Origin of the sequence: Exiguobacterium sp. s142 (assembly GCF_018618455.1) — a bacterium.
In the GTDB taxonomy this organism is placed as follows: domain Bacteria; phylum Bacillota; class Bacilli; order Exiguobacteriales; family Exiguobacteriaceae; genus Exiguobacterium; species Exiguobacterium aurantiacum_A.
The window spans coordinates 1-57671 of sequence record NZ_JACSMB010000015.1 but is presented as its reverse complement, the minus strand read 5'-3'; the positions used below and the strand labels follow the sequence as shown (position 1 = coordinate 57671).

51 protein-coding genes (1 of these 51 running past the window's edge) are annotated in these 57671 nt (G+C 53.2%); 16 read left to right on the top strand and 35 right to left on the bottom strand.

The window, feature by feature from the left end:
• Together KNP77_RS12565 and KNP77_RS12560 are read right to left on the bottom strand one after the other, a co-directional pair.
• On the bottom strand, positions 1-348 hold the 5' end (the start) of the coding sequence (locus KNP77_RS12565; RefSeq protein ID WP_214891103.1) for an FtsX-like permease family protein. It extends 1482 nt beyond the left edge of the window; only the first 348 of its 1830 coding nucleotides appear in the window; it begins with the start codon at positions 346-348; the stop codon falls past the left edge of the window.
• Positions 335-1096 carry an ABC transporter ATP-binding protein gene (locus KNP77_RS12560; protein WP_214891101.1) on the bottom strand — a complete coding sequence of 254 codons (762 nt, stop codon included), beginning with the start codon at positions 1094-1096 and terminating at the stop codon, positions 335-337. Before KNP77_RS12560 ends, KNP77_RS12565 begins: the two co-directional genes overlap by 14 nt.
• A gap of 107 nt (positions 1097-1203) precedes the next feature.
• On the opposite strand from KNP77_RS12560, the gene KNP77_RS12555 reads away from it, so the two are divergent.
• The gene (locus KNP77_RS12555; RefSeq protein ID WP_214891099.1) at positions 1204-1893 is read left to right on the top strand and encodes a response regulator transcription factor; all 690 of its coding nucleotides are present in this window, start codon (positions 1204-1206) and stop codon (positions 1891-1893) included.
• A gap of 12 nt (positions 1894-1905) precedes the next feature.
• A complete protein-coding gene (locus KNP77_RS12550; RefSeq protein WP_214891097.1) occupies positions 1906-3276 on the top strand; it encodes a sensor histidine kinase in 1371 nt (456 codons plus the stop codon).
• A 17-nt stretch (positions 3277-3293) separates the two neighbouring features.
• Here the strand turns inward: KNP77_RS12550 and KNP77_RS12545 are convergent, their stop codons facing one another.
• Positions 3294-5147: a sensor domain-containing phosphodiesterase gene (locus tag KNP77_RS12545; RefSeq protein ID WP_214891095.1), complete on the bottom strand. Its 1854-nt coding sequence runs from the start codon at positions 5145-5147 to the stop codon at positions 3294-3296.
• 275 nt (positions 5148-5422) lie between these two features.
• Here KNP77_RS12545 and KNP77_RS12540 point away from each other — a divergent pair, with 275 nt between their 5' ends.
• Entirely contained in the window at positions 5423-7252 is a 1830-nt protein-coding gene (locus KNP77_RS12540; RefSeq protein ID WP_236633331.1) for a C40 family peptidase, read from the top strand.
• 114 nt (positions 7253-7366) lie between these two features.
• The gene (locus KNP77_RS12535) at positions 7367-10072 is read left to right on the top strand and encodes an EAL domain-containing protein (protein ID WP_214891093.1); all 2706 of its coding nucleotides are present in this window, start codon (positions 7367-7369) and stop codon (positions 10070-10072) included.
• 28 nt (positions 10073-10100) lie between these two features.
• Here KNP77_RS12535 and KNP77_RS12530 read toward each other — a convergent pair whose 3' ends face one another.
• Together KNP77_RS12530 and KNP77_RS12525 are read right to left on the bottom strand one after the other, a co-directional pair.
• The gene (locus tag KNP77_RS12530; protein ID WP_070328468.1) at positions 10101-10361 is read right to left on the bottom strand and encodes a hypothetical protein; all 261 of its coding nucleotides are present in this window, start codon (positions 10359-10361) and stop codon (positions 10101-10103) included.
• Complete coding sequence (locus KNP77_RS12525; RefSeq protein WP_214891091.1) at positions 10358-11086, bottom strand: DUF3784 domain-containing protein; 729 nt, start codon at positions 11084-11086, stop codon at positions 10358-10360. Before KNP77_RS12525 ends, KNP77_RS12530 begins: the two co-directional genes overlap by 4 nt.
• Positions 11087-11216: 130 nt before the next feature.
• Here KNP77_RS12525 and KNP77_RS12520 point away from each other — a divergent pair, with 130 nt between their 5' ends.
• Positions 11217-11690 carry a DinB family protein gene (locus KNP77_RS12520; protein WP_214891089.1) on the top strand — a complete coding sequence of 158 codons (474 nt, stop codon included), beginning with the start codon at positions 11217-11219 and terminating at the stop codon, positions 11688-11690.
• A 75-nt stretch (positions 11691-11765) separates the two neighbouring features.
• Here the strand turns inward: KNP77_RS12520 and KNP77_RS12515 are convergent, their stop codons facing one another.
• Positions 11766-13007, bottom strand: coding sequence for a UDP-glucose dehydrogenase family protein (locus tag KNP77_RS12515; protein WP_071398207.1), 1242 nt, complete (start codon positions 13005-13007; stop codon positions 11766-11768).
• A 126-nt stretch (positions 13008-13133) separates the two neighbouring features.
• Here KNP77_RS12515 and KNP77_RS12510 point away from each other — a divergent pair, with 126 nt between their 5' ends.
• Together KNP77_RS12510 and KNP77_RS12505 are read left to right on the top strand one after the other, a co-directional pair.
• Entirely contained in the window at positions 13134-13373 is a 240-nt protein-coding gene (locus KNP77_RS12510) for a hypothetical protein (protein WP_070328462.1), read from the top strand.
• Between the two features lie 214 nt (positions 13374-13587).
• Positions 13588-14241, top strand: a complete 654-nt coding sequence (locus KNP77_RS12505; RefSeq protein ID WP_214891087.1) for a hypothetical protein — start codon at positions 13588-13590, stop codon at positions 14239-14241.
• A gap of 19 nt (positions 14242-14260) precedes the next feature.
• Here the strand turns inward: KNP77_RS12505 and KNP77_RS12500 are convergent, their stop codons facing one another.
• From KNP77_RS12500 to KNP77_RS12395, 22 genes are all read right to left on the bottom strand, one after another.
• Positions 14261-14905 carry a thioredoxin domain-containing protein gene (locus tag KNP77_RS12500; protein WP_214891085.1) on the bottom strand — a complete coding sequence of 215 codons (645 nt, stop codon included), beginning with the start codon at positions 14903-14905 and terminating at the stop codon, positions 14261-14263.
• Between the two features lie 130 nt (positions 14906-15035).
• On the bottom strand, positions 15036-15455 hold the full coding sequence (locus KNP77_RS12495; protein ID WP_131464293.1) for a GNAT family N-acetyltransferase: 420 nt from the start codon (positions 15453-15455) through the stop codon (positions 15036-15038).
• On the bottom strand, positions 15452-16393 hold the full coding sequence (locus KNP77_RS12490; protein WP_214891083.1) for a glycoside hydrolase family protein: 942 nt from the start codon (positions 16391-16393) through the stop codon (positions 15452-15454). The genes KNP77_RS12495 and KNP77_RS12490 overlap by 4 nt, the downstream gene beginning before the upstream one ends.
• Positions 16390-17367, bottom strand: a complete 978-nt coding sequence (locus tag KNP77_RS12485; protein ID WP_214891081.1) for a glycoside hydrolase family protein — start codon at positions 17365-17367, stop codon at positions 16390-16392. The genes KNP77_RS12490 and KNP77_RS12485 overlap by 4 nt, the downstream gene beginning before the upstream one ends.
• A 6-nt stretch (positions 17368-17373) precedes the next feature.
• Positions 17374-18423 (bottom strand): dTDP-glucose 4,6-dehydratase, encoded by a 1050-nt coding sequence (gene rfbB, locus KNP77_RS12480; RefSeq protein ID WP_131490128.1) that lies wholly within the window; start codon positions 18421-18423, stop codon positions 17374-17376.
• Positions 18326-19300 carry a glucose-1-phosphate thymidylyltransferase RfbA gene (gene rfbA, locus KNP77_RS12475; RefSeq protein ID WP_131464301.1) on the bottom strand — a complete coding sequence of 325 codons (975 nt, stop codon included), beginning with the start codon at positions 19298-19300 and terminating at the stop codon, positions 18326-18328. The genes rfbB and rfbA overlap by 98 nt, the downstream gene beginning before the upstream one ends.
• Positions 19297-20418 (bottom strand): DegT/DnrJ/EryC1/StrS family aminotransferase, encoded by a 1122-nt coding sequence (locus KNP77_RS12470; RefSeq protein WP_214891079.1) that lies wholly within the window; start codon positions 20416-20418, stop codon positions 19297-19299. Before KNP77_RS12470 ends, rfbA begins: the two co-directional genes overlap by 4 nt.
• 23 nt (positions 20419-20441) lie before the next feature.
• On the bottom strand, positions 20442-21140 hold the full coding sequence (locus tag KNP77_RS12465) for a WbqC family protein (RefSeq protein WP_353048828.1): 699 nt from the start codon (positions 21138-21140) through the stop codon (positions 20442-20444).
• Between the two features lie 14 nt (positions 21141-21154).
• Positions 21155-22135, bottom strand: a complete 981-nt coding sequence (locus KNP77_RS12460) for a glycosyltransferase (protein WP_214891077.1) — start codon at positions 22133-22135, stop codon at positions 21155-21157.
• A 12-nt stretch (positions 22136-22147) separates the two neighbouring features.
• Positions 22148-23263, bottom strand: a complete 1116-nt coding sequence (locus KNP77_RS12455) for a polysaccharide biosynthesis C-terminal domain-containing protein (protein WP_214891075.1) — start codon at positions 23261-23263, stop codon at positions 22148-22150.
• Positions 23227-24486, bottom strand: coding sequence for an ATP-grasp domain-containing protein (locus tag KNP77_RS12450; RefSeq protein ID WP_214891073.1), 1260 nt, complete (start codon positions 24484-24486; stop codon positions 23227-23229). Before KNP77_RS12450 ends, KNP77_RS12455 begins: the two co-directional genes overlap by 37 nt.
• A gap of 20 nt (positions 24487-24506) precedes the next feature.
• On the bottom strand, positions 24507-25637 hold the full coding sequence (locus KNP77_RS12445; protein ID WP_214891071.1) for a glycosyltransferase family 4 protein: 1131 nt from the start codon (positions 25635-25637) through the stop codon (positions 24507-24509).
• Between the two features lie 10 nt (positions 25638-25647).
• Positions 25648-26691 carry a polysaccharide biosynthesis protein gene (locus KNP77_RS12440; RefSeq protein ID WP_071398222.1) on the bottom strand — a complete coding sequence of 348 codons (1044 nt, stop codon included), beginning with the start codon at positions 26689-26691 and terminating at the stop codon, positions 25648-25650.
• A gap of 108 nt (positions 26692-26799) precedes the next feature.
• On the bottom strand, positions 26800-27441 hold the full coding sequence (locus tag KNP77_RS12435; protein WP_131464312.1) for a sugar transferase: 642 nt from the start codon (positions 27439-27441) through the stop codon (positions 26800-26802).
• A gap of 3 nt (positions 27442-27444) precedes the next feature.
• Positions 27445-28596, bottom strand: coding sequence for a non-hydrolyzing UDP-N-acetylglucosamine 2-epimerase (gene wecB, locus KNP77_RS12430; protein ID WP_214891069.1), 1152 nt, complete (start codon positions 28594-28596; stop codon positions 27445-27447).
• A gap of 11 nt (positions 28597-28607) precedes the next feature.
• Positions 28608-30170: an oligosaccharide flippase family protein gene (locus KNP77_RS12425; RefSeq protein ID WP_214891067.1), complete on the bottom strand. Its 1563-nt coding sequence runs from the start codon at positions 30168-30170 to the stop codon at positions 28608-28610.
• Positions 30171-30189: 19 nt separating this feature from the next.
• Positions 30190-31239 (bottom strand): EpsG family protein, encoded by a 1050-nt coding sequence (locus KNP77_RS12420; protein WP_214891065.1) that lies wholly within the window; start codon positions 31237-31239, stop codon positions 30190-30192.
• A 15-nt stretch (positions 31240-31254) separates the two neighbouring features.
• A complete protein-coding gene (locus tag KNP77_RS12415; protein WP_214891063.1) occupies positions 31255-32181 on the bottom strand; it encodes a glycosyltransferase family 2 protein in 927 nt (308 codons plus the stop codon).
• Positions 32178-33395 (bottom strand): glycosyltransferase, encoded by a 1218-nt coding sequence (locus KNP77_RS12410; protein WP_214891061.1) that lies wholly within the window; start codon positions 33393-33395, stop codon positions 32178-32180. The genes KNP77_RS12415 and KNP77_RS12410 overlap by 4 nt, the downstream gene beginning before the upstream one ends.
• A 10-nt stretch (positions 33396-33405) precedes the next feature.
• Positions 33406-34101: a CpsD/CapB family tyrosine-protein kinase gene (locus KNP77_RS12405; protein WP_131504541.1), complete on the bottom strand. Its 696-nt coding sequence runs from the start codon at positions 34099-34101 to the stop codon at positions 33406-33408.
• A complete protein-coding gene (locus KNP77_RS12400; protein ID WP_131470129.1) occupies positions 34067-34825 on the bottom strand; it encodes a YveK family protein in 759 nt (252 codons plus the stop codon). Before KNP77_RS12400 ends, KNP77_RS12405 begins: the two co-directional genes overlap by 35 nt.
• Before the next feature lie 206 nt (positions 34826-35031).
• On the bottom strand, positions 35032-35487 hold the full coding sequence (locus KNP77_RS12395; RefSeq protein ID WP_214891059.1) for a hypothetical protein: 456 nt from the start codon (positions 35485-35487) through the stop codon (positions 35032-35034).
• A gap of 222 nt (positions 35488-35709) precedes the next feature.
• On the opposite strand from KNP77_RS12395, the gene KNP77_RS12390 reads away from it, so the two are divergent.
• The 8 genes from KNP77_RS12390 to KNP77_RS12355 all read left to right on the top strand — a co-directional run bounded on the left by KNP77_RS12390 (position 35710) and on the right by KNP77_RS12355 (position 46343).
• Positions 35710-37848 (top strand): NAD-dependent epimerase/dehydratase family protein, encoded by a 2139-nt coding sequence (locus KNP77_RS12390; protein ID WP_214891057.1) that lies wholly within the window; start codon positions 35710-35712, stop codon positions 37846-37848.
• Complete coding sequence (locus KNP77_RS12385) at positions 37838-38707, top strand: bacterial transcriptional activator domain-containing protein (RefSeq protein ID WP_161567610.1); 870 nt, start codon at positions 37838-37840, stop codon at positions 38705-38707. The genes KNP77_RS12390 and KNP77_RS12385 overlap by 11 nt, the downstream gene beginning before the upstream one ends.
• Positions 38708-40378 carry a DUF2194 domain-containing protein gene (locus tag KNP77_RS12380; protein ID WP_214891055.1) on the top strand — a complete coding sequence of 557 codons (1671 nt, stop codon included), beginning with the start codon at positions 38708-38710 and terminating at the stop codon, positions 40376-40378.
• Complete coding sequence (gene pelF, locus KNP77_RS12375) at positions 40375-41814, top strand: GT4 family glycosyltransferase PelF (RefSeq protein ID WP_214891053.1); 1440 nt, start codon at positions 40375-40377, stop codon at positions 41812-41814. The genes KNP77_RS12380 and pelF overlap by 4 nt, the downstream gene beginning before the upstream one ends.
• Positions 41777-43213 (top strand): exopolysaccharide Pel transporter PelG, encoded by a 1437-nt coding sequence (gene pelG, locus KNP77_RS12370; protein WP_214891051.1) that lies wholly within the window; start codon positions 41777-41779, stop codon positions 43211-43213. Before pelF ends, pelG begins: the two co-directional genes overlap by 38 nt.
• Positions 43214-43400: 187 nt before the next feature.
• The gene (locus KNP77_RS12365; RefSeq protein ID WP_214891049.1) at positions 43401-44954 is read left to right on the top strand and encodes a CotH kinase family protein; all 1554 of its coding nucleotides are present in this window, start codon (positions 43401-43403) and stop codon (positions 44952-44954) included.
• Positions 44951-45649: a polyphosphate polymerase domain-containing protein gene (locus tag KNP77_RS12360; RefSeq protein ID WP_131470138.1), complete on the top strand. Its 699-nt coding sequence runs from the start codon at positions 44951-44953 to the stop codon at positions 45647-45649. Before KNP77_RS12365 ends, KNP77_RS12360 begins: the two co-directional genes overlap by 4 nt.
• Before the next feature lie 13 nt (positions 45650-45662).
• Positions 45663-46343: a DUF4956 domain-containing protein gene (locus KNP77_RS12355; RefSeq protein WP_214891047.1), complete on the top strand. Its 681-nt coding sequence runs from the start codon at positions 45663-45665 to the stop codon at positions 46341-46343.
• Between the two features lie 570 nt (positions 46344-46913).
• On the opposite strand, the gene KNP77_RS12350 is transcribed toward KNP77_RS12355, so the two are convergent.
• On the bottom strand, positions 46914-47939 hold the full coding sequence (locus tag KNP77_RS12350; RefSeq protein WP_131470139.1) for a GTPase: 1026 nt from the start codon (positions 47937-47939) through the stop codon (positions 46914-46916).
• Positions 47940-48297: 358 nt separating this feature from the next.
• Between KNP77_RS12350 and KNP77_RS12345 the strand changes: the two genes are divergently transcribed.
• Complete coding sequence (locus KNP77_RS12345; protein ID WP_214891045.1) at positions 48298-49623, top strand: PDDEXK-like family protein; 1326 nt, start codon at positions 48298-48300, stop codon at positions 49621-49623.
• A 49-nt stretch (positions 49624-49672) separates the two neighbouring features.
• Here the strand turns inward: KNP77_RS12345 and KNP77_RS12340 are convergent, their stop codons facing one another.
• From KNP77_RS12340 to KNP77_RS12315, 6 genes are read right to left on the bottom strand one after another with little or no spacing between them, the layout of a single operon-like run.
• Complete coding sequence (locus KNP77_RS12340) at positions 49673-50635, bottom strand: aldose epimerase family protein (protein ID WP_214891043.1); 963 nt, start codon at positions 50633-50635, stop codon at positions 49673-49675.
• Positions 50636-50657: 22 nt separating this feature from the next.
• Positions 50658-52172, bottom strand: a complete 1515-nt coding sequence (locus tag KNP77_RS12335) for a UDP-glucose--hexose-1-phosphate uridylyltransferase (protein WP_214891041.1) — start codon at positions 52170-52172, stop codon at positions 50658-50660.
• A complete protein-coding gene (gene galE / locus KNP77_RS12330) occupies positions 52169-53176 on the bottom strand; it encodes a UDP-glucose 4-epimerase GalE (RefSeq protein ID WP_214891039.1) in 1008 nt (335 codons plus the stop codon). Before galE ends, KNP77_RS12335 begins: the two co-directional genes overlap by 4 nt.
• Positions 53173-54357 carry a galactokinase gene (locus KNP77_RS12325; protein WP_214891036.1) on the bottom strand — a complete coding sequence of 395 codons (1185 nt, stop codon included), beginning with the start codon at positions 54355-54357 and terminating at the stop codon, positions 53173-53175. The genes galE and KNP77_RS12325 overlap by 4 nt, the downstream gene beginning before the upstream one ends.
• Positions 54358-54379: 22 nt before the next feature.
• On the bottom strand, positions 54380-56446 hold the full coding sequence (locus KNP77_RS12320) for an alpha-galactosidase (protein ID WP_214891034.1): 2067 nt from the start codon (positions 56444-56446) through the stop codon (positions 54380-54382).
• Entirely contained in the window at positions 56443-57585 is a 1143-nt protein-coding gene (locus tag KNP77_RS12315; protein ID WP_353048830.1) for a beta-galactosidase, read from the bottom strand. Before KNP77_RS12315 ends, KNP77_RS12320 begins: the two co-directional genes overlap by 4 nt.
• Between the last annotated feature and the right edge of the window lie 86 nt (positions 57586-57671).

Below are 57671 nucleotides of genomic sequence, written 5' to 3'. Positions count from 1 at the left end.
TGATACCGCACCGATGACGAGGTTCTCAAACAACAGGATGAGACCAATCTGCTTTTTCCGTACCCCGAGAAGAGAATACAGTCCGACTTCCCGTTTACGTCCTTTCAAGAAAAAGGCGTTCGAGTAAGCGATAAACAGCGCGACGAAGATGAGCAGAATGAACGTCGAAGCGTTCATGAGACCGCTGATCTGTCCGGACGTCTCGGCGAGGGCACTAATTTCCCCGCTATGTTTGAGCGTTGCGAACGTCATGTAGATGATGATGGAAAAGATCGTCGTCCCGACGTAGAGCGCGTACCGTGATAGATTGCGGGCGACGTTCTTCTTCGCCAAATCAAATAACGTCATCGGTCGCACCGCCTTTTGCGAGCTCGTCTAAAATCGCTTGATAAAACGCGTCACGCGACTTCGCGCCGCGAATCAGTTCGCGCGATAGCTTTCCATCTTGAATATAGAGGACCCGGCGACAAAAGCTTGCGGCGTAGGCATCGTGTGTCACCATCATGATCGTCGTCTCGGCCTCGTTCAGCCCGGCGAGCGTCTGTAACAGGTCGGTCGCCGACTTTGAATCGAGCGCACCTGTCGGCTCATCGGCGAAGATAAGTTTTGGATCGGCAACGAGCGCCCGGCACACAGCCGTCCGCTGTTTTTGTCCGCCAGAGATTTGATACGGATATTGATCAAGGATCGACGCGATCCCGAACCGCTTGGCGAGCGCGTCGACTTTATCCCGCGTATCGCGGACCGGTGTCTTGGCGACGGCGAGCGGCAGCAAGATGTTCTCCCGTACCGTGAGCGAGTCGAGCAAGTTGTAGTCTTGGAAGATGAAACCGAGGTGGTCGCGTCGGAAGTCCGACAGTGATTCCTCGTCGAGCTTGGCGATGTTTTCCCCTTCGATGAGGATATCCCCCGCGGTCGGCGTATCGATCGTCGCGAGCACGTTCAACAGTGTCGATTTCCCGGCGCCAGATGGTCCCATGATGCCGACAAATTCGCCGTGTTCGATTGTGAATGATACATCGTTGAGCGCCTTGAACGTTGTGTCGCCTTTCCCATATGTTTTTTCGATTGCGTTGACTTGTAATAATGATTCCATGAATAGCACCTCTTTCTAAACACTACGATACACGCGCCACCTTAACTGAAAATCACGCGTACCTTACGAAATCCTTAAATGATATGCTACAAGGAGAGGTGATTTCATTGGACCAACCACGTATTTTAATCGTCGACGACGAAAAAGATTTATGTATACTCATTCAAAAAGCGCTTGAACGAGAAGGATTCACACAAATCGCGACCGCCCACACCGTCAAAAGCGGCTTGGAGACGTTCCACACGTTCGCCCCGCACATCGCCATTCTCGACGTCATGTTGCCGGATGGTGAAGGCTATGACCTGTGCCGCCAAATCCGCGACACATCGAACATTCCAATTTTGTTCTTATCCGCGAAGTCAGACGAAATCGACAAGATCCTCGGCCTCGCCATCGGCGGCGACGATTACATCACGAAGCCGTTCAGTCCGAAAGAAGTCGCCTTCCGCATCAAGGCGCAGCTTCGCCGTGTCTCGATGTACGACGCACCAGCACCCGTCGATACAATCGTCGGGCCGTTCCGGTTGAATGTAGACGAGACAGAAGCATACAAAGACGGCGTCCGGCTCGAACTGACGGCGAAAGAGGTCGGCCTGCTCGCCTGCTTCATGCGTAATCCGAACCGGATTCTCAGTAAAGAAACATTGTTCACCCACGTCTGGGGCGAGGACTTTTACGGCTCTGACAATACGGTCATGGTGCACATGCGCCGGCTCCGCGAAAAAATCGAACCGAACCCGTCACAACCGATCTATATTAAGACGGTCAAAGGGCTCGGCTATAAGTTTGAGGCATAGGGGGCGTTTGAATTGAAATGGAAATTGACCGGACGTTACTTGGTGTCGATTCTTGCGATCGTTGCCATCGTCGTCATTTTGAACGTTGTCATTCTAGTCACGTTGCTCGTCAACGACCGGACCGGGATTGATGACGTCGAGAGCAACTCCGGAGAGACGTTCACCCGCACGTTCAACCAGTACATGTCACTCGAGGACGGCGCACCGGTCGTCAACGAAGACGGGATAACCGCCCTTGAGGAGTTCGGGGCGTTCATCCAAATCCTCGATGCTTCAGGTGACGTGGTCAGCGACGTCGATGCGCCCGTTGACGCACCCGATTCCTACTCCCCAATCGAACTGATTCAGATTTATAAGTATAAAGACGACGATCTCGTCCTCTACTTCGTCGGTGAATTTGAAACGTATAGCTACTTGATCGGCGTACCAGACGCCAAAGAGGACCGTGCCCTGTTCATGCTTGATCCCGAGGCGATCTTCGCTTACGTGTCGCGAGCGACAGTCATCTTACTCATCGTCGATCTCGCCGTCGCCGCACTGATCGGGCTCGCCTTCAGTTCGATTTTGACACGCCCTGTCTATCGTTTGACCGAGCGGATCGCCCAGCTGAAAGCACGCGACTTCTCGACCGTCGAACCGAAACGGCCCGGCATGTACCGACCCGTGTTCGCAAACTTGAACGATGTGTCACAGACACTGACGACATATGAGTCAGAACGGGAACAACTCGAGCGCCGCCGCAAAGAGTGGATGAGCAACGTCTCCCATGACTTGAAGACACCGCTCGCCTCGATCCAAGGCTACGCCGAACTGCTCGAGGATACAGACGTCGACGAAACTGAACGGCGCCAGTACGCTGAAGTCATCGAACGCCAAGCGCTCTACATGAAAGAACTGCTCGACGACTTCAACTTGACGATGCAGCTGCAGCACGGTGATTTCCCGCTCAACCGCGAGACGACCGGGCTCGAGCCGTTCGTCCGCGAGCTCGTCATCGACGTCTTGAACGACCCGCGGTTTGCGACGCGCAACATCACGTTCTCAAGCACAGACGCGGCGTCACGCGACGTCGACCGTCATTTCATGAAGCGGGCGTTGCTCAACTTCATCTATAACGCCCTCCTCCATAACGACGAGTCAGTGACGGTACATGTCACGGTCCTAGGCGGGACGATTATCGTACAAGACGATGGGAACGGCATTGATGAAGCCGATCTGCCGTATATTTTCGAACGTTATTACCGAGGGACGAATACGACCGACGCCCTCGGCAGTGGGCTCGGGATGGCGATTTCCCGGGACATCGTCAAGGCACACGGGGGCACGGTCACCGTGACGAGTGACCTCGGTGTCGGGACGACGATTCAGATTGACCTGCCGTAATGAAAACAAGGATTCGCTCAACGGAGCGAATCCTTGTTTTCATTGTTATAAGCTTCAATCCATACCTCAAGCTCATCAATCGCGAGCGGACGCGAGAAGTAATACCCTTGCATCTCGTCACAGCCGAGCAAACGGAGTGCGTCGTGCTGCTCGGTCGTCTCGATGCCTTCGCAGACGGTCTTTAAACCGAGGCCGCGGGCGAGCTCGATGATCGATTGGACGATGACGTTTCCGGTCGGGTCGTTCTCCGTCGCTTGGATGAACTGACGGTCGATTTTGATCTCATGGATCGGATAATGCTTTAAATAGACGAACGCCGAGAAACCTGTCCCGAAGTCATCGATCGAGATCGAGAATCCTTGCTTGCGGAAGGCGATGAACCGTTCGATGACGTGCTGCTGATTCTCCATTCCGACGCTCTCCGTGATCTCAAACGTCAAATAGTTCGGGCAGACACCCATTCTTTCGACGACACGGGCGAACTTCTCGACAACGCCTTCTGATAGGAAGTGACGGGCCGACAAATTGAGCGCCAAGTGATATGTCCGGCCAGAGGCGTGCCACGCGTTCAATTGGCGGCATGCCTCCTCAAGCGCCCACTCCTCGAGGGCGATGATGACACCGGTCGACTCGGCGAGCGGGATAAAGTCGAGCGGCGGGATCAGCCCCTTTTCCGGATGGATCCAACGCATGAGCCCTTCAAAACCGTTAAGCTGTCCGGTCGACCCGTCAATCTTCGGCTGATAGTAGAGCGCAAACTCGTTCAAGGCGAGCCCTTTGCGCAAATTCATCTCAAGCGTCAATCGGGCCGTCGCCTTCTCGCCCATCTTCTCTTCATAGAAGATGATGCCACCGCGTTGGACATGATGATGACTAGCGGCGATCCGTGTCGTGTGAATCATCTCGAGCGTCGAGCGCGTCTTATCCTCAATCGAGATAAAGGCACTCATCGTCAGGACGACATCCAGTTCATCGACGGTAAACGGCTCGTTCGTCACCGTCTCGCAAAGCATGTCGGCAATCCCGTACGCTTTGATCCGGTCGCCGTACGGTGTCCATACGACGAAACCGGATTGAGAACTCCGGGCGAGCATCGCCGGATCGACGACGAGTTGGAGCCGATTCGCGATTTCCTGGATTAATTGATTGGCCTTCTCGCTGCCGAGCGCGTCCTCGACAGAGCGGAACTCATCGATTCTCACGTAAATGAGTGACCCGAGGCGATGATCGAGTTCGTCCCGCATCCGGTCGACTCGTTCGATGAACGCGTTCTTATTCATCAGTCCTGTCAATTCATCCGTATAGGCGAGCCGGGCGATGTGTTGTTCGACCGACTGACGTTCGAGCCGGCTATATAAAATAGCGACAAAATCAGCGAGCGTACTCACGATCAGCTCTTCGACATACGTCCACTTCCGAAGCTCGTACGTCTCGCAGCAGATGACACCGCGGGCTTGTCCGTCCGCAAAGATCGGTGCGTCAAGCATCGAGTAAACCCGTTGTCCTTCGACGAAGTATTGTTGATATAAATTTTTCACCCATTCGTGCGTCCGGACATTCTCAAACAGGAGGACACGGTTCGTGCAGAGCGCATCAAAATAGACCGGCGCATCCTGACGATAGACCGTTAATGCCGGCTTGCTGATGCCTTTATCTTTTGAATATGCGACTTGACAACTGATCGAGTGTTGCGTCTCATCGAAGTGCCAGATCGATACGGTGTCGACTTCGAGCATATCCGCGACGACTTCGCACATATAGCTGATCGCCTGCTCGACTGTCGCGTCGGACACGTCCGGCATCCGTACGAGCTCGAACAGTTTCTCTTGATGTTTACGGTATGTTTGTGTTGAAAAGTTCCCCTCGATCATAGTCCCCTACCCTCGTTCAAACAGTTTTGCCTTAATGATAGCATGAAGCACAAATACGAAACCTTCCAAAATTCAACATAAAGTCAATTTCTAATTTCCCTCTTTTTAGGAGACATCTATCTGACAGACCTATCAAAAAATATTGACCTGCTTTTCAAGGAATCTCGCTCGAATGAGTCCTTTCCACCATTGCTTCCCGGTTTCTCGGCACCGTACAATAAATGTGTATCGTTACCCGTCATGAATGACTCTATTATATTAAAGGAAGTGACTCCATGAATCACAAGTCCGGCCTCATGTACTCATTCGCCGCAATCGCCGCCGTAAGCGTCCTCGCCCAGGCCGACGAAGCGTCCGCCGCTAGCACCCATATCGTCCGAGCCGGTGACACGCTTTGGTCGATCAGCCAACAGCATCAAATCCCGCTCGCGACACTCAAGTCGATGAACAACTTGACGACCGACCGAATCGCCATCGGTCAAACACTTAACTTGGCCGGATCACCGACCGTACTCACGACAACGAGTACGGCAGTAAGCAAAAATCGAGTCACGACCGCTGCATTAAACCTTCGCGCCGGTGCCGGTACGAGCCATAATGTCTTGCTCACCATCCCAAAAGGTCAAACGCTCAAACCGCTCAAGACGAGCGGTAAGTGGTCGCAAGTCACCTTTAACGGGAAGACCGGCTGGGTACATAACGACTATCTCGGTACAGCCAAGGCAGCAACGACTAAGCCGACGGCATCAACGAGCACCGTCAGCCCGACCGCCCAATCGACGTCACAGACGACCGTCAACTTGAACCTCCGGGCTTCGAAATCGACAAAGGCGAACGTACTCGTCACGATCCCGAAAGGAAAAACGGTCACAATCCTAAAAGTCGAAGGTTCGTGGTCGCACATCAAGTACGGTTCGACGACAGGCTTCGTCGCCACTACATACTTAAAGAAAGCCGCCGCGACGCCTTCACCGAGTCAACCTGCCACACCTTCACCGAGTCAGCCGGCGACACCGGCAGCGCCGAAAGAAGAGAGCGTCAATCAATCGTTCGTCACGACGGCGAACTTGAACGTGCGAAAAGGAGCAGGCATCGGTTTCGCGCTCGTCACGACGATCCCGAACGGCGCGACCGTGCAAGCAACGAAACAGAGCGGCACTTGGTACTACGTCACGTATAACGGAAAGAGCGGTTACGTCAGTGCCGGCTACTTGAAACAGACGACGACCGCACCGAGTGCACCGGTCGCACCGAACTTAGGTGACGCCGGGGCTGGGAACACTTCGGTCGATTACGTCGTCAACACCCCGTCCTTGAACGTCCGTGCTGCTGCGTCGACGAGTTCCGCCATCGTCGGTAGCGTCAAAGCCGGTCAGACGCTCCGCGTCGTCCAGACGGCAAACGGCTGGCACCAGATTTATATCGGTAACACGACCGGCTTCGTCGCAGCCTCGTTCGTCAAGGAAGTACCGAAAGGCTCAACGACGGCACCGACATGGGTCAGCGGGTCGTTCGACTCACATACGTTCTATACGGCAAGTCCGGCCGCCATCCGCGCCCAAGCGAACGATTCGAGCCAGGTCGTCGGGTCGACGCTCCGCGGCGGATTGTTGAACGTCGTCGGCGAGACGGCGACACACTACCGTGTCAACGAGAACGGGACGCAAGGTTTCGTCGCCAAAGCGTTCGTCACCCAAGTCAACGGACAGACCGCCCAAGCAACCCGGCTCGCGACGATCGCCGTCGCTAAGAAATACGTTGGGACGCCGTACATCTGGGCGTCGTCTAGTCCGGTCAACGGCGGCTTTGACTGCTCAGGCATCATCTATTACGCGTTCAACCAAGCAGGTGTCTCGATCCCGCGGACGAACGTCGCCAACTATTGGGCCGGGTCTTACTTCGGTCCGCAGCTCGACAAATCGTTCGTGCCTCAGGCCGGCGACCTCGTCTTCTTCGAGAACACGTATACGGCCGGTCCGTCCCATATGGGCATCATGATCGACGCCGATACGTTCATCCACGCCGGGACGTTTGGTCTCGGCTACAACCAAATCAGCAAAGAGCCGTATTGGAAATCACGCCTCATCGGCTACAAGCGACCGTGACCTTTGACGCATTTGAAAACCCGACCTTTGTCGGGTTTTTTTTCAGTTAGCAGGATTTCACTTGAAAGACTCGAAATGCGATATAAGATAGGAAAGGTAGAAAGGGAGTGTACGATGGGAAGCAACCGATTCGCCAAAATTCCGTACCGGATCTATACGATGGTACTTGCTGTCGCCTGCCTCGTCGGTGTGTTGTTATTCGGTCTCGGATTAAGCTATTACTGGAAAGAGAAACACGTCAGCGTCGATCAGTCCGTGACGAACTTGAACCATGCATCCGACCTTGCCGGCGTCGAGTCTTACCTTGTCCTCCACCAGGCCGCGAAACTGTACGAACTGAACTCGGGCCAGCCGACGGCGTTGTTGTCCTCGCCTTATCGCGAACGCGCGCTCCAGTATAACACCCAGCTGCTCGATGATTTCGAGACCGGGGTCCACGAACGCGAACGGGATGCCCTCCTCGCTTTTTCTGAACGACTAGAAGAGACGCTCGACGGCGAGTTGAGCGAATTCGACAACGTCCCGTTTGACGTCATCGAATCGATTGATCGGCGTTGGCTCTACCAAGGCTTAGAGCGGACCGCCCAAGCGAACACGGCCTACGAGTTGACCGATGCCGTCATGCGGATGCAGATGACGTTCATCCAAAACGTGAAAAACTTGCTGGCGGAGACGCCGGACCGAGAAAAATTAGAAGCCGAACTCGCCTCCATCGCCACTGAAGCGCGTTTACTTGAAGAGATTATCGCGACGAATCCTACTCTCCAAACGAAATCGACCGCTGATTTAACGGAGAGCGCCCTAGCGTTGGGACGACTGACTTCGACCGGCTCGACGCTCGAGGCGCGTTACGTCAACGGGACCAAGTTTTACGAAGACTCGCATGAAGTTCTCCAGACTATCCGCTCGTCGACCGAGTCATTGCTCCTAGAGGAACGAAACCGATATGGGACGCTCGCCGTCCTCGTCCTGCTCGCGACGCTCGTGCTTTCGACCGGACTCTTGGTCGCGCTTTGCTATACACGTAAAATGTATGCCCATGATTTAAGTCATTTGAAAGCCCGTGCACTCGCCATCGACCCAAGCACCGAACCGGTCGAGGCGTCATTCCCGGCCAGTCATGACTTCCGTGGCATCGAGGACGAGCTCCGCGAGATTGCGGTGAGCGTCCATTCGACCGTCAACACGCTCGAGACGCAATCGAACGACCTGCTTCGCTATCACGAGCGTTGGTCGTCCCTGTTCTCAGAGACCGGTCTCGCCATCGCGTTGATCGATGATGCTTATAACTTCATCGAACGGAACGATGTGTTCGATCAGTTCTTCGGCGCCCGGAACTTGTACGAAATCAACCAGCTATTCACCAACACAGGTCGTCGCCTGTTCCAGGAAGCACTTGAAGGTGTGACCGAGCACGGGACGAGCGCCCAATTCATTTTGCATTTAAAAGGAGAACATGCCCGTTTCTTGAACGCGAAAATCATCCCGCTCAAGCGCGGGGGAACGCTCACGTACTACTTGATCCTCGAAGATGAGACCGAGCGCGTCGAGCGTGAACGGAAAGTCGATCGCCTCGTCCGATTCGACCTCGCGACCGAACTGTATAACGAATACGGTTTTATCCGAGCGTGGGAAAAACAAGACATCGATGGGACGTTCCTCTTGATCAAGTTGAACGATTTCCATCATCTCGTCGATTGGTACGATACGATTTATGCTGACCTGCTCATGACAGAGTTCGCCCGTCACGTCGAGGACCGACTCGAGAAGTATGCGCATCATTTGTTCGGCCGCTATCGTGACGACACGCTCATGTTGTACGTCAAAGGGTTCAGCACGCTCGACGAACATGAACTGATGGAGCTGTTCCCGACCGAACTGTTGATCAATCAAAAACGGCAGACCGTCCACGTTCAAATCGGGGCGGCACACACGACGCCGAACTATACCGATTGTTTGTTCGAGGCGACACGAGCACTCCAACACGCCAAAGAGACGCGGACGCCGTTCGTCTGGTATGACGCGAGCATCCTCGCCCAGCTGCAGTGGGCCGCCTTGATCGAACAGGCGCTCCCCGAGGCGATCGAGCAAGGACACATCTCCGTCGCCTACCAGCCACAAGTCGAATTGACAAATGGACGCGTCGTCGGGGCCGAGGCGCTCGCCCGTTGGCAGCATCCGGATATCGGTCACGTCCCGCCGAACGAGTTCATCCGGATTGCCGAACGGTCAGACCAGATTTTATGGTTATCTCACTCGATCCTCGACCAAGTCATCAACCAGCTCGTCGCTTGGCGCGATACGTCATTCTCCGGCGTCTCGTTGTCGTACAACTTGTCTGCCCACTCGGTCGACCCGTCGATCGTCACGAAGCTGCGTGATTTGATCGAGACGTACCCGTGGCTGCCGGACCGCTTGAAAATCGAATTGACCGAGTCGGCCGACATCATGTCACATGCGAACGAGCTCGAGCGGCTCGAGGACATCGCCGACCTCGGCTACTGCTTGTCGATCGATGACTTCGGCACCGGCTACGCCTCGTTCGAAGCGATTTGGCACTTACCGATTCAAGAAGTGAAGATTGACCGGATGTACGTCAGCGGGAAAGCGAAAGACAGCACATCCTTCCTCCGTGCCGTCTCACGCTTCGCGAGCGAGCAGGCGCTCACATCACTCGCCGAAGGCATCGAGACGAAGGAAGACCTTGAACGGATGATTGCCGAAGGGGTCGAGCTCGGGCAAGGCTATTACTACGCCCCGGCGCTCAAACCTGACGCGTTCGAGGCTTGGGTGAACGAAAAAAAAGGACGCCCTGACTGAGCGTCCCGATCGGCTGACGTCTAGCGCGTCAGCCTTTTTTTCGTCTGATCACGTTCAGCACGAGCTTTAAGGCGATCAACCCGAAAATGATCGGCAGAATGACCGGAAGCGTGCCGCGCGGCAATAGACCGAACACGATGAACACCGTCATCCCGACCGCGAAAAACAGTTTGATGCCCCGGTCTGTCGTGAATTTGTCCCACTGCCAGACGAGCAAGAGCAGCGCGAGCGGTGGAAAAAAGAACGTCAGGAAAAAGAACGGCATGTTGCGCGCATACCATGGACTCATCGAGTGATCACCTCCTCATATAACTGTTTCGTTGCTTCGTTCGTTTCAAGATTTAGATAGATCGGTTTTCCGCTCCAGTCGATGCGGATGGCGGCTGTGGCGTCACGGTTGATGAAGAGAAGCACGTCTTCCTTATAAGTCGTTCGAAAGTGTCCTGTCAGTTGTGAGCTTGTAGCGGCCCCGTTCGTTCGACGCTCGACGTCCGGGACGTTGGTCAATATGACATCAACAATCTCGTCATATGGCACGGTCTGCCCGTAACTGCCTTCGATGACGAGTGCCGTATCGGTGAGTGTCACTTCGGTCGGTTGAGAGAACCAAAGCAGGAGCCCCGGCACGACCGTGAGCAAGAGCACAGAGACGAGGACGATCGGGATGAGTTTCTTCTTCCCGCCCGGACGAAGCCGTCCCGTGTCGTCAAAAATATTCCCGTCATACTTTTGGGCACGCCAAAGGATGACGACGATGAACAGGATGAGCACGATAAAGAGCGGCTCGATTGGGACGACGAGCCCGAACCAATCAATGAGGCCGACGATGAGAAAGATGAAGCCGATGCCGTAACACATGATACCGATCAACCGCGCGACCGGTTTGATGTCGACGCGTGCCTTGTCTGCTTCGTTCATCGTGTTATAGCCCGAGATGAGAAAATGCCACCCTAACTTGTGGACGGCAAAACCGAGGACAAACATGAGTAGTGCTGCAAATATAAGAATCCACATGAACAAGTCCCTCCTATCTCCTTCATTCTACGGGAAAATCGACCGAAATGTTTCATCGGATCATCAGACGTGCGCGAACGAAAGGCACATGCGTATACTAGCGGTAGAATACGCAAGAGGAGGTAGTCTTATGTATCGTACCGCTAACGACTTCAAACAGGATTGGACAAAATCATCGACCGGCACGCTCGACGTGCTCCGTGCCATGACCGATGACACGCTCGGCCAAAAAATCGTCCCCGACCATAACTCGCTCGGTTGGATCGGTTGGCACGTCACGACCGCGCTCGGCTACTTCACGAACTTGCTCGGCTTCCGTCTCTCAGCTTTGAAGAGCCTGACCCAGCCCGATCAAGCGAGCGTGATCGCCGACCAGTACGAACGATACGCGCAAGAAATCTCAAGCGCCGCTGACGGTTTTACAGATGACTATTTGCTAGAAGAAGTCGACGTCCACGGGAAGATGACGCCGCGCGGTGCCGTCCTCCGCATGATGATCGACCATCAGACGCATCACCGTGGTCAGATGACGGTACTTTTACGCCAGGCCGGACAACACGTTCCCGGTGTCATGGGCCCGACAAAAGAACAGATGAAGCGCTAACCGCCGTCGCACTCAGCACTTATGTTATGGACCGCAACCAAAAAGACGAGACCTGTTGAAAGGTCTCGTCTTTGCTCATTTCGATGACGGTGTGTTCGTCTTGCCCTGCATGCGGCCGACGCCTTCGTACTCGACGTCTTCTGGGTCGCGCGCATACTTCCATGCGTTGCGTGCGTCAATCAACCGTTTCGTCCGCATCCCGGCGAACGCTTCCGGCTTCAAGTTGACGAGTTCGTCCCATTCCGTGACAAGAATCGCCACGTCGGCTCCTTTAAGCGCTTCTTCTGGTGTCAACGCTTGACGGTACTCCCACTTCGCGAGCGGATCGTAGCCGACGACTTCGACTTCACGTAACCGTAAGTGATTGGCGAGTGTGATCGACGGTGCGTCACGCATATCGTCCGTCCCTGGTTTAAAGGCGAGACCGAGGAAAGCGACACGCAGGTTCGGACGGTGTTCGATCTTCGATGCGACGTAGGCAATCTGTTCATCGTTCGCTTGAATCGCCGCACGGATGACCGGCAAGTCGAGTTCGTTCTCGGCCGCGACGTTCAAGAGCGCGTTCATATCTTTCGGGAAACACGAGCCGCCGTAACCGAGACCAGCGTTTAAGTAAGAACGTCCGATGCGCGGGTCAAGCCCCATCCCGTCGGCAATCGTCGCGATATCGGCGCCTGCTTTATCCGCGAGGCGTGACAAGTCGTTCATGAAACTGATCTTTGTGGCTAAAAATGCGTTCGAGGCGTATTTGATCAATTCGGCGTTGATTGGTGTCGTGCAAACAATCGGCACACCGAGACGGCCATAAATGCCGGCGAGTTCTTCGCTGATTTCAAGATTCCCGCTGCCGATGACGACGCGTTGCGGTTTAAGGACGTCGGCGAGCGCACGCCCTTCTTGTAAGAATTCCGGCACGATTGCGAACGTATGGGATGGATACATGATGCTGAGTAAGTCGGTCGTTCCCGGTGGCACAGTGCTGCGGATGACGATTTTTTGCTTCGTGTTGATCTCAGACAAAGCGGCATCGACGAACGTCATGTCGCAGCTGCCATCTTCCTTGCTCGGCGTACCGACAGCTAAGAACAAGTAATCGACATCATTTGTGTCGGCGGTATTATCCGTAAGTGTGATCGAGTCTGCATAGTCTTGGAGCACCTCCGACATACCCGGCTCGTGAAACGGTGCGTGGCCGCTCATGAGGCGGCGCAGTCTCGGTTGGTCTTTCTCGACACCGATGACTTCATGTCCCGCTTTTGCAAGGCCACACAGGGTGGCTAATCCGACATATCCTAAGCCGATGATTCCAAATTTCACGCTAGTTCCTCCTTAGATAATCTATCTTCAACTGTAGCGAAAAGTCGTCTTAAAGGGAACCCTCTAACACTCTCGCAATGTTGTCTGCTATAATTGGTCAAAATGATGCTAGAAAGGACTAACCGCATGGGCTTGCTCGCTTTCTTTTTGATCACGTTATTCATCTATTACTGGTTTCCGGTCCGGGGGGGACTGCGAACCTTGTTGCTCATCCTCGTCATGATCAGCGGATGGTTGTCCATCTTTGAAATTGTCGCGATTCTCGAAGCCCGTCCTTGGGTGGCCGCTCCGATTTTCCTCGTCCTCGGTCTCGTGATTTGGAAATGGCGTAAAAATCAACAGCTTGAAGACAAGAAGAGCGTTTGACGACAGTCGAACGCTTTTTTCTTTTTGCAGTATTCCACGAATCTGCCGAAACTCCTGCTTTTTCGATATGTATGACACGTGAACATTCGCTGTGATAAATGTTGTTCAACATCTAGCTGTCGATTCGATTTCTTGAAAGTATGCTCGCGTTGTCGCTTCGTTTTCGAGTCGAAACAGGAATAGTCAAAGAGAGTCTAGGAAAAGAGGGGTGTCTATGACGATCATGACGTTCATCACGGCTGCATGCGTGGCGAGCACGCTCAGTCTCGTGTTCATCTGGTTCGCCGAACATCCGGTCGAGCCGATCAAACTACAAGTCTTCGCGACCGTCTTATATTTACTGTTCGTCGGCTCGAGCGTCTACTACTACAACTTGGAACAAGACAAGCTGCACGTCAGCGCCGACTTAGCTGAGGTCGAGGCGAACTATGACGAATCCCTGCTCGCCCTCGAGGAACAACATGCCGACGCCCTCGCTTGGCAAGCGATTCAAATCGAGCGGGACGTGACCGAGAAACTCGAGGCACGCCTTGCCGTCCGCGAAGACACGATGAAAGACAACTTGTTTCAAAAAGTGTTCGATCTAGAAGAAGTCGTTAAGACGCAACGGACCGAGATGTACGCGCTCGAAGACGAATTGCGGGAAGCGCACGCCTTGAACGAGCAACTCGAAAGTGAACTAGCCGCCCTCCAAGACGACGCAATCGCCGCGGCCGACGAGACGGATGCGTTCTTCGAGGTGTACAGTTCCTGCCTCGATTTGAACGCGGTCTACCCGGACGGTGTCCCACTCGAGCACGACGCCTATTTGCTGTCGTTCGACACCGATCTTGACGGCATCGCCTGCGGACAGAGCGACACCCAGTAGAAATGAGGGTGTCGCTTGTTCATTCTTTCGGCATCTCGACTTGGTCCCCCGCCTCAATCTCGCCAGACATGACCCGCTCCATCTCCTCTAAGCTGAACGCATCGAGCAACTTAATCCCGTTCACGTACACGGTCGGCACGTATTCGACGCCGAGGTCACGCGTATAGAGCCGTGCGTTTTGAATCCCCGCGTCGACTTGCGGCGCGAGCAGAGCTTCCGCGTCCACATCGAACGTTTCCGCAAGCCGTCGGACGTACGCCTCCGTACCAAAGTCCGAGACCGTCTCGGCGTCGAGCCCGATGTGGCGTTGCAACGCATAGTACCGTTCCGGCATCACTTGTTCCGCATTCGCATCGACACTAGCGAGCAGTTGCGACTGCTCATTCAACAAGACGAGCGGCTGTCCTTTGAACGTCGCCTCTCCCGTCTCGATCCACCGCGACTCGATCTCCGGCAAGACGCTCTCCATCCATTTTTTGCACCATGGGCAACTGTAGTCAAAGACGAAGACGATCTCGTGCGAACCATCGCCGAGCGCGACCTTATCTTCGAGCGGGAGCTCATACCTCGTATATGTAAACTGCTCTCCCCGTTCATCCGCCTCGCTTGTCCCGCAAGCTGCCAACATCATCACACCGAGTACAATCAATAGTAAACGTTTCATGCTCATCCTCCGTTTGTTCATTTATTCACATAAATCTGTTATACCACGCCTCCTATGAAAATTCGAGTGACGTTCTGTTGACACTCCCCGGGCCAAACAAAAAGAAGCGCTTCGATTCTATTCAGAACCTTCACGCTTCGCGCTCCATAATCACATCGTTCCCCGCTTGTCCCGTCCCGACGAAGCCATGCTTTCTATAAAATGAAATGGCGTGCTCATTCGTCTTCTCGACGTGTAGCCGGATCAACTGCTTATGATGCTGCGCCGCCTCATCGAACAGTCTGACCAACAAGTCATGCCCGCTCCCTTTCGGCGCCTCCGGCAAGACACAGATATGGCTGATAAAGGCGACGTCCGTATCGAAGTAGGCCGCGAGGAGGCCGAGCAACCGGTCGTCGTCCCACAGTTCGAACGATGTCGCCCGGTCATGCAGCTTGCGCGCATATTCGTGCAAGTCGATCCGTTCCGACAGTGCCGTCGGGAACAAGGCATCACACGCCTCGAGGTGGGCCTCGTAGTCGGCGACAGACCCGCGGCCGAGCGTGATCATACTTCCTCCAAGACGGCGACACCGAAGCCGTCACGTCCGAAGGCGTTGCCGTTATACAACAAATACTGCCGCCCGTTCATCTCGAACACGTGCGGGTAACATTCCATTGCTGAATCCCACCCCGAGTCGCTCCGCTCGAAATCGAGCGAGGCGTCGTCGCGCGTCCACTGCATGAGGTCGTCGGAATAAGCGTAACCGAGCCGGTAGCCGCGCGTCGGGTCGTCCCGGAAGCCGAACGTGTCACGGAAACAGAACACCATGTGATAGCGGCCACCCGCCTCGAACACGGTCGGGAGTGCCTGGCTCTCGTCTGGAATCACATCATCGACGATGCGGCCGCACCGGTTGAACGTGCGCCCGTCCTCGGACGTCGCGAGCGCGATCTTGTACGTCCGTTCGGCGACGCCGTCCGGGCCCGTCTTCCACGTCGTACCGTAAATGTAGTACATATACAGCTTATCTTTCGTGAAGACGAACGGGTCCCCGACGAGGAACGGCTCATCGACACTCGCCGATAGCACCGGCCCATCACCGAGCCGCTCGAACGTATGCCCGTCGTCATGACTGACCGACAGGCCGATCCCCGTCTCGACCGACACCGACTCGCGTCGGCTCCAGCCGCTCGTATATCCGTACAGGCCCGCGTCCGTCCGCGTGACGTGGAACGGGAAGATGCCGTGCTCATCGAACGTGCCCAGTTTTCCGAGCGGGATGACCGGGTCGTGCGATACGGCGATCACTTCGAACGACGGTGTCATATCGACGTAACGGATATGGCTCTTGAACGTCCCGTCCGTATCCGGCTCCCGGGTCGAGAAGTAGATGCGGACGAAGTCGTCGAAGACGAGTGCTTGCGGTGATTGAGCGAACGCTGAATAGTCCCCGAAAAAGCCGTGCGGCTTGGGATCGAAAATATGCCCGAGTTTCCGCCACTTCATGTCGTTTCCTCCTTCCGCTCGGCGATGCCGAAACCGGCCCGTCCGACCTCGTTGCCGAGATAGAGCAGATAACGCTTCCCGCCGACGACGAACGTGTGTGGATAGGCGACCATCTCGTCGTCAAACCCGACGTCTGAGCGGGTGAAGCGCATGACGTCATCGTCGCGCGTCCAGTTCAACAAGTCCGGCGACGACGCATAGCCGAGCCGATACGTCCGTTCGGGATTCTTCCGGTAATCGGTCGCGTCGCGATAACAGAAGAACATATGGTACGACCCGTTCTCATAAAACACGTCCGGGCTCGCCTGTGCCTCGTCCGGGACGATGCTCTCGATCAAGTCGCGCTCTTGTTTCACCCAGTTCACGCCGTCGGCTGACGTGGCGAGACGGATCTTGTACACCGGTTCCGGTTTACCTTCGTGCATGAGCCACTCCCGGCCCGCGATGTAAAACAAGTACCACGTGTCATTAAAGCGCCGGATTTTCGGCCCGCTCAAGACGAACGGTTCATCGAGCGTATACGACAAAACCGGTCCCGGTCCGATCCGCTCGAACGTCTTGCCACCGTCCCGACTCACTGCTTTGCCGATAGTGACGTTGAACGGGACCGACGTACAACGTGTCCAGCCGCCGTAGTAGGCGTGTACCTCGTCCCCGACGTCGATCGCCGAGAACGGATAGATGCCGAACTCGTCGAACGTGCCCCGCTCCCCGAGTGAAAGCACTGGCTGTTCGCTCACGCGTAAAATCGAGAAGTCTCGTTTATCGACGTCGACGTAAGCGCTATAGCTGACGTAGCGGCCATCAATTGGTTTCGGCCGGCAACTGAAATAGATGCGCAAATACGTATCGCGCTCGAGCACGGACGGCGCCTGTGCGAATGCATCCATCCAATCGATGTCGGTATCTCGTTCCGGACTGAACAGCAAGCGCCGGTTCGTCCATTCGTACGTCGTCTTCGTCGTCTCAGCCATTCCCCGTCACCCTTTCGCGTACATCTTGTCGTAGTAGTGTGCATAATCCCCGGAAACGATGTGGTCGACCCAGTCAGGATGCGTGACGTACCAGTCGACCGTCTCCCGCAAGCCTTGGTCGAACGTGTAGGCCGGACGCCATCCGAGCTCGGTCGTGATCTTCGTGTTGTCGATCGCGTAGCGGCGGTCGTGCCCGGGACGGTCGGTGACGAATGTGATCTGGGAGTCATCTTTACCGAGCAGTTCTAAAATTAAGCGGACGATCGTCACGTTCGCTTGTTCATTGTTGCCACCGATGTTATACACGTCGCCGTCGCGTCCCCGCTCAGCGACCGTCCAAATCGCCACGCAATGGTCTTTGACGTGGAGCCAGTCACGGATCTGTTGACCGTCACCGTACACCGGGAGCGTCTCCCCGCGCTCGGCGCGTTGGATCATGAGCGGGATCAGCTTCTCGGGGAATTGGTATGGCCCGTAATTGTTGCTGCAACGCGTAATATTGACCGGGAGGCCGTACGTCTCGTGATAGGCTCGGACAATGAGGTCGGAGCTCGCTTTCGAGGCCGAGTACGGACTGTTCGGGGCGAGCGGGGTCGTCTCGGTGAAGAGCCCGTCTGGCCCGAGCGTCCCGTACACCTCGTCGGTCGAGACGTGGACGAATTTGACGCCTTCCGAATAGTCACGTGAGTGTTTATCATCAGGACGTAAATTCCAGTGCCGCTTCGCCGCGTCTAACAGCACTTGTGTCCCGAGCACGTTCGTCGTCAAGAACACGTCCGGTTCGACGATGCTCCGGTCGACGTGCGACTCGGCCGCGAAGTGGATGACGCGCGTCACGTCATACGTCGCAAACACGCGTTCGACCGTCTCGCGGTCCCGGATGTCACCTTTGACGAACACGTAACGCGGGTCGTCGATGTCTTGCAGCGTCTCGAGGTTACCGGCGTACGTGAGCGCGTCAAGGTTGACGATACGCCACTGCTCGTTTTCCAGAAGCATCTTTATGAAGTTTGATCCGATGAACCCGGCTCCGCCAGTTACGAGTAAAGTCTTCATCTTCGACACGCTCCTCTTCAAGAAGTGATAGGATATACTGCCCGTAATCCGTCATCTTTAACGTTTGGCCGATATCGCGGAGCTCGGTCGACGTGATGAACCCGCGGCGCCAGGCGATCTCCTCGAGACAGGCGATATAGTAACCTTGCCGTTCCTGCACCGTCTGGACGAACACCGACGCCTTGATCATCCCTTCCGGCGTCCCCGTATCGAGCCACGCCATCCCGCGTCGGAACAAGACGACGTTCAAATCACCGGCCTCGAGGTACATCTGGTTGATCGAGGTGATTTCGAGCTCGCCGCGCGGGGACGGCTGGACTTGTTTGGCGTACTCGACGACACGGTTGTCATAGAAGTAGAGACCGGGCACGGCATAGTTCGACTTCGGCTGCGCCGGTTTCTCTTCGATCGAGATGACGCGGCGATTATCGTCGAACTCGACGACACCGAACGCGCGTGGGTCCTTGACCGGATAACCGAACACGGTAGCCCCCGTCTCGCGTTGTTTCGCGTCACGTAAGAACTGCGTCAAATCCTGTCCATAAAAGACGTTATCACCGAGGATGAGGCAGACCGAGTCGTCACCGATAAAGTCCGCGCCGAGGATGAAGGCGTCGGCGAGACCGACCGGTTTGTCTTGCACTTTATACGTGATCGACAACCCGAGCTGATGTCCATCCCCGAACAACCGCTCATAGCCATTGATGTCTTTCGGTGTCGAGATGAGCAGAATGTCTTGGATCCCAGCGAGCATCAAGACCGACATCGGATAGTAGATGAGCGGCTTGTCGTAAATCGGGAGCAACTGTTTCGAGACTGCTTTCGTCATCGGATAGAGCCGTGTCCCATTACCGCCTGCTAAAATGATTCCTTTCATGTCCGGTTCCCTCCTTCAATAATCAAGTCGCAAATCCGGTCGACCATCTCGAGCGTCATGTCCGGATAGAGCGGCAGCGTCAAGATGCGGTCGGATACATATTTCGCGTTCGGCATGCGGGCGTCGAACGTATAACAACTAAAATCGGTGACGAGCGGATAAAAGTACTTCCGGGCGAAGATGCCGTGCTCGGCGAGCCAAGCTATCATCTCGTCGCGGCGGCGTCGGTCGCCTTTGAACAGCACCGGATAGTAGGCGTAGTTCGAGACGGTGTCGTCGCCTCGGCGGTTCAAGCGAATCGTCGGGATTCCCCTGAGCCGTTCGTCATAGCGTTCGACGATGGCGCGCCGTTTCATGACGTCGTGCTCGAACCGCGGCAAGTTACAGCGCCCCATCGCCGCCTGGAACTCGTTCATCTTGGCGTTGCCCCCGACCGATTCGACCGCTTCGGGTCCGGTGATGCCGAAGTTGACGGCCTGTTCGATGGCGGCGTGGTGACTCGTCTCATCGTAGGCGAGCGCACCGCCCTCGATCGTATGGAATACTTTCGTCGCATGGAAACTGAACATGCTCATGTCTCCATATGTGGCGATGCTCCGTCCTTGATGCGTGACCCCGAACGCATGGGCCGCATCGTACAGTACTTTCAACCCGTGCCGTTTGGCGATGCGGTCGATCTCGTCGACGTGGCAAACGTTGCCGTACACGTGCACCGGAAGGATGGCCGACGTCTTGTCGGTGATGAGCGACTCGAGCTGCGAGACGTCTAGCGTATAGTCGAGCGGATTGATGTCACAAAAGACCGGTGTCAGTCCTTTTCGGACGAGCGCATGCGTCGTCGAGGCGAACGTGAACGGTGTCGTGATGACCTCGCCCGAGAGGCCGAGGACGTCGATCGCCGTCTCGAGCGCCAAATGTCCGTTCGTCAGGAGCGAGACGTGCTCTGTACCGAGCAATTCCGTCAATTCTTCTTCGAGTGCGCGGACGTGTTCGCCGCGATTGCTGAGCCAGCGGCTGTCCCAGAGTGGTCGGATCATCTCGACGTACGCCTCGAACTCAGGCATCGCCGGACGTGTCACGGGGATCGGCGGCAACAGATCGTGTTTCGGTAAGTTCATCTAGTCCCTCTCCTTCTATTAAGTCAAGTTAGCGTGTAGGCGTTCAGCAACTCGCGGACTTTCGGTTTCGAATTGAACATGAGCACATCAATGATCGACAAGTTCGGTGTGAACGGTTCATTGAATTGCCGGTATGTGACCGGGTCCATCTTAATGAAGTCGAGCACGACCCCGGCTTCGGCGAACATCGCTTTATCGTATAAGGCCGTACCCCCGATCGCGTTGATGTAATGGTCCGCATTTAAATGTTCACAGATGGATAAAACAAGGTGCTCACATTTCGCATCTTTGTCGTTCGTGAGATCAGACGAATAGACGATTGATGTGTCGAGTCCGATATAGTCACGCACCTCACTCAAGAGACTCCCTAAGTAAGCGGCGACGTTCCGCTCCTCGTCTTTCATGATCCGCTCGACCATCGGCATGACGTCGTCAAAGTGAGGCGCACGCTGATAGGCGTGACGGATGAGACGTAACTGGGAGTGCCGCTGCTTCGCATCAAGCACACGGTCATGCTCGTTGATCAAACGCAGTTGAGACATGTGCTCGACCGGCATTAAAATCGGCTTCGTTTTACCCTCGAGCAGGATTGTGTTGCGATGGATCCAGCCCCCTTTAATGAACTGGACATCGTCAAGGATGACGAACGTGTCGACCGCGGCCATGAGTTGGAAGTAACCGAGGTATGGAAAATAATAAGGTTGCATGATCGCCAGTTTCACATTCGTCGCCCTCCTTACGTCGCCCGTAGCGACCGAAGCCGAATCAACAGTTCGGTGACAATCGGATGACGCACCATCAAATAAGGACGAATCCGCTCTTTGCCGATGAAGCGGTCAAGGTAGCGGTCGTACCGTGGTGACTTCAAAGCGGCATAGTCTCGTCTCAGCCGGTGTAACCCGACCTCGAACGAGATCCGTGAAACCTCCATCTCTTGACGGTACTGTCCTTTCGAATACGCATCGAACGTGTCAATGAAGCGGATGAACGCCTCGTGACGCGCGATATCCCGCTCGAGATTCCCTTCGTTCCAGATCGTCGTCGCCGAACCTTTGACCCCGAACCGATAGACGCTCATCACCTCGGGCATATAGTAGGCGTAGCCATGACTCGCGACGTACAGTTTCATCGCCCCGTCTTTTGCCGGCGCATCGCTCAACCAGTCCGGCCCGTCCATGATCAGTCCGTTTCGGTACAACATCGACATCGTCGGGATGAACCCGAGCAGTTGCAGCTCACCGGCGTTGTACGTCCGTGCTTCAAACGACGCATACTTCCGGTTCTCAGGCATCCATGGAATGACGCGCCAATCCGTATGCAACGTGTCGTCCGTCTCGACGTAGGCGTCGTGGAAGCAAAGCGTGCAGTCGGGATTTGCTTCCATGTAGTCGACTTGTTTTTGCAGCTTGTGCGGGTCGGTCCAGTAGTCGTCACCGTCACAGAGGGCGACGTATTTGCCGCGGGCCCGCTCTTCGTTCAACAAGTTGACGAACACGCCTTTTGAGTACTGGTTTTCCGTCTGATAAATGACCCGGATCTTGTCGGGATGAATGCGTTCGTAACCCCGGACGATCTCGGCTGTCCGGTCCGTCGACGCATCCTCATGGATCAGGATCTCGAAGTCGAAATCCGTCTCCTGCATGAGGAATCCTTCGATCGCCTGACCGATATACGCCTCATGGTTATAGGTGATGCAGTTGATACTGACCATGATCATCGCGTTTCCTCCTCACAACACTTCGGTTTCAGCTCGGTCGACGGTGCCTGAGTACGTGTCGGGCTGGCCCGGGTCGAACGGTTCGTTCACCCACATGATGGTGACGAGGTCGGTCGTGCCGACGTTCTCGATATTGTGGACGTATCCAGGCGGGATCTCGACGACTTCGAGCGTTTCCCCGCTCACATGGAACGTCATGACTTCGGTCCCGTCGACCTCGCGGAGCCGGATGACCCCTTCCCCGCTGACGACGAGGAATTGCTCATGCTTCGTATCGTGCCAATGCTCCCCTTTTTTGACGCCGGGCTTGGCGACGTTGACCGACACTTGCCCCCGGTCCGGCGTCTTCAAGAACTCGGTGAACGAGCCGCGCGCGTCGCGGTGCATCAGGAGCGGTGTCACCATCCGCTCTCTCGGCAAGTAACTCGTGTACGTGCTATACAGCTGTTTCGTGAACGCGTCCGACAAGTCCGGCACGCTGTGCGCCGCCCGCATCGTCTCGAACGCCCCGAGCGTCCGGACGACGTCGAGCAGGGAGATCTCATGCGCCGGGACGGTCGGATAGAGCGAGACGTCCGTCGTCAACGTCTCAAGAAACGAGGCGACGACATCATCGACGTGGGCGAGTGTGAGCAATCGGTCCGGGTCGTTCACTGTGACCGTCTCGCCGCGCGCGATCTGATGACAGAACGTCGTGACGGCGCTGTTATAAAACGGACGCCCCCACTTCCCGAACACGTTCGGCAAGCGGAACAAGTGGACCCGCGTCTCCGAGCGTTCACTGTAGACGACGAGCACGTTTTCCGCGTCACGCTTGCTGCGACCGTAATCATTGTCTTGTGTCGCCTGGATCGATGAGGCGAACACGATTGGGACCGGGTTGTATGACAATAGCTCCGTCGCGATGACCTCGGTCAAATCGACGTTCCCGGTGATGAATTCGTGCGGGTCTTCCGGCCGGTTGATGCCGGCGAGATGGAAGACGAAGTCGGCCGCTCGGAGCATCCGGCTCCGTTCAGCGAAGTGTGTCTCCCGCGTGACTTTAAGGACGTTGTGTCCATCCTGTTCAAGTGCGTGCGTGAGGTGTTTTCCTAAAAAGCCGTTTGCTCCGGTGACGACGATGTCCATGATAATCCCTCCTTCCGTTGAGTAGCCGGCGTGACGTGAAGCGTCACCCATTTGTCCGGATGATCGAGCAAACGGAGCATCGTCGGCACGTCTTCAAATCGCAGGATGAGGCTGCCAAGCGATTTGTTCGCCCCTTCGAAGCGTGGGACATCCGAACCGATCGCGTAGGCCAAATTCGATTTGACGATCGTGTACCCTTTGGATGCGAACGTGAGTCCGATAAAACGCCCCGGGATTTGGCTGCCGAGAATGAAATAACTCGACGGCGTCGTGACACGTTTCATTTCCAGTTCGACCGGTCGTCCGAGCGCGAGGTCGATCGTCGCGCTCACCATGTCGACGCCGGTCGCCTGTTCGATGATCTGCGGGATATAGTTGCCGCCGTTACGGGGGCCGATATCAATCAAATAGATTTTTCGATTAGAAACGAGAATATCAAAATTGAGTGCCCCATTCTGAAATTTGACTGCTGTGATCATACGCTGAAGTGTTTCATGGACACGTTTTTGAATCTTTTCCGAGTGAACGCTTGGAAAGCTCGCAGCAATCGGTGCGTATGGATTGATCCCTTTATCATTGAAGTGACCATTCCCAAAGCACCGAAAAACGAGTTTTCCATCGATCACAAACCCGTCTCCTGCGACTTGATAGCCATCACGTTTGATGAACTGCTCGACGACGATCTCTCCGCCCGGTGACATCTCGAAGGCTGCGGCTAGCTTCTCGCGAATCTTCCTGGGCGTATCCGACGAGGTGATGCGGCTAATCCCTTTACTGCCCGACGAGTCGGTTGGTTTGACGACGTACGTCCCACGCATCGTCGACAGTGCTGAAACGGCCGTCTCGAATTCGGTGAAAGCGTATGCCTCAGGCGTCGGGAAGCCGTTCGCTTTCAAGAAGGCACGGAATTTGGCTTTATTCGTCAACGTCTCGACCGTCTGGAACGGGTTCGTGACGAGTCCGAGCGCTTCGCCGACGTAAGCCGCGGTCCGAGCGGCCGGGTCGGACGCGTAGGCGAGAATCCCATCGATTTTCTCTTCCTGTGCCAATTCGAGCACGCGATCCCGGTCGAGTGTGCTGACGCAATAATAGCGATCAGCGACGTGACGCCCCGGATTGTCCGGCAAGTAATCACACAGGATCGTGAAGATTCCTTTCTCTTTCGCTTTCAAAATAACTGGCGTTTGGTGCATGGCTCCTCCGAGTAACATGAGCTTCATCATGTTGTTAATCTCCTTTGTTGTCAGATGAGATTAGCTTGTGCGATTAAATCCCGATACGTTAAAGCAGTACTAGAATTTCGTCGATGCTCGACGTTTTGTTTTGAAAGGGCTCCATGTATTTCGAGAAGTTCCGGTACTTCTAGATAGTTCCGGAGTGACGCCTCGAGCGACGCAGCGGTCGGCTCACACTTGAAACAGTTCTCCCCTTCCGTCAAATGCCCCGAGACGTTGTCGACTTGACGGCTGACGACGACGCCCATCCCGGACGCGCACGCCTCGATGATCGTCAAGTTGCCGTTCGAATAGGTCGCCGGCAAGACTAAGATGTCCGAGTCACGATAGACGAGATGCATATTGTCCCAGGCGTCGATTTCATCCAAGAACGTCACACCTTCGAGGTCATGCTCCTTGATGTAGTCACGACACACCTCGTATAAGTGTCCATCGCGATTCAATGCGAGCGACAGGTTCGGGTAGTCTCGTTTCAAGGCTCGATACGCTTCTAGGGCGACGAGCGGTTGGTAGCGATCGATGAGCCGGTTCCCGAACAAAATCCGAATCGGATCACCTCGCCGTTTCACACGAAGCGGATGGTCGAAATAAACCTCAATATCGATTGGATATGGTGCATTGACGACTTGTTTATCAGTAAATCCGAACTCACGAACGAACTGATCACGTGCGACTTGTCCCATTCCGAAGATGAGGTCAGCTCCAGCAAACATGTGATGCAAGATTCGTGTCTTCCATTTCGCATTGACTCGTTCGAGCAACTTGTCCGAAGCGTTATCCTCGTTTGACACGTCCCGAATCGGCTCGCTCAAGACGACGACTTTACTTCCTTTTCGTTTCGCAATCTTCAAGATGAGCGAATGAAGCGGTGTGAAACCTCCAAGCAAAATAATATCCGGCTCAAATCGATTGAGTTGTTTAAATACATCAAAGGAAACGTAATTAAGTGGCCCAATAAATCGTGAACCGGATAGAACTCGGCAGCGATCACCGAGCGGGACTTTCCACCAGTCGGGACGCCGGGCAGTCAATTGGTCATAAAACCAAAACTCGGTATCGAAATGTTCTTGGAGCGCGTAGCAGAACTTGACTTGATACGGGGCGGCGATGTTCGTGATGAAGACGAGCCGTTGTTTCATCAGACTCACCTCACCCGATCCGCTTCGTCGAGCTCAGCACGTGCCAAGCTGCGAGTTCTGCTTGAATGTAGGGCAGCGTCAACAACAGCCGTTTCACGTCTTCTACGCCGAGCTGTTCGGTGTTGTTCGAGTTGTACTCGCCTTGGACCGTAAGCTCCCTGCTGCCTTCACTGAAGTATTTATCGTAGTTGAGATCACGGTTATCGGCCGGGACACGGAAGAAACCGCCCATATCTTCAGCGAGGACGTGTTCTTCACGTGTCATGAGCGTCTCGAACGTCTTCTCGCCGTGCCGGGTGCCGATGACTTTGACCGGATTGTCGACTTGGAACAATTGTTTGAGCGCCTCGGCGAGGTCACCAATCGTCGAAGCCGGTGACTTTTGGACCATGATGTCGCCCGCGTGCGCATAATTGAAGGCGAACACGACGAGTTCGACCGCGTCACTGAGACTCATCAAGAACCTGGTCATGAGCGGGTCGGTCACGGTGAGCGGTTCCCCGTTTTTGATCTGTTCGACGAAGAGCGGGATGACCGAGCCGCGTGACGCCATGACGTTTCCGTAACGGGTGCCACAGATGAGCGTCTTGTCCGGTCCGACGGCGCGTGCCTTGGCGACGAATACTTTTTCCATCATCGCTTTCGAGATGCCCATCGCGTTGATCGGATAGGCCGCCTTGTCCGTCGACAGGCAGATCACTTTCGCGACACCGGCGTCGACGGCAGCGTTCAAGACGTTCTCGGTGCCGAGGATGTTCGTCTTGACGGCTTCGATCGGGAAAAATTCGCACGATGGGACTTGTTTGAGCGCCGCGGCGTGGAACACGTAATCGACGCCGTACATCGCGTTCTTGACGCTATTCGAATCGCGCACGTCACCGATGTAAAATTTCAGTTTGTCATCGTTGTAGCGCTTGCGGATGTCTTCTTGTTTTTTCTCGTCGCGCGAGAAGATACGGATCTCTTTAATGTCCGTATGGAGGAACCGTTCCATGACGGCGTTGCCGAACGAGCCGGTCCCGCCGGTGATGAGCAAAGTCTTATTCGAAAACATGATCGAGTCTCCTTTCTGAGGTGCATTGTCTGAGAGGTCAGGAGGTTGTGTATGAAGTCTTTTACCCGCCAAATTTGAAATGAATTGGTAATAGAAGGGAAACCCTTATCATTTTTTCGCAACATGTGTCATCTCTTTTTCTTTCAACGGGACGGTCGGCGGTTCGACCTGCCCTTCGATGATGCCTTTGCGCAGGAGGACGTTTCGGACCGTCAACAAGATACAGACGAGGTCGAGACGGTGACCCATGTGCCGGACGTAATCCCCGTCAAACTTCGCCTTCACCTCGATCGGGAGCTCATCGCGTCCTTTCACTTGCGCCCACCCGGTCAGGCCTGGTTTGACCGGGGCGACGCCTTCTGCGCGTCTCGCCTCAATCAAATCGGTCTGATTCCACAGCGCCGGCCGCGGACCGACGAGCGCCATGTCGCCTTTTAAAATGTTGACGAGTTGCGGGAGTTCGTCGAGGCTCGTCTTCCTGAGGACGCTACCGATCGGCGTGATGTGTTTCGTCGGGTCGGCGAACAGGTGGGTCGGCACGTCTTTCGGCGTGTCGTCCCGCATCGTCCGGAACTTATAGATCCAAAACAACGTCTCGTCCTGACCGACGCGCTGCTGTTTGAACAGGACCGGTCCTTTCGAGTCGAGTTTGATCAAAATCGCGATCAACACGAGCAACGGTGCGAGCAAAAATAGTGCGAGCGAACTTAAGACGATGTCGAGTTTCCGCTTTTGATTCAAATAGCGCATCCCTCACACCTCCTTCTTGAGCGGACTCCCCGGAGTCTGTTTCCACACTTCGCGCATCACATAATCCGTGTACGACAACAAGATGCGGAGCACTTTATCGGACACGTTCGGCATCGCGTAGTCGGAAACCAGGCGCATCGGCGTATCCGTCTCCTCTAACACGCGGAGCGCCTGGAGGACGCGGTCGCGTTTCAAGCCGACCATCATCGCCGCCCCTTCTTCCATCGCCTCGGGCCGTTCGTGCGCTTGGCGGATGTTTAAGCCCTTCAGCCCGAGGATCGAGCTCTCCTCGCTGATCGTCCCGCTGTCACTGAGTACCGCTTTCGCATGAAGTTGCAAGTGGACGTAATCGCTGAACCCGAGTGGCTTGAGCGTGCGGATATTCGGGTGCAGCGTCACCCCGGTCTCGCGAATCCGGTTGGCGGTGCGCGGGTGCGTGCTGATGATGAGCGGGAGGTCGTACGTCTCGGCGATCGCATTCAACGTGTCGACGAGGTCGAAGAAGTTCTCATCCGCACTAATGTTCTCGTCCCGATGCGCGGAGACGACGAAGTAGCCGCCTGCCGTCAGATCGAGCCGGTCAAGCACGTCCGAGCGGTCGATTTTGTCTCGCTGGCGCGTGAGCACCTCGAACATCGGACTGCCCGTCTTGATGACGCGGTCGGACGGGAGCCCTTCTTTCAGAAGATACTCGCGGGCGATGTCGCTGTACGTCAAATTGACATCGGCGATATGGTCGACGATGCGGCGGTTCGTCTCTTCCGGCACCCGTTCGTCAAAGCAGCGGTTCCCTGCCTCCATGTGGAAGATCGGGATTTTATGGCGTTTGACGGCGATGGCGGCGAGGCAGCTGTTCGTATCGCCGAGAATGAGGACGGCGTCCGGTCGTTCCGCCTTGAGCACCGGATCGACCGCGATCAAGATGTTGCCGATCGTCGCCATCGGCCCGTCCGCGGAGGCGTCGAGGATGTAGTCCGGTGTGCGCAGACCGAAGTCTTCGAAAAAGATCTCATTCAACTCGTAGTCGTAGTTTTGTCCGGTGTGGACGAGGATGTGTTCGATCGCCTCCGACGCCTCGAGCTTGGCGATGACGGCCGAGAGACGGATGATTTCCGGGCGCGTGCCGACGATGGTCATCACTTTGAGTCGATTCATAACGTTCCCTCCTAAGAAGTATGGTGGATGGATAGGATGCGGATCTTCACTTGGGCGAACACTTGATGGACGAGTGCTTTCTCGCTGTCATCAAACGCGAGGAACCACATGATGATGCCATAGAGGACGACGAGCACGCCCCCTTTCAAGGCGAAGGTGAACAGGTTCGACGCCGGGAACAGCTGTTGGATGCCCCAACCGATGACCGTATAGAGCGCGAGCGCCGGAAGAATCCTCACGTGGCATGACCGGAAAAACAGGACGATGTCGAGTTTGAGGATGCGGCTGTAGACGAAGTTCATGTAGAAGACGAGCCCGACGACATTGCCGATACAGATGGCGACAGCCGCCCCGATCGGCCCGTAAATCGGGATGAGGAGCGGAGATAACGTGATGCTGATACAGGCGACGATGAGTGCGCCATACGCCCGATATTTCACTTTGTTCTCGGCGATGAGCGTCGTGTTGCCGATGTCTTGTGTCAATGTGATGAGGCTCGGGGTGATAAGGAGGAGCGCGACGTAATATGAGTCACGAAACGCCTCGCCGACCCAGAGCCGCATGAACTCTTGTCCGAGGACGAAGAACGACAGGACGATCAATCCGACGATGTAGAGCTGAATGCGACCGATCCGGACGAACAAGACGGCGATTCCTCCCCTGTCGTCACGCGTGAGCATCCGGCTCACTTTCGGCAAGAACAAGAAACCGAGCGCCGACGCGATCGTCCAGACGTATCCTTCGATGACCATCCCGACCGAGAACAAGGCGATCGAGGCACTGCCGGCGAGCATCCCGAGCAGGCTCGGCGTGATGTTGAGGATGAAGCGCTGGGCGACGAGCGTGACCGTGCTCCATGTCATGAAGCCGAAGATGTCTTTATAAATTCCTTTGTCGCGTTCACGGAAGTTCGCGCGGACCGTCGTCTTCCGGTGGATAAAGATGTATTCAATGATGAGCACGAGCGTGCCGACGAACGCGGTGACGAGGACGAGCGCATACAGCCCGTAGCCGAGAAGGAGCGCCGTCACCATGAGGACGACGGTCGCGATCTTTTCTGTTAACTGGAGCGCGCTCGAGAACAAGAAGTACTCATGTGAGACAAGGATGCCCGTGAACGGTTTCGCCGGGAATGACATGACGATGAACAGACCGGCGACGACGTACAGGACTTTCAACTTGTCGAGCTCGGCCGCGGTCAGCCCCGCGTATACCGAGTCGAGGAAGAAATAGACGACCGCGAGGATGACGAACAAGACGAAGCCGATGACGGTGAACAGTTTATAGGCGACGCCGAGGAAGCGTGCCGCCTTATCCTCGTCCCCTTCGGCCATGTATTTGCTCATGAACCGGGACACGGCCGCGTCGAGCCCGAAGTCCATCGCGAACATGCTGATCAGCGAGATGGTGAGCATGTAGAGCCCGTAGTTCGCCTGACCGATCTCCTGGATCATCCACGGCGTATAGATCAATCCGGACAAGATGCCGAAAAAGATTTGCGTATACGACATCGCTGCCCCGTATTTGATTTTGCGCGTGCTCGCGGCCTCATCGGGCTCGACGCGTGTCGACATGTGTTTCCACCTCTCTTCCTTACTGCCAGAAGAACGTATACACCGGTGCATCCTGCAGGAACAACAAGACTAAAAGCGTCACCGCCGCGTAATAGACGAGCAATCGTTCGCGCCGCTCGAACGTCTTGAGGATCTCCGGGATCATCAGAATCAAGAACAGCGTGAAGTACTGGACAAGCCGCATCATCGACGGGTTGATGAACGTGAGCGGCAAGAAACATGCCGCGAGGAACAACGCGTTAAAGTAATGCGTCGCCGACGGGTTGTTCGCCAAGATCTCATCGCGCCGCCATAAGGCGACGAACAGGACGAACAGGAGCATGACGCTGAAGTTGATCGCACCCGCACCGGCCATGTAGTCATACGTGTCGTAGCCAGATAACGTCACCAACATCTCAAAGAACGGGCCCCGAAACACGAACAAGGCGGCGATGAAGCCGAGCATGCCGAGAATGTACGCTTTCGTCAGTTGCCGGTTGGCCAAGAAATAAAACGGAAAGAACACGAGCGCCGACTTATGGATCGTCATGGCGACGAACACGAGGACGAGAAACAGTAGGAGCTTGCGGGCCCGGACGAAGTGATAACCGACGAGGACGACGAGCGCCGTCGCCACCGTCTGGCGTAACCCCGTCACGGCGAAAAATTCATAAAACAGGACCGAGAACAGTAAAAAGCTGATGAGCGGCTCGCTCGAATATTTATAGATGAAGTAACCGAGCGGCACCATGAAGATGACGGCGATCAAGACGAGATACAGTTGATAGTCCGAGATGACGAACTGGGTGAGCCGTTGGAACAAATAATAGCCCGGGTCCTCGCTCTCTGTGAAGACGATGGTAAAGAAGTCCCGCGTCAGCGCTTCGAGCGGCAACGGTTTCGTCGCAAGGAACAGCGCTCCGTATTGCGCCGTGTCGTCCCCGACCGAGATGTGACGAAATCCCGACAAGACGACCCACTGGACGGTCGCGAACGTCACGAACCAACCGCGCCTGTAAGTCGTGTCAGAACGCATGAGCAGCATCGCCCAGAGGACGAGCAGTGCGATGTTGACGAGATAGATGGTCATGAGGTCGCCTCTTTTCTAACGATAGATGAGGTTCGTGACGCCCCGATAGAGCGACAGCAAGTTCGAGATCAACAGTCCGTTGAACCGCAGACGCCCATGTTCGAACGGACTGAAATAGTCACGCACGTCCCGGGTCGCGAGATACGCTTCACGCACCGCCGCCGCGTCTTCTTTGAACGTATGGCGCAAGATGATCGGGATGAGCGTACCCGCGTCCGGACGGCGCTCGACGTCAAGGAGTAACTGGCTGAGATAGCGGTCCGACTCTATTTCGGCGCGGTGGGCAATCTTTTTCGTCTGTTGGGCCCCGTGAATCCGGGACAGAACGAGCGGCTCATCCGTCAAATAGTAGTCAAACCCTTCAAGCGCGAGCCCGATCCAACACATCCAATCTTGGATGAACCGGTCATCCTCCGAGAAGCGCCGCGCTGCGAACGCCGCGCGCGGGATGAGGAGCGCACAACCGTTCAGGCTCGACGTCAACATCAAGTGACGGAACATATCACCCGCTTCATACAACCCGGTGAACTTGCGCTGGTAACGTCGGATCGGGGCCCCGTGTTCGTCGATGAAGCGGGTGCCGGTGACGAGGATCGTCCGTGACGGGTCGAGTCTTTCCCGCTCGAGCGTCTCGAGCTGCGTCTCGATCTTCCGCGGGGCGTACAAGTCGTCGTGGCTGAGCCAAGAGAAGAAGTCACCGCGCATCTCGTCGATCCCACGGTTGAGCGCGCTCGAGACGCCGCCGTTCACTTGCTCGATGTAGCGGATTTGGTCGCCGTAGGTCTTGGCGACGGTGGCCGTCTTCCCTCCGTCGGTCGAGCCGTCGTTGACGACGATGATTTCGATGTGTGTATACGTCTGGGCCAGGGCGCTGTCGATACATTCGGCCAAATAGTTGCTCCCGTTGTACACCGGGATGACGATCGAGACGAGTGGTTTCATAGAATATTCCTCACTTTCTCGTGTCGGAGCGTCGCATAGACGTCCAAGTAGTCGATGGCGCGGTCACGGAGCGCAAAATTCGTCCGGGCATGGGTGACGCACGCATCTTTGTACGACCGTTTGCCACGGGCAAAGATGCGCTCGATCCCGTAATTCAAATCGGTAAGTCCCCGTGTCGCGACGACGACACCCGTATCGTCGGTGACGAGTTCCGGGCTCGCGGTTGCGTCCAAGACGAGCACCGGCGTCCCGCACGCCATCGCCTCGACCGTGACGTTGCCGAACGACTCCTGTTCCGATAAGTTGAGGAACACGTCGGCGAGCGCGTAGTAGCGGGCGAGCTCACGGGCGTCGTTCGTCTCGTTGACGTGGATGACGTTGTCCGGGAGCTCTGTGTCGTCAAGCCGGCCGATCAAGAGAAAGGCGTCGTTCGGACGTGCCGCCGCGAGGTCGAGGAAGGCACCGAGCCCTTTCGCCTCACTCCACGTGCTCGCGACACCGAGCAGCACCATCTTGTCGGCCAACTGAAGCCGTGCCCGGAGCTCGGTCGCGTCGACCGGACGAAACACGTCGAGGTCGACCCAGTTATGAATCCGGCGCAATACGGCAGCGTGTCGGAGGAACGAAAAGCGCGCCTCGGTCGTGATCCAGTCGGAGACCCCGACGACGGCGAGACGCGGAATCGCCGTCAACCAGCGACGCTTGTCGTCGAGCATCTCGCTCGTCCGGTCGAACAGCCAGCTCGGGATATCGTCCCGAAGTTGCGGGCAGTCGCCGCAGCCGTGTTGCCACTTGTTGCACCCGACCGTCGTGTAATGCGTGCATTTGCCGGTGAAGAACCAGCAGTCATGGAGCGTCAACACGGTCGGGATATCGCGTGCGGCCAAGTATTCGAACAACGTCCTGAGATGAACGTAGTTGGCATGCAAGTTATGGAGATGGACGACGTCCGGAGCGTAGCGCTCGATGTCACGGACCAAATTCTCCGTCGCAAATCGTGAGGCGTAGCCTTGCCGTCCGGTGAGCCGGGCGTGCAGCGCGTGCAGCTTCACGTCTACGGGATCGCCGATGACGTAACTCGCCTCGGTGACCGGTCCCGTCGAGTGGGCGACACGCGTCTCGTGTCCGCAGTCGTGATGGACAGATGCGAGTTCTTTACAGATTCGTCCAGTGCTCTTCACGTCGTTGATCGCGTTAATATGGAGAATCTTCATCGTCGCCACCTCACTCGTACGCGTAATACTTATGCCGTCCGCTCTTCCGCTTGTTCAAGACGAGGCCGAGCATATGCGTCCCGGTCCGCTCGAGCTGTTCTTTCGCTTTCACGACGAGTTGGCGCTCCGAATTTTCACAGCTGATGACAAGGATCGTGCCGTCGGCGATTTTTGCGAGCAGACGGGCGTCCGCCACTTGCATCATCGGCGGCGCGTCGAGGATGACGATATCGTATTGCCGGCGCACCTCGTCGAGCAGTTCGACCATCTGGTCAGAAGCGATGAGCTCGGTCGGATTCGGCGGAATCGGTCCGGCGGTTAGGAGCGACAATCGCTCGACACCTGTCTTTTGAATGGCCCGCTCGAGCAAGATCCGTCCGACGAGAATCGTCGATAGCCCGGCTTGGGACGAGAGGTTGAACGTGAACTGCGCCGTCGGTTTACGAAGGTCACAGTCGATGAGGAGGACGCGCTTTCCGAGCTGCGCATAGACGACGGCAAGGTTCGCCGCGGTCGTAGACTTCCCTTCCCCGGTCGAGGCCGATGTGACGTTGATCATCTGTAGCTTCTGACCGATCGACGTGAACTCGAGGTTCGTCCGGATCGTCCGATACTGCTCCGAGATCGGCGACTTCGGATTGGCGAGCGTGATCAAATCACGCTGCCCGTAATCAGGAAGATTGTCGTTCTTTTTTCTCAGAAACATGAGGGACCTCTCCTTTCCCTTTAGGGGTGTTCGTTTTTATTTTTTTCGGTTTCATGTCACGCCGTTCGATGACCGGCACCGACCCGATGACGGGAAGGTCTAAGAGCCGTTCCGCCTCTTGTTCGTTTTGGATCCGTTTGTCGAACACGTAGCGTAAGAGACCGATCAGCCCGCCGAAGAACAAGCCGACGAACATACCGATTATTGTATTGACGAGGATGTTTGGTGAGATCGGGGTGAGCGGCACTTCAGCCGGCGACAAGATGCGGACGTTGTCGATGTTCATCAAGTCCGGGATCTCGTCCGCGAACACTTCGCTGATGACGTTCGCCGTCTCGGCCGCCACCGCCGCGTCCGTATGGGTGATGACGACGCTGATGACTTGTGACTCTTCCTCACTCTCGACCGTGAGCACGTCACTGATCGGGTCTGGCGCGTTCGGGACGCGCTCTGTCACTTCGTTCAAGATGGCCGGGCTTTTCATGATGACCCGGTACGTATTGACGAGCGAGAGCGACGAGAGCACTTCCGAGCTGTCGACGCGGTCGCCTTCTTGTTCGGTCACTAAGAGCACTTGCGTCGAGGCCTCGTACGTCGGTTGGATGAACGCCGTGCTCACATAATAAGCAGCGAGCCCGCCGAGCAGGATGAACGGTACGAGTAACCACTTGCTTTTCTTAAGTACCTCGACGAGATCACCGACGATCGTCGTTTGCTGATTCATACATGTTTCCCTCCCTACAGACAGAATGGACGACAGAAATAAGGCATGAGCCTACCGTAATACGTTCTTTCCCTGTTCATCTTGACAATCGGAGGGAATCATTTATCATTTTTTCGCAACATCATGTCATGTTGCCGTTCCGTTTCGTTCTTTGTCTTTTTAGGAACTTGGACCTAAAAAAGACCGCCTCGCGAGGAGACGGTCGGTCAGTTCAGTTCGCGATGCAGTTCGCGGTCGGTGATATAGTCGGGTTCGAGTTTTAGGATGTTGCGGTCGAAGGCGCGTTGCAGGGCGAACATGCCAAGTAACAGGACGCCGAGCGCTAGAAAGAACGACGTCCCCGGCGAGCCGGTTTCAAACCACCCAAGCAACGCGTACAAGACAAGGAGGCCAAACAGCGTCAGCCAAAACGGGAAGCGGATGAGCCGTTGATACGTCGCGTCATCGTTGAATGTACTCCGGATTGTCCCGAGTTTCCATTCACGCACGAGCAGCGGGACGACGCCGAGAAACCCGAGTCCGATGAGGAGCGGTTGTGAGAGGTCGACCGTTCGCAGGAACGTGCTCGTCAGGAAGATGGAACCGGCTCCGATCATAATCGCTTTTGCTTTGCCTTGCCGTGCGTAGTCGACGAGGCGGCGGATATGTTGTTCGCGTTTCATAGGTCAGCGCTCCTTTGATTAATTGATACATAACATACGAGCAGAATATAGAATACGTTTCAATCTAAAGTTGAAGAATCTGAAAATGCAATTTAAATTCTACATTTCCCGACTTTTTCGGAGAACACATTGTCCTTTCTTTGATTTTAGGTAAATGCAACATCCGTCAATTATAATATTGTTTACGTATTTCTTATTTTCAAATTATGAAGGGGCTAGAAGATGAACATATTAATTACAGGCGGTTATGGATTTATCGGCAGTACCCTAGCTGAACGTTTTTTCAAAGAAGGTCATCACATACATATTCTTGATAATCTATCTACTGGAACGAAAGCAAACATCGACTTCAAACATCGATACTTGATTGCAAATACGTCCGATTCGAAGTGCGAAACATTTTTTAAAACGTACTCCTTCGATGTCGTGATTCATTGTGCCACGTCAAATCAACATTCACATCCAATTCACCCTGTTCAATCGAACGTGAATGGTCTCCTTAATATATTGACACTTTCAAAAAAGTATCAGGTGAAACAATTCATTTACTGTTCGACCTCAGAGGTATATGGAAATCAGAGTGAGATACCCGTCGTAGAGGCTGCAATCCCGGCTCCAAACTCACCATTCGCACTCGACCAACTTCACGGTGAAGCTTACTGTCAACAGTGGTCCGAATTATATGGTCTTTCGACACTTGTGTTTCGAATTGCCTGCGTTTACGGACCAAAACAACATACTAGTCAAGACAGCACACTCATCACTAGTTTAACCACTTCCATTTCAAACGGTACAAATGTCAACGTAAACGGGAGTCCTGAATGGGCCCATGACTTCATTTTTTCAGGTGATGTGGCCGATGCTATGTATCGAGGTGTCATGAGTCAACTAACCGGTATTTACAACCTATCATCTAATACTCAAACCTCCCTGTACCATTTATGTGAACTTGTCGGTCTGAGTGAAGTGACATACAGCCATCCCCCGAAGGCTCACACGCTTCAGCTTGAAAATCGTAAACTCAAAACAGATTTGGATTGGGTTCCAAAGTACACTATTGAAGAAGGCATAAATACAACCCTTTCCTACTATGAAAAACATGATGTAATACCCCCTGTCACAATTGATAAAAAATCGACAGTATTCGGTACCCTCTTCTCGCACCCATTCATTCAAATTGCCGAAAACCTGACCCTGTTTTTAATCTTTTTTATGTTTTCTTTCATTATGACACCTGTGGTAGACACCCCAGATTACTGGTTTATTTATATTTTATTGGCAGCCTTACTGTTTGGAAAAACACAGTCTCTCGTCGCTTCTATTTTAGCGGTGGGTGTCCAATTTTATGACCATGCTGCGACTGGCCGAAATATTCTTTCTTTGTTCGTCGACAACTCGATTCTCGCGGTATTTACGATTTACCTATTAGTTGGACTGATTGTGAGTTATGTCATGGAACGTCGAAAAATTGAAATCCAGTTCTTAAAAGACGAGTTAGCCGCAACGAGTGAACGGCACCACTTCTTAAATGAGATTTATGAAGAGACACTCGATATCAAAAATCAATTGCACCAACAAATCATTCATTCAGAAGATAGTATCGGAAGTGTTTACGAAGCGACACGCGCACTTGACAGCTTAGAACCCGAAGGATTGTTTGTCGGATCGATCTCGGTACTTGAAAAAACATTGAAGGCTGAACATTTCGCCATCTATTTAGTGAATCAATCTGCTTTTGCGCGATTAGCCGCCAAATCGGCCGATCCTGCATTTTCACCTAAAAACTCACTGGACCTTGAAGAACATTCTCTAGTGAACGAAGTCATGCAATCAAAAGAGATTGTCTTTAATAAAGCTCTCTCGCCAGAAGACGCTATGTTCGGTGCACCGTTGCTCCGTCAAGGTGAAATCTTCGCAGTGGTTTTATGCTATCAGGTCCCGTTCCAAAACTTGACGTTGTCGTATCGAAACTTGATTGATGTTATGACACGCTTGATCAATTCATCGCTTGATCGTTCATTTGGCTATATTGATGCCGTCCAGCTTGATCGGTATGTCAGAAATACGAACGCATTGAAGCAAGATTATTTCGAACGGATCGTCATTCAAAAAGAGCAGGGCAAAATCGAGTTAAATATCCCATACACGTTACTTCACATTCGCAACTCTATAACTGACAATGTCATTCATTCAGTAGACTCAACCTTACGAACGACCGACTATTTAGGGTATCGTGATGACAATGAGCTGTATGCCCTATTATCAAATGCTACAGCGGATGAATCACAAATCGTAATCGAACGTCTGGCTCAGAAATCAATTCATGCAGATGTCGTAGAGGACGTGTCGTATGTTGAGTAACGCATTAATCTTCCACTACGTTTTTACAGTAATCGTCCTTATCATCGTCTTCCTCAAACAGCGAAAAGACTTTATTCCAATGGCGTTCACTCTTATCGCCTTACCCTTTGTCAGCTGGGGAATCCTCTACTACTTGCAACGTTCGAAACACGAGGCGGCAGAACTTCCGGATTGGCTTTTACGCAAAGAAGCTTACGAAGATGTAAGTTTAAGTCTCCCGGATAAATCAAGTGAGACAAATATGATTTCACTACAAGATGCTTTGATTTTAAATACGAATCAAATCAAGCGAAAAACATTGATGAATATCTTGAAAAATGATTTTCTCCAACAAGCACCGATGCTTGCAGCTGCTTTGAAGAGCGAAGACAATGAGACGTCACATTACGCCGCAACCGCGCTTCAACAAGCTAAGACACATCTCTCCAAGCAACTACGTCATTTAGAACGTGAACTCGAAGAGCGACACGAGGACCCACAAGTCATCAAATCATATTTACAAATTTTAAAACAAATTATGGACATGGAATTTTTGGACAGGCGCACCCAAACAAAGTACGCTTACACCTATCTCCATGCACTATCCAATTTGATTGACGTAGATGACCGTACTGAAATTATTTATCATGTGGAACGCATCCAAATGGCTCTTTCGCTTGGTGAATATGCCCATGCGCTTCAAGCGAGTGATTTATTTTTACATCAACATCCCACGAACGAAATTGCCTATTTTGAAGCAATGGCCGTTCACTATGCAATGAAAAATGTAAGTCGAGTCCACGAAATGATTCATCGGCTCCGCTCCTCTGAGATACGTTTATCACCAGATGGACTCAATCAACTACGATTTTGGATATAGGTGAAACCAGTGAAACATGTGTTCAAACTTGAAAAAGGATTATATATTATTGGCATCTTTATCGCCGTGTTAGGCATTCTATTCGTCTTGATTCGATCAGACTATGTGTTGAAGCTACCCTTGTTTACCGAGTCGTCTGTTAGTGCGATTCGCACCCACTCGATTGACCCTACTAAAGACGGGGCAATCGATTCGTTTTTGATTATCGATAGTAAAAAAGAAACGCGTCTCAGCGCCTCTCTTCAAACACGACTTGAAGGCATCGGCAAACGTGTGACCGTGTCCTCGATTGAAAAGCTGACCAGTCTAACAGAAGCCACGGCCGTCATCATTGCGACAGAGCGGCTCGACTTGTTACGTGACCGAGACATCATCTTGAATTACGTAGCCCAAGGGGGGACTGTCTTTTTTGCGACGAGACCTTCTCCAAGTCCCCGCTTCATGGAGATGTACCGCCATGTCGGTTTGATTGAGGTCGGTAATTTCGTCGAGACAACTGGGATTGAATTAATGAATCCGTTTTTCGGCGCCTCGGACTATCAAACGTTCGATGCCGAAGAGCTCATTAATTCTTCCTTATCCGTTCGCCTTGATCCAAGCGCAACACTGCTTGCACGTTCGAGCCAAGACGTTCCACTGCTGTGGCAAACTGATTATGAAGCAGGTCGTTTTGTCTTCTTCAATGGGACAATGATGGAAGACCCTTCGGAGCACGCTTTGTTCTTCGTCGGTCTGACTGAAACAGACCCGATGCTACGCCCCGTCTTGAATTCGAAGATTACGACATTACACGGCTTCCCGTTCCATAGTTCGGACGAAAAAAACATCTCGTCATCCATGACAGATCGCGACTATTATCGGAATATCTTTTGGGCAGAATTACAACGGATTGAAGCCAAATATGATTTGAACTATGTGATGGCTACAGCGAGCCCTTCTTTGAATCCACAACTTGAGACGTCCGCTTATTCCGAGGATTTGGCACTCTATGGACGTGAGACGTTACGTTCTGGTGGTGAGGTCGCCATCATCTCGGTTCCAGAAAAACAACAAAAAAACTGGTACAAGGCAAACCGTCAACAACTGCAGTATGCGCTTCCAGGCCTCACTGTCAAAACCGTTCTCGTTTCTTCACCGCTCGACGAGACACCACTCAACAAATCATTTTCAGATGTGACTGTCACTCTAGGGGGCACCCGATTTCCTACTGGCCAAACGAATCGATTACGACTCCCCTCTTCTCCAAGTGACTTTACAAACATTGACTTGACGAAGTGGTATGAGTTTAATGAGCTCGTTTCGAGCGGTCTCGTGTCCACCCAAGTAACGCCTCAAACCGTCACGTCAGAAGAAGACGGCGAACGATTCCTGTCTTCTTTTAAAAAAAGTCAGGAGATGCAACAACGTGAAGTACCGTGGCTTCGCACCATGAAAGCGTCAGATACTGTAGAAAATCACCATTTCTTTAATGGATCGATTTATACGAAACAGACGGGTGATACGTACACGTTCACGCTTGATGAGAGCTCAGGCGACACATTCTTTTATTTCACGACACCAACCCCTGTCGCCGATTACGAAGATTGTCAGCTCGAATCGATTGGTCCAGGTCTATACCTCGTGAAGTCTGAGTCGTTATCGTTCACGATTCAATTGGAGGAAACTATATGAAAATCTGTCTGATTTCAGAAGGGGCATATCCACACGTCACAGGTGGTGTATCAAGCTGGATTCAATCCATCATTACGGAAATGCCCGAACACGAATTCATCGTTTATTCGATTTCCGCCAAAGAACTAAAAGGCGTGAAACCCAAATATACGCTACCATCAAATTTGATTGAACTGAGAGAGATTCACCTTGGAGATTATTTAGATCAAACCATCGTGACAGGAAAGCGGTACAAGTTGACCGAGACCGAACGGTTGGCCTTCCTCTCGCTCATGTCCAATCGTCAGACCGATTGGGACGTATTATTTAACTTCTTTACGAGTGGTCGAATCGACTCGGTTATGAACTTTTTAGGAAGCAAAGATTTTTATGATATCGCCACCATTCTGTGTGAAAAACGTTTCATGCAAGTTCCATTCACGGACATGTTTTGGGCGCTACGTTCGATGTTGTTGCCGCTCTTCGTCTGCATCGATCAAAAAGTGCCAGTTGCCGACGTCTATCATAGCGTGTCGACAGGGTACGCCGGCGTCTTAGGGGCACTTGCGAAGTATCAGTATGGAAAACCGTTGATTCTCACGGAACATGGGATTTATACACGTGAACGTGAAGAGGAAATCATCAAGTCCTCATGGATCAAAGGGTATTTCAAGGATGTTTGGATTGATTACTTCTATAGTTTATCCAACTGCGCCTATCAATACGCCGATGACATCAGTACATTGTTCGAAGGGAATCGCGAGATCCAATTGGAACTCGGTTGCCCCCCAAACAAGACGTTCCTCATTCCAAACGGCATCGATGTCACACGATTTTCACCAGAGCTCCGAACGAAGCGACCCGGGATTCACATTGGGGCGATCGTACGTGTCGTCCCAATCAAAGACATTAAAACGATGTTACAGGCGTTCGCGATCGTACAGGAGACGTTCCCTGACTCCAATTTTTATATTATCGGCCCCCTGGACGAGGATGAAGATTACTATGACGAGTGCCTCGACTTAATCGACACACTTGATTTACAAAACGTACATTTCACTGGACCTGTCAACGTCACGGACTACTTGACATTCATGGACATTCTTGTCCTCTCAAGCATTAGTGAAGGACAACCTCTTGTGATTTTAGAGGGGCTTGCTATGGAGATTCCATTTGTCTCGACTGACGTCGGAGGTTGCCGTGAACTGTTAGAAGGACCTGAAGATCACTACGGTCCAGCCGGCGTAATTGTCCCTGTCATGCATTTCCATCTGCTGGCGTTAGAAATCATAAAGTTAGTCGAGCGCCCGGAATTGAGGATGACGTATGGACAAAATGGACGGGGGCGCGTCGTCAATCGTTACACTCTTCACATGATGATTGACCGTTATAAGTCTTATTACGAGAAAGGAGAACGTCATGGCCGGAATCGGATTTCAACTGAAGCGTCTGTATGACCAATCTAGTTTTTTCGGCCAACTTCGTGCCTATGGATATTCCTCGATCACTGCGGTCGGTCCCATGTTTTTATCCATTCTATTAATCACAGCATCACGCGAGTGGCTCCTATTTTTAGACGTCGCCGCCACAGAGATTAACATCTATATGGCAGCGGTCCAATATACATTCATCTTCTCTCAATTGTTGACCGGCGGCTTTTTGTTCACGATTTCTCGGTTCGTAGCCGATCAGACGTTTTTAGAAAAAGAAGAGCACGTATTATCGTCTTTATATGGACTCATCAGTCTGGTCGTCTTAATCGGGTTTGTGATGACGATTGTGTTCTATGCTGGGTCCCCGCTACCTTTCAGCTATAAGCTCGTGACGTATTTATATTTCACTCAGCTTTCTGTTATTTGGATTTTATCGATGTATGTATCCGCTCTAAAAGACTATAAAAAAATCGTCAAGAGCTATTTACTCGGAACGATTATCTCGGCATTTTTCATTTGGCTATTAACGGGACCACTCGATTCGCCGACGTCGACCTCGGTCTTCATCGGACTGAACATCGGCTTTTTTATCATATTGATTCGGTTATTCCGGGATGTCCATAATTACTTTCAAGTGAACGACCGTAATTACTTTTACTTCCTCGTCTATCTCGAGAAGTACCCGCTCCTGTTTTTGATTGGTGTCGCGTATTACTTCGGTTTATACGGACATAACTTGGCTACTTGGTTTGGAGACCGGGCCATCGTTGTCGGGGAAACCTTCTTAATGGCGCCTTATTATGACACCCCGGTGTTTTATGCCTATTTGAGCGTCTTGCCTTCTCTCGTGTTATTTATGGTGACACTCGAGACGACTTTTTATACGACGTATAAAAAGTACTACGGTCGGATTTTGAACGGATATCCGTTCAAAGACATTCAGAATGCAAAACGAGAGATGTATCGAACACTCGGTTCCGAGCTCTTGTTTATGGCTCAAGTCCAAATGTTAATTACGTTCATTTTCTTATTTTTAGGTGTGCGCCTCCTTCCTTTCCTAGGAATGACGCAAAATCAAATCGATATTTATATTATCGTGGTACTCGGTAGTTGGTTCCTCAGTATGATCATCACGTTCTTCTTGATTTTGCTCTACTTTGATGAACGTCGCGCTGCCATCAATCTGACTGGATTTTATGCGATAGCGAGTTTCATGGCTACCCTGTTGTTTGTACTCGGTTTCGATATGTACGGAGTCGGGATGTTCCTTTCCTCCGTTCTCGGGTTTCTATGGGGCGGCCGTCTGCTCGTCCGAAGCTTAAATGACATCGACTACACCACGTTCTGTTCCCAGCCGATTGTTTATCAAGAAATCACGACGAAAACCGAACGATTCTTACGACGAATCGGCAGCCTGTCATGAAAGAAGGAGTTAATTAATGAAACGGGTGCCTTATCCTAAAACGATACTCAGTATCATATGTTTATTTTTTGTTTTGCTTGGACTTCAAGCCATTCTAAAGTCTCCTTCAACGTCGACATCAGCTTCATCGACTATCGCATCCCCCGAGACGAAATCGTCCGAGACGTCGTTTGCTGAAGACAAACGGGTGTATGCCAGCCATGATGGTAACCGGCTTGAACATGTGTACGTCACTGTGTTCGACCAAAAGACGGTACCGGAAAATGACATCACGCTGTATGATTTAAATGAATCTTATAAACAATACAGCAACCTCGAGAGCGGTCCGAAGCTGTTCGTCCATTTTGAGACAGGCGATGCTGAGGGGCCCGATTCGATCAACTTGTTCGATGATGCGACCGTAAATGCCACCATCGAGCTACGAGGTCGATCAAGCCGTTTAGAGCCACAAAAGTCGTATAAAATTCGACTCCAAGACAGCGCCGGACTTTGGTACGGTCAAAGTGTGCTGAATTTAAATAAGCACGCGGACGACCGAACACGGGTTCGCAATCGCTTGGCATTCGCCTATTATGAACAACTCAATGACATCTCGAGTTTACGTACTAATTTCGTTCAGTTGCATGTCCGTGATATGACGGATTCGAGCCAGGCTGACGAATTTGTCAGTTACGGTCTCTACACGCACGTGGAACAACTGAATGAAGAAGCGCTCTCTGCACGCGGATTGAACCCAGATGGTCACTTATATAAGGCAGAGAACTTTGAGTTTCATCGCTATCCGGATGCATTAAAAACGAAAGACGACCCGACTTATGACAAAAACGCATTCGAGTCGGTTCTCAAAATTAACGGTTCAGATAATCATGAAGAATTGTTGACCATGCTCGATGACTTGAACGATCTATCCAAACCGTTCGACGAAGTGTTCGATACCTATTTTGATGAGGAAAATTACTTAACGTGGCTTGGAACGAACATTTTGTTTGGAAACTATGACACGATGTCGACGAACTATTATTTATACAGTCCCCTCAACTCAGAAAAATGGTATTTCATGCCATGGGACTTCGATAAAGCACTCGGTCGTGATACCGAACGGACGGACGTCATGCCAAGTTGGCAACAAGGTGTTCAACGCTACTGGGGAACCGTCCTTCATCGTCGTTATTTGAAAGACCCGGATCATGTCGAAGCACTGAAGAAAAAAATAGAGGAATTGACGCGCGTCATCAATGCGGACAACACGAAACGATTGATTGATGGGTTCTATCCGGTTGTCGCCCCACTTGTCACGAGTGAACCAGACCTTCGCTTCTTAAGCGTCGAAGCGAGTGATTACGCGACGAGTTATCGTTCACTCGAAAACATCACTTCGAAATATCAGAAAGATTTTATTCGCTCTCTCGAAAATCCAATGCCTATTTTCCTTAACTACGCTCGTGAAGGTAAGCAAGATGTCTTTCGGTGGGATGCTTCTTACGACATCCAAAACGATGAGTTACGTTATCACTTTGAATTGAGTAAATCTCCTGATTTTTCAACGCACGTCACCGAAAAGCAAAATATGACAACGTTCTCTCACTCGATTCCGATCCTTGACCCCGGTCGTTATTATTGGCGCGTCACGGTCACAGACGCGGAAGGAAATTCACAAATCCCATTTGACTATTACCGAGATAATGACCGGGTAATGCATTGGGGTGTCCAACAAATTGTAATACCAGGAGCAAAACCATGAAGCGATTTCGGCACGAACTCAAGTACTTTATTAATGAAAAAGACTATGCGACCCTTCGAGATAAAATCAATCTTGTCCTGACCCAAGACCAACACTCTGTCAGTCGGGATGGCTACTTGATTCGCAGTCTTTATTTCGACAACGTGTATGATCATGATTTGATTCAAAAGAATAGCGGTATCTTCCGACGTAAGAAGTTCCGGATTCGAACGTACAACTACTCAGAAGACGTTATTAAACTTGAAAAAAAGAGTCGGCAAGGCGAATATATTTTGAAATCCTCTGTCCCGATTACGCGTGAAGAATATGAACAGATTTTAGATTGGAACTATGATTTCTTGTTGAAAAAGCCAGAACCGCTGTATCAAGAGTTTTACTACTATTTGACGAGTTCTCAGATGCGTCCCCGTGTCATCGTCGACTACGTCCGTGAGGCGTACGTCGGGACACTCGGCAACGTCCGAGTCACATTTGACAAGGAACTTAGCTTTGTCACAAATAGTATCGATTTGTTCGAGAAACATCCCGTTTCAGAAGAAGTACTCGATTATCCGAAAACGATTTTGGAAGTGAAGTACGATGAATTTTTACCGGAGTATATACGTCAACTACTACAACTAGAGTCACACCAACGATCTGCTATTTCGAAGTATGTTCACTGTCGGATGGCAAGTATTCGTTATCATGGATTATGAAAGAGTGGAATCAATGGAAACGACAATTAATTTTAATGATGTCATTAAAAACAGTTTTTTAAACGAGTTTACCTTCGGGAATTTATCCATTATCGATGTGATGCTAGGGCTGTTGACCGCTTTTATCGCCGGCGGTTTCATCTACTTCATCTACAAAATGACGTACCGAGGTGTCCTTTACAGCCCGAGTTTCAATGCTACTTTACTTGTCATGACGATGATTACCTGTCTCGTCATTATGACCATTTCGACGAACGTCGTCTTATCACTCGGCATGGTAGGCGCACTCAGTATCGTTCGTTTTCGGACAGCCATCAAAGATCCGTTCGATGTCGTCTTTATGTTTTGGGCGATTGCAGCTGGTATCTCAAGTGGTGCCGGACTCTACTTTTTGACGCTATTCGGGGCAGTCGTCGTCGGGGCAGTCATCTTCATGCTATCTCGTAAAAAGCACACCGATACGCTTTATCTCCTCGTGATCCATTACTATGAAGATGGGAACGATGAAGTACGACGTGAACTGCAACAACTCGATTACACGCTCAAGTCAAAAATTGTTCGGAAAGATGTGGTCGAATTGACGGCTGAATTACGGTTGAAAATCGACAATACTGCTTTCATGAATCGATTGAACGACATCGAGGAAGTACGTGACGTTTCACTAGTCCAATACAACGGAGACTATGCCGTATAGCCTGTCAAATGGACTCGCCCACACCATGGTGAGTCCATTTTTTATCCAAAAGAAGAAATCTGAACACTTGTAAATGTAAGCGTCGATATTTCGTTTTAGCGCGTGCTACACTTCAAGTATCAAATAACAATTGAATGGTTCCCTGCGAAGGAATGTTACCTTCAGTGGGCATAACCTGGCTTGAGTCAAATCCGCCTTACGTCTGTTATGGAAAGCGACGACCTCGAGCTGTTAAAATAATATACGGTCGACTATATCGATTTCAGCTATTACGCGAGCCGTACGATGTGCACGGACCCGGAGATCAACAAAGCGATCTAAGGCAACATCTTTAGTTCGCTCGAGAGCCCGTTTATCGAGAAGTCAAAATGAGGCTCTCGACGTTCGAAGAAGAAAAGCTTCGATTGGTATAAGCAGGCCATCGTGACAAACGGGGAGGAAATAACGCAAATATAAAGAAGCAGCTTTGGCCGTGAGGCTAAGGCTGCTTCTTTTGTCCGGTGACCTCTAAATTAAAAAATTACAGACGTGTCTAAATGAAGAGTGTCCAGTCTAGACTTAACCCGATTATTATTTACTCTTTTCTTTATTCAAAAACATGTTGTACACAAACTTCAATTGCTCAGCTGTAAGTTCAATATTGTGCTCATGCATATATTTGACGGCATATCCCAATGCGATTGTCGCGGCACTTGCTACGCCAGCCCCAACTGCCCAACCAGCGCCAGGCACTAATTTGACCAATTGACGAAATGCTGTCTTTCCTGCATTTCCGACAATCGTCGCAATCAGTAACTCTTTCGCACTCTCTTTCGACACTGGTTTATCATATAGAAGAGACAGTTTGATGATTAGACCAACTTGAATGCCTGTTAGCGGGATAATATCAGATCCAGGGATTGGAGATGCTCCAATTGCGGCTGATGCAAGCCCTGCGCTGTTGATCCAACGATTCGCCGTTGTTGATTTGTCCTTTAGCTCACGAGCCATCAAAATATCTTTTTGCTTCTCCTCTAAAATTTTTAAGAGCTCTTTTTGTAGCATCTCGATATTCTCACCTGTTCGTGATGAGATTGGAGTGACCGGATAAACATAGTTTGTCGCCTGTTGGATGTATTGAACGAGTCCACCGATATCTTCAGCTGCATCAATCTTGTTCAGGACGATGATGATGTTTTTGTTCGTCTTCTCAATCTCTTTTAAGTTCTTCAACTCATTCTCGGATAACACGGTACCAGCCGCATTCGTGAAGAACAAAATAACGTCTGATTTCTTATAATAATCTAGCGTCACTTGCGAATTCTCTTTGTTGATATCATCGAGACCTGGGGTATCAACAAATACAATTTTATCCGTGTATTGAATTTCTTTAATCTCGACCGTCTCTCCAGGTTTTGCCCCAGTCGATACAATCTCACCATCCATCAACTTGTTAATGGTAGACGATTTTCCACAGTTTACATCCCCAACGAGCGCAATCAGAATATTGCTTTCAAGCTGGTCATTCGCTTGCTTGAATTGGTCATCATAGTTTTGATCAAACTCTTGTTCAAACACTTCTTCATCTACTTCATTAAAATTGAATGTTTTGTCCATTCTAGTCCCTCCGGATTCATAGTTTTCACGATAAATTCTCGCTTACCTCAAGACGCTCCATTGTTGATGTTACAAAATAGGAAGCTAAAATACTTCTTCTTTTATAATAAAAGGTAGATGATATTCCGCCCACTACTCCAAAATCGTTCGACACCTATTCGACAAAGTAGATAAAAAACTTTTTATTATCTTGTTATGCATCATCGATCGGAGCCAATCGCAATATCATCCGTCTCATAATATTACCTTTTAATCCTTTATCGCCCTGTAACTATTTCTAACCACGTCCAATATTTATTCATCTTCCTTAGTATTTTTGTAGTTTACTAATCTTATCAACTCTTCTTAGGAGGCTCTCATGCCATACTCACTCGACACCATCTTGCAATTAGAAAATTCCACCGATTTTAACCGGCTCCATCAACAGTTCCATCAATTTAATCCGCTCAAAGTACTTCGCGTCGATCAATACGAGATTCGTCATTCGAACGTCCTTGCTTGGTTATTTGACCCGAACGAAAATCATCGATTGGGAGGTTTCTTCTTGCGGAAAGTACTGATGAACTTGATCACGAAACCGGAAAATGAAGAGAAGATTGCAGGCATTGACTATCTACCGTTCCTTTACGCCCCGCTCTCAGATGTGACGGTGCACCGGGAATGGTGGACCGGGAACGGGGCCATCGACTTGTTGATTGATATCCCCTCGCTGAATTTGATACTTCTCATCGAAAACAAGTTCCATTCGAGTGAATCTGCCGGGCAGCTGAGTCATTACTTCGACCATGTCCATGAGACGTTTCCGACTCGAAACATCTTGCCGATCTATTTGACACTTTCGAGCGATGCCCCTTCACACGACGACTATTGGTTCCTCGACTATGATGATGTCCGCTTGATGATCACGCAAGAGCTCGAGCTGAACCGGACGACAATTGCCGACAACATTTATGACTTTTTGTCTTACTACATCGCGCTGCTTGAAGAGAGACTCGTCGATGATGAAGATACGATGAATATAGCGCTTCAGCTATATCAAGACTATGCGTCCGCGATTCACTTGCTTTACGCGAATGCCAATCCGGCGAAGCAAAAACAAATCGAACTTCGGCCAGCAGTCCGAACACTCGAGACACTTGATGCAGAGACGAAACGCCATTTACTTCTTATCTACAATCGAAAGCGCCAAACGATTGACTACATCTTCAAGACTGGTGGCAATATTGTCCACCAAGCCTTCCTTGAATTCGTAAAAGAGCAAGGAGTTACCACTTACTCGGCGCATACTCGTGTTCCTAATTTTGTCTTGGACGACTGGTTGCCAAATTTAGAACGGATGGATTGCTTAAATCGCTATTGGCTCAACTATGGATTGATTATTTGGTTCGAACGAAAAGGCAGCAAGCGTCTCAAACTCTATGTCGAAGTCGGCCCCATCGATTTCGCGGAACGTCTCCCGCTTCTTGAGACGCTCGAAGCGAAGAACATCTCGTTTTGGAAGTCCGGAAAACAAGAAGGGAAAAAGTTCACCCGTATCTACACGGAGGCGACTGACGTTTCCGATTGGACGAACGCAACTGTCGTAAAAGACGCCATGACGTCGCTCGTCGATGCTCCTGCGTTTCATTCATTTAGTGCGACGGTGACCGACGTGTTGAATGAGCTATATACTGTAAAAGCGTAACGCAAAAGACCATCGTCCTTGTCTACGACAGGTCCAATGGTCTTCCATTTTATTCAACACTAAACTTATACACCGTCCTCGAATGATACAACTCACCCGGTTTCAGTTCAATCGATGTGGCGATGTCTGGATAGTGCGGCGCGTCCGGAAGCGCTTGGGCTTCTAAACAGATGCCGCTATGCTTCTGCCGTCCCTCGAGCGTGACCGGTGTCTCTTCACTGAGGAAGTTCGCCGTATAGACGACCATGACCGGTTGGTTCGTCTCGACGTCGAGCACGCGTCCGCTCACTGGGTCGTGCAACCGCGCCACCCCATCCTTCAAGATGAACGGATGATCGAGCCCGCCGGCTTTCGCGATGGCTTCATCGTCTGATGTGATCGCCTCGCCGACTGCTTTCCCGTCGCGGAAGTCGAACGGTGTCGCATCGACATGCTGCAGTTCCCCGGTCGGGAGCGACTCATCATCGAGCCGCGCGACGTGGTCGGCCGGCAACGTCAGCACATGATCGTGGATCGTCGGCCGGCCACCGAGATTGAAATAGTTGTGATGGTTCAAGTTGACCCACGTCACTGCGTCCGTCTCACCCGTCATCGTGACGACGAGTTCATTGTCGTCCGTCAGTTCATAGATGACTTTGAAGCGGACGTTCCCCGGGTAGCCTTCTTCCCCGTCCGGACTTAAGTATATGAATTGAATCGCCTGTCCGTCGACGTCCATGTCCCAATACCGCGACGTGATACCGTCCGTCCCGCCGTGGATATGATGCGGGGCCTCGCTTGGGGTCAAGGCCACACCATCAATCTCGGCGTTACGGATTCTTCCGGCGATACGGCCGACGACCGAGCCCAAATAGACCGGGTTCTCGAGGTATTGATCCAAGTCGCCATATTTCAAAATGACAGAGTCCATGTTGCCGTCACGGTCCGGTGCCGTCAGCTCGGTCATGGCACAGCCATACTCGATCGCCGACAGCCGCATCCCGTTCTTGTTTTCAATCGTTGCTTCTCTCATTGGCTCACCTACTTCGACTAGTTTACCTGTTCATTCCCGTAGTCGACGCGCCGTACTCCACTTTATCGACGTGACTCAAAAATGAGCTCATGAACGCCGTGAAGCGCTCCTGCCCCTCGACCGTCTGTTTGAACACACCCGCGTCCTCTAATCCTTTGACGAACTTGTCGACGATGGCCTGGTCGACGATCACACGCGCGTCACCTGACTTCGTCTTCAACTCCTCGGCCCACGCCTTGTGCATGTCCGCGACCTCGACGTCCTCGCCTTCGATGAAACGGACGACTTGTTCGAGCTCGGTCTTGAGTCGAGCCGGCAACACGGCGAGCCCCATCACTTCGATCAAGCCGATGTTCTCGCGCTTGATATGATGGACGTCGGCGTGCGGATGGAAGATGCCGTCCGGATGCGCCTCGCTCGTCCGGTTGTTACGGAGGACGAGGTCGAGCTCGTAGCGGCCATCGCGGCGCCGGGCGATCGGCGTCACCGTATTGTGGCGGACGTCGCCCGTATACGGTACGATGTCACCGTCCTCGTAGTTTTGCCAGTGGCCGAGCAGTTGGTTCGCCAACATAGCGAGCTGCTCACGCTGCGTCGAACGGAGCCGGACGACCGAGAGCGGCCATTCGAGCGTCTCGATATCGACTTGGTCGTAACGGTCCGAGCGGTACGTCGCGACGACGTCGGCATCGTCCATCGCAAACCGGTAGCGGCCGGCTTGGTAATGGTCGTGTGTCAAGATCGAGCCGCCGACGATCGGCAGGTCCGCGTTCGACCCGGCGAAGTAGTGCGGGAACTGACCGACGAAGTCGAGCAGACGCTCGAACGCCGACCGGTCGATGACCATGTCGCGCACTTCGTTCGACAGTAAAATCGAGTGTTCGTTGTAGTACAAGTACGGCGAGTATTGGAACGACCACTCTTCCCCGCCGAGCGTGAGCGGGATGATGCGGTGGTTGGCCCGGGCCGGATGCTTCAAGTGTCCGCCGTAACCTTCGTTCTCGATCGCGAGCAACCCCGTCGGATAGTTCGTCTCTGGCGCCGGTTGCAGCCGGGCCCGCGCAATCTCGCGCGGGTCTTTTTCCGGCTTCGACAAGTTAATCGTGATGTCGAGCGTGCCGTAGCGGGTCGGTGCCTTGTACGTGATGTTGTTTGCGATCCGCTGCGTCTGGATATAGTTCGACGCCTGGCTCATCTTATAGAAGAAACTCGTCGCGGCCTCGACGTCAACTGCCCGGAGCGTGTTGAACGTGCGCGTCACCTCGGACGGTTTCGAGACGAACACGTCCATGACCTCGGCCATGAATCGGTCCTTCTCCTCTAATAAATTCTCGACGAGCCCGGCCTCGACCGCGTATTCGGTCAACGTCTCGAGCAAGTTCGGGATCGAGTCGCGCGGCACGAACGTCGGCTTGTCAAAGTCGAGCTTGTTCAATCGTGCGAGCACACGGTTCCGCGAGTAGATGCGGTCTTGCTCCGTGATCAGTTCCTCGCGGATCGCCGCCTCGACGAGCGCTTCAATCGTTGCATCGATCATCGTCTCGCCCCCTCTACGTGTTTGTAGCCTTCCGGATGTGACTCGTGCCAGTTCCAGGCGTCTGTGAGAATCATATCGACCGTCGAGCGCTCTGGTGTCCAACCGAGCACGCGTTTCGCCTTGTCCGGTGACGCGATCAGCATCGCCGGGTCGCCGGCACGGCGCACACCAGTTTGGACCGGAATCGGGTGTCCCGTCACACGGCGGGCCGCCTCGATGATTTCGAGCACCGACAGTCCCGTCTCCGTGCCGAGATTGAACACGTCGCTGTCTCCGCCTCGTTTCAAGTAGTCGAGCGCGCGCACGTGGGCATCGACGAGGTCTTGGACGTGGATGTAGTCGCGGATACATGTGCCGTCAGGCGTTGGATAATCGTCGCCGAACACGGTGATCGCCTCACGCTGCCCGTTCGCCACTTCGAGGACGAGCGGGATGAGGTGTGTCTCCGGTGTGTGGTCCTCGCCGATTTCACCCGACGGATCGGCCCCGGCGACGTTGAAGTAGCGGAGTGCGACGAAACGAATGCCAAAGGCGCGGTCACACCACTTCATCATCGTCTCCATGGCGAGCTTCGTCGCCCCGTACGTGTTCGTCGGGTTCGTTTCAGCCGTCTCCCGGATCGGCATCTCGTCCTGGTCGCCGTATGTCGCGGCCGTCGAGGAGAAGACGATCCGCGCGACACCGTGTTTGCGCATCGTCTCGAGCAACACTTGTGTCCCGAAGACATTGTTGTCGTAATACGCGAGCGGCTCCTCCATCGACTCGCCGACGAGCGAGTTGGCGGCGAAATGAAGCACTTCTGTGACGTCTTCGTTCGCGAACGTCTCGTCCATGAACGCACGGTCACGGATGTCGCCTTCATAGAAGCGGACTTGTTTCGGGACCGATTCGATATGCCCGGTCTGAAGGTTGTCGATCACGATCACGTCTTCCCCGCGCGCGAGCAAGGCGCGGACTGCATGGGAGCCGATATAACCGGCCCCGCCGACGACGAGTACACTCATTTGACTTCCTCCTCTACGAGTTCACGCGCGCCGTCCCCGACGGACGCGATATAAAATGTCGGCGCGTAGCCGATCGTTGTTTCGTATACGGTCGACACGGTCTGGATGACGGCTTCTGTCGACGTCTTGTCGACGATGGCGATGGCGCAGCCACCGAAACCGGCACCGGTCATGCGGGCGCCGATGACGCCATCGCAATCTTGTGCTGCCTGGACGAGCGTGTCGAGCTCGATACCGGTCACTTCGTAATCGTCACGAAGCGACGCGTGCGAGTCGTTCAGCAGTTGTCCGAACACGTCGAGCTTTTCGTCTTGAAGGGCGGTGAAGGCGAGCTTCGTCCGCTCGTTCTCCGAGATGGCGTGGCGGGCCCGTTTCCGGAGCGTCTCCGGGAGTTCTGATGCGACCGTCTCAAACGTCGCGACCGACAGCTGGCCGAGCGAGGCGACATCGAACCGCTCTTTTAGCAGGCCGAGTGCCGTGTCGCACTCGGTCCGGCGCTCGTTGTATTTCGAGTCGGCGAGTTCGCGGCGCTTGTTCGTGTTCATGATCAAAATGTCGTAACCGTCGAGCTTGATCGGCGCGTAGTCGTGATGGAGCGTATCGCAATCGAGCAGGATGGCGTGGTCGGCCTTGCCCATCCCGATCGCGAACTGGTCCATGATGCCTGAGTTGACGCCGATGAAGTCGTTCTCGACACGTTGACCGAGATGGACGAGATCGATTCGCTCGAGCCCGAGGCCGTACACGTCATTGATCATGAGCGCCGTCACGAGTTCGAGTGAGGCTGACGACGACAATCCGGCTCCGTTCGGGATGTTGCCGGCGAGGAAGAAGTCGAATCCTCCGATGTCGTGTCCGTCTTGTCGCAAGAGCGCGACGACCCCTTTGACGTAGTTGGCCCAGTCGTGACCGGCGTCATACGTCCCGTCCGTCACAGGGAACGTGACGACGCCGACGTCCTCGAAGTTGAGCGAGTAGACGCGAATGATACCGTCCTCGCGCTTCCGGACGAGCCCGTACGTGCCGAACGTGATGGCACAGGGAAAGACGTGACCTCCGTTGTAATCCGTGTGTTCGCCGATCAAGTTGATGCGGCCCGGTGCGAAGAAGATCCGCTCAGGCCCCGCCAAAAACACGGTCTCGAACTGTTCGTTCAGGTGTGCTAAATCAAATGCAAGCATACGACTCCATCCCTTCCATCGCTCACGCCGGGTGGATGACCAGGCAGTAAGCGTCATAATCGATTTGTTGTGTCAATGTGATCCCTTGTTGCATCAAGTAGCGGCCGCTCAAACGTCTTCCTTCATATAAGTAGACGCGGTCCGGGTCGAGCCCGGCGAGTTTGAGGCGCAGCTTGTTGTTGCCGTAATGACGGCGGTCTGCGTTGACGAGGGCGACGTAGTCCTCCCCGTCCGTATAGCCCATCGCGTGGAACCCTTCTTTCTTGAGTGAAGCGAGACGATAGCTCGTCCCGTGCTGCACGAGCGGACGGATCGACTTGTACGTCTCGATCCAACGCTTCGACGCGGCTAGGTCTTCCTTGCTCCATTCGAGCAAGTTGCCGCCGATGCCGAGCGTGCCCTGCATCGCGCTGACGAAGCGGTAGTTGAGCGGGAGTGCGCGGGCGTTCAGCCAGTTCGGCGCGTCCGTCACCCAGCAGCTCATCATCTTGGCGTTATAGGCGTAGGAGAACCCTTCCTGGATCTCGAGCCGGTCGAGCGCGTCGGTGTTGTCGCTTGTCCAAACCTGTTCGACGCGCGAGAGCACGCCGAGGTCGATCCGGCCGCCGCCGCCGGCACAAGATTCGAAGGCGACGTCCGGGTGTCTGTCCCGGAGCGTGTCGAGAATGCGGTAGACCGCTTCCGTATGACGGAGCCACAGTTCTTTCGCATCACCTAAATGCGGGCTGTCCGGTTCGGAGAAGGCGCGGTTCATGTCCCACTTGATGTAGCGGATCGCATGGTTCTCGAGCAGATCGTCCAACAGATGCGTCACGTGCGCCTCGACTTCCGGCAGCGCCAAGTTCAACACGAACTGGTTGCGTGACGTCGTCGACGGGCGTCCATTCGTGTGGTAGATCCAGTCGGGATGCGACCGGTAGAGATTCGAATCCGGGTTGACCATCTCCGGCTCGACCCAGAGGCCGAACTGGAGGCCTTTGTCCTCGACGTAGCGGATGAGCGGCTCTAGCCCGTTCGGGAACTTCGTCTTGTTGACGTGCCAGTCGCCGAGACCGGCCGCGTCCGAGTTCCGTTCGCCGAACCAGCCGTCGTCGACGACGAACAGCTCGCAACCGATCGCAGCGGCCTCATCGACGAGCCGTTTCTGTCCGTCCTCGCTGACGTCGAAATACGTAGCCTCCCATGAGTTGTAGAGCACGGGACGCAGCGTCTCGCGCGTCCGTTCCGGCATGATGACGTCGCGCTCGAAGTCGTGCGCGTTCCGGCTCATCGCCCCGAAACCAAGTTGTGTGTAGCCGATATAGGCCGCTGGCGTCGTGAACACGTCACCTGAAGCCAGCCGTTTCGCGAAGTCGAACGTGTTGAGCCCGCCCGTCACTTGCGTGAAGCCGAACTGGTCGCGCTCGAAATGGATCGCCCAGTTGCCGGAATGGCCGAGGAAGCCGTAGATGACCTCACCGTGCTGTTCCGTCGCCGCGTCGTCGAGCGCGAACCACGGATTGCTTTGATGGCTCGTCAAGCCGCGCCGGCTCTCGATCGTCTTCTTACCTGGGAGTAACTCACCTTGTTGTAATTGGAACTCACCGGTCCACGCCCCTGAAAAATGACTGAGACGCAGATTGCGCTCGGTCAACCCGAGGCTGAACGACTGCGCACTCTCGAGCGTGACGTCCGTCCCGGCTTGAACCGTCATCTTCCGTTCAATGATGTCGTACGCCGGATACACGGTGAAGTGGAGCGTGACCGTCACCTGTTGAATCGAGTCGACCAAGTCGAGCTCGAGCGTGTCGTGACCGATCCGTGCGTCTTGGAACGTGAAGGCGTGCAACCGTTCAGTCGCCGTATGGCTTTTGAGCGTCGGCTCGGTGTAGACGAGGTCGCCGAACGAGACGAACTCGTACGCGGCGACGCCGTCTGGTGTCTCGAACGACGAGTGCAACACCCGACGATCTGGTAGTTCAATGTAATCCGTTTCATGGAGCCGATCGCCGAGGTATTGATGGACGAGCCGGCCCCGGTCGTCGACGTCGAACACGTAGGCAATCTGCTTCCCTTCGATGACAAACCGGTTGTCGAAGCGATAGATCATGCCCCCACCTCCCGTTTCAACATAATGACGTCGAGCGGTTTGAGCTCGAGTGTCCCCGAGACCGCGTCCCCGTCGAGCGTCTGCCACTCGTCACCGATCTCGACCGTCGACGTGACGTCCGTCGAATGGTTCATATAGAAGCGGATGACGTGACCGTCGCCGTGACGATCGACTTTCTCGACGTCGTCCGGAAGACGCGTTGCGTCGATGCCGGCGCGCGTGAGCGCCTCATTGTATATTGTGTCAAGCATCGTATCGTCGACCGATGAGCCGATGTACGTCACGTCGCCTTTATACGTGTGACGCGTGACGGCGGCCGTCCCTTTGTAGAACGCCTGCTCATACGTCGCGAGCACGTCGGCACCTTTTGGCGTGATCAAGTCGCACCAAATGTTCGCCTCAGACACGTAGTCGCCTAGGCGAACCTGGTTCGACTGGACGGCCTGCAGGCTCTCGTACTCGTCGATCTCGATACCGGCGTATGTCGCGAACTTGCCCGGGAGCGTGTCTGCGTGACAGCGGTTGATCGGGTCTTTGACGCCGGTCCGGTACGTGAAGATGACGTGGCCGCCGTTCTCGATGTAGTCGATGAGCGATTTGTCGAACGTGTCATTGCCGAGGAAATAAAGCGGCACGACGACGAGTTTATACTTGTCGAGCGCGTCACCCGGGAAGACGATGTCCGTGTTGACGCCTTGGCGCACGGCCGCTCCGTAGAAACGGACGAACTCTTGCTTGAAGTTGAACGCATCCGAATGGGGCTGATGCGTCCACGCCCATAAGTTCTCTTGGTCGTAATAGACGGCGACGTCGGCCTTATATTCGGCCGCGTTGATCATGTCACCGTGCGTCGCGAGCTCTTTCATGACGCCCTGTACTTCATCGAATTTACGTTTCGGCTTGCCGTCGTGGTCGATGATGCCGTGGCAGAACTCCTCGGTACCGAAGTGCGCGGCTCGGAAACGGAAGTAGACGATCGCCTCGGCGCCGCGGGCGACGGCTTGGTGTGTCCAAAGACGGATGTGGCCCGGTCGTGGCAAGTAGCCGATCCGGCTCCAGCCTTGGGCGCCACTCAACTGCTCCATCACCCAGAAGCCTTTGCCTTGTTTCGACGAGCGGCACAGGTCGTGGTCGTGTATAAATGATAGTTTTAAGATGTCCTAAAACGTTGGGATAACAATGTACAATTTCGTCTCCTTCTCGCATACTTGTTCACGAGGTGAAC

Excerpts from the sequence above, each read along its gene's own strand:
- KNP77_RS12560 (WP_214891101.1), bottom strand. The coding sequence starts at position 1,096 with ATGGAATCATTATTACAAGTCAACGCAATCGAAAAAACATATGGGAAA.
- KNP77_RS12545 (WP_214891095.1), bottom strand. The coding sequence starts at position 5,147 with ATGATCGAGGGGAACTTTTCAACACAAACATACCGTAAACATCAAGAG.
- KNP77_RS12540 (WP_236633331.1), top strand. The coding sequence starts at position 5,423 with ATGAATCACAAGTCCGGCCTCATGTACTCATTCGCCGCAATCGCCGCC.
- KNP77_RS12535 (WP_214891093.1), top strand. The coding sequence starts at position 7,367 with ATGGGAAGCAACCGATTCGCCAAAATTCCGTACCGGATCTATACGATG.
- KNP77_RS12530 (WP_070328468.1), bottom strand. The coding sequence starts at position 10,361 with ATGAGTCCATGGTATGCGCGCAACATGCCGTTCTTTTTCCTGACGTTC.
- KNP77_RS12525 (WP_214891091.1), bottom strand. The coding sequence starts at position 11,086 with ATGTGGATTCTTATATTTGCAGCACTACTCATGTTTGTCCTCGGTTTT.
- KNP77_RS12520 (WP_214891089.1), top strand. The coding sequence starts at position 11,217 with ATGTATCGTACCGCTAACGACTTCAAACAGGATTGGACAAAATCATCG.
- KNP77_RS12510 (WP_070328462.1), top strand. The coding sequence starts at position 13,134 with ATGGGCTTGCTCGCTTTCTTTTTGATCACGTTATTCATCTATTACTGG.
- KNP77_RS12505 (WP_214891087.1), top strand. The coding sequence starts at position 13,588 with ATGACGATCATGACGTTCATCACGGCTGCATGCGTGGCGAGCACGCTC.
- KNP77_RS12500 (WP_214891085.1), bottom strand. The coding sequence starts at position 14,905 with ATGAAACGTTTACTATTGATTGTACTCGGTGTGATGATGTTGGCAGCT.
- KNP77_RS12495 (WP_131464293.1), bottom strand. The coding sequence starts at position 15,455 with ATGATCACGCTCGGCCGCGGGTCTGTCGCCGACTACGAGGCCCACCTC.
- KNP77_RS12490 (WP_214891083.1), bottom strand. The coding sequence starts at position 16,393 with ATGAAGTGGCGGAAACTCGGGCATATTTTCGATCCCAAGCCGCACGGC.
- KNP77_RS12485 (WP_214891081.1), bottom strand. The coding sequence starts at position 17,367 with ATGGCTGAGACGACGAAGACGACGTACGAATGGACGAACCGGCGCTTG.
- rfbB (WP_131490128.1), bottom strand. The coding sequence starts at position 18,423 with ATGAAGACTTTACTCGTAACTGGCGGAGCCGGGTTCATCGGATCAAAC.
- rfbA (WP_131464301.1), bottom strand. The coding sequence starts at position 19,300 with ATGAAAGGAATCATTTTAGCAGGCGGTAATGGGACACGGCTCTATCCG.
- KNP77_RS12470 (WP_214891079.1), bottom strand. The coding sequence starts at position 20,418 with ATGAACTTACCGAAACACGATCTGTTGCCGCCGATCCCCGTGACACGT.
- KNP77_RS12460 (WP_214891077.1), bottom strand. The coding sequence starts at position 22,135 with ATGATCATGGTCAGTATCAACTGCATCACCTATAACCATGAGGCGTAT.
- KNP77_RS12455 (WP_214891075.1), bottom strand. The coding sequence starts at position 23,263 with ATGGACATCGTCGTCACCGGAGCAAACGGCTTTTTAGGAAAACACCTC.
- KNP77_RS12450 (WP_214891073.1), bottom strand. The coding sequence starts at position 24,486 with ATGATGAAGCTCATGTTACTCGGAGGAGCCATGCACCAAACGCCAGTT.
- KNP77_RS12445 (WP_214891071.1), bottom strand. The coding sequence starts at position 25,637 with ATGAAACAACGGCTCGTCTTCATCACGAACATCGCCGCCCCGTATCAA.
- KNP77_RS12440 (WP_071398222.1), bottom strand. The coding sequence starts at position 26,691 with ATGTTTTCGAATAAGACTTTGCTCATCACCGGCGGGACCGGCTCGTTC.
- KNP77_RS12435 (WP_131464312.1), bottom strand. The coding sequence starts at position 27,441 with ATGCGCTATTTGAATCAAAAGCGGAAACTCGACATCGTCTTAAGTTCG.
- wecB (WP_214891069.1), bottom strand. The coding sequence starts at position 28,596 with ATGAATCGACTCAAAGTGATGACCATCGTCGGCACGCGCCCGGAAATC.
- KNP77_RS12425 (WP_214891067.1), bottom strand. The coding sequence starts at position 30,170 with ATGTCGACACGCGTCGAGCCCGATGAGGCCGCGAGCACGCGCAAAATC.
- KNP77_RS12420 (WP_214891065.1), bottom strand. The coding sequence starts at position 31,239 with ATGACCATCTATCTCGTCAACATCGCACTGCTCGTCCTCTGGGCGATG.
- KNP77_RS12415 (WP_214891063.1), bottom strand. The coding sequence starts at position 32,181 with ATGAAACCACTCGTCTCGATCGTCATCCCGGTGTACAACGGGAGCAAC.
- KNP77_RS12410 (WP_214891061.1), bottom strand. The coding sequence starts at position 33,395 with ATGAAGATTCTCCATATTAACGCGATCAACGACGTGAAGAGCACTGGA.
- KNP77_RS12405 (WP_131504541.1), bottom strand. The coding sequence starts at position 34,101 with ATGTTTCTGAGAAAAAAGAACGACAATCTTCCTGATTACGGGCAGCGT.
- KNP77_RS12400 (WP_131470129.1), bottom strand. The coding sequence starts at position 34,825 with ATGAATCAGCAAACGACGATCGTCGGTGATCTCGTCGAGGTACTTAAG.
- KNP77_RS12395 (WP_214891059.1), bottom strand. The coding sequence starts at position 35,487 with ATGAAACGCGAACAACATATCCGCCGCCTCGTCGACTACGCACGGCAA.
- KNP77_RS12390 (WP_214891057.1), top strand. The coding sequence starts at position 35,710 with ATGAACATATTAATTACAGGCGGTTATGGATTTATCGGCAGTACCCTA.
- KNP77_RS12385 (WP_161567610.1), top strand. The coding sequence starts at position 37,838 with ATGTTGAGTAACGCATTAATCTTCCACTACGTTTTTACAGTAATCGTC.
- pelF (WP_214891053.1), top strand. The coding sequence starts at position 40,375 with ATGAAAATCTGTCTGATTTCAGAAGGGGCATATCCACACGTCACAGGT.
- pelG (WP_214891051.1), top strand. The coding sequence starts at position 41,777 with ATGGCCGGAATCGGATTTCAACTGAAGCGTCTGTATGACCAATCTAGT.
- KNP77_RS12360 (WP_131470138.1), top strand. The coding sequence starts at position 44,951 with ATGAAGCGATTTCGGCACGAACTCAAGTACTTTATTAATGAAAAAGAC.
- KNP77_RS12355 (WP_214891047.1), top strand. The coding sequence starts at position 45,663 with ATGGAAACGACAATTAATTTTAATGATGTCATTAAAAACAGTTTTTTA.
- KNP77_RS12350 (WP_131470139.1), bottom strand. The coding sequence starts at position 47,939 with ATGGACAAAACATTCAATTTTAATGAAGTAGATGAAGAAGTGTTTGAA.
- KNP77_RS12345 (WP_214891045.1), top strand. The coding sequence starts at position 48,298 with ATGCCATACTCACTCGACACCATCTTGCAATTAGAAAATTCCACCGAT.
- KNP77_RS12340 (WP_214891043.1), bottom strand. The coding sequence starts at position 50,635 with ATGAGAGAAGCAACGATTGAAAACAAGAACGGGATGCGGCTGTCGGCG.
- KNP77_RS12335 (WP_214891041.1), bottom strand. The coding sequence starts at position 52,172 with ATGATCGATGCAACGATTGAAGCGCTCGTCGAGGCGGCGATCCGCGAG.
- galE (WP_214891039.1), bottom strand. The coding sequence starts at position 53,176 with ATGAGTGTACTCGTCGTCGGCGGGGCCGGTTATATCGGCTCCCATGCA.
- KNP77_RS12325 (WP_214891036.1), bottom strand. The coding sequence starts at position 54,357 with ATGCTTGCATTTGATTTAGCACACCTGAACGAACAGTTCGAGACCGTG.
- KNP77_RS12320 (WP_214891034.1), bottom strand. The coding sequence starts at position 56,446 with ATGATCTATCGCTTCGACAACCGGTTTGTCATCGAAGGGAAGCAGATT.